The organism is Brotaphodocola sp., from assembly GCF_050873065.1.
Classification (GTDB): Bacteria; Bacillota; Clostridia; order Lachnospirales; family Lachnospiraceae; genus Brotaphodocola.
The window spans coordinates 57,672-115,342 of sequence record NZ_JBNMIC010000003.1; the positions used below are offsets into that span (position 1 = coordinate 57,672).

Consider the following 57,671-nt stretch of genomic DNA (forward strand, 5'->3'; position numbering starts at 1 on the left):
TTGTCTTCTCCGTTGAGGACACAGGGCTCGGTATGAGTGAAGAATTCCAGAAGCACCTGTTTGAGCCGTTCTCTCAGGAGAATGTCGCAAGCCGGACCTCCTACACCGGAACAGGACTCGGTCTCTCGATCACCAAAGAGCTGATTGAAAAAATGGGCGGCACCATCACGTTCACGAGCAGACAGAATGTCGGAACAACCTTCCATGTAACTCTGCCATTTCGGATTGACACAGACCATCTCGATTCCGGTTCCTCCCTCGCACTCAATCCGAACTGTAACTTGGACGGGGTCCACGTCCTGCTTGTCGAGGATAACGAGCTCAACCGGGAGATCGTGGAATTTCTTCTCCAGAACGAGGGCATTCTCGTCACAAGCGCTGTCGACGGGCAGCAGGCCCTCGATAAATTTCAGGAGTCAACGCCCGGGACTTTCCATTTCATCCTGATGGATGTGATGATGCCGGTGATGGACGGTCTTGAGGCGACACGGCGCATCCGTGCTCTCAATCGCCCGGATGCAAAGAACATTCCGATCTTTGCCATGACTGCAAATGCCTTTGCCGATGACATCCGCCAGTGCAAAGAGGCAGGCATGAACGAACATCTCGCCAAACCGCTCGACTCCAAGCGCCTGCTTGAGCTGATGCACCGGTATTTCTGTATGCAGAAGGAGGAGGGGCAATAACGGTTTCAAGCCGACGCTCGCGGAGACTTTGCGCGTGATTCTGATTAGCTTTGCTGACATCTTCTACTCAGAATCACTGCGCATCCACTCTGAGTCATAGCGGAATATACTCATCATGTTCACGGTCTTTTATTAATGGATATTGATGTGATATCTCTTAACATTTGAAAATCCAGTATGCGGAATGATTTTTTCTAAAACTCCGCCATTCTTTTCTATTACTTTTGCAGAAGCGATATTTGGTTCGTTACACGTAATCAGTATTTCAGACAATCCATAGTTGTCTGCTTCTATCAGCGTAAGTTTGAGAATCTCTGAAGCATAACCCTTTCTTCTCTGCGAAGGGCGGACACTATATCCGATCTGTCCGGCAAATGTTTGGATAAAGTCATTCGTCCCAAGACGAATATCCGAAATTCCGATTAAATGATCGTTGTTATCAAAAGCCAGGAAAACAGCCTCATCAACCAGCCCGTAGTGAGGAATGTACTTATGTTCCAACCAATTTTCGTAATTTTCAGCTTGCTCCAATCCAATGCCACCACTTATCCTCTCTTTTGCCCTTAAAAATTCTTCCCGGAAATCCATAACGGCATTTTTATGTTCTTTTTGGGGCATCATTAGTTTTAGGGTAAACATATCCGCTCTCTCCTCTATTTTATCTATCTTATGTTTCATCATTTTTTACAAGAAGAGTGAAGGCAAAGTATACCTCATATCCGCCCTTCTTGGTTTTTGCTCGCTCAGAATGATAAGTTTCTCCTTGTATCGTGAACGGCTCATTTGCTGTGTTCATCATAGAGCAGCTACAAAGAGAGCGGAAGATATTAGTCAACTTATGAGTCACTTATATATTTCATAGTGTAATGTGAACTATGTATATTGGCCTATTTAACAGATCTCATGAAAAAATATCCTCATAGGCTCTTTCTGTATTGCTCCGGGGTCATGCCCTCGACTTTCTTAAATACCTTTGAAAAATAGGTGCTGTTCTCGTATCCAAGCAGATCTGAAACCTGATAAACCATCTTTCCCTCCGCAAGCAGCTGTTTTGCCCGACGGATTTTCTGCCGGTTCACATACGGGATAAAATTTTCATTCATCACCCGCTTAAAGAACGAGCTGAGATATGGCTCTGACACACCGATGTAGCGCGCAGTATCCGAAAGCTGAATCGGAGATTCCAAGTGCTGTTCAATGTAATTGAGCGCCATTTCAATGATGTCGGACTCTGATTTTTTCTGTCTTGTAAAATACGTACCGGCAAATTGTTTCGTGAATTCTTTCCACCAGACGCGAAGATCCTCAAGATTCGCCATATTTACAATCTTCTGATAGTGTCGTCTGCTGTCTGCAACCTCAAGCTCATCAATCGCCCCGCCAAGCTGCGCTGCCTTGTCCGAGAACCGGCTCAGGATCTCAATCATCAGCCGTTTGATATAGGGTACCGGATAATTTCCCGCCGCCTCAATCTCATCAAAGAGCTCAGAGATATTCTTATTCATATCCTCGAGAGACATTTTCTGGATTGCACGCTCAAGACATTCCATGTACTCTGTCCCGCCGAGAATCTGCTGTTTCTCAAAGGCACATGGTTCTTCAAGATTGACAATCTCCTCCTGGTTTCCGTAGAATCCATATGCCTCAATGCTGTCCGCAAGACGGGTAAAAAATCCGGTCTCGTGATCACGGTTTCTGTATGAGGTAATTCCAATATAGCATCTGTTTGTGATGAAAAGTTCAATCTGTCTCTTGAGTATTTCAACCTCTGCCCGATCTGTCCCCTCACGAATTAAGAGGAGAAGTTTTCCCTCCCACATCAACGCTAGGGTGTGTCTTCCAAGTCCCTGATAATACTGGGCAGCAACCGTCTCAATCAGCTTCATATCCGTCATCTCTTCCGCATACTTCCACACCATATAAAAGCTCAGACAACATCCGCTCTGAAATTCTTCCGGGATATTTCGCACTCTCTTTCGCATCTCGTAGCCGGTCTGGGCAGCGGATTTCTGCTCTGGTACAGATTCTTCCTCGACCTCCATCTCCGGGAACGAGTCTCTCAGATGCTTGAGCGAGGCGAGAAGTTCCTCCTTCGAGAGTCCGAATTTTCGGATGTAATCGACTGCCCCGAGCTTCATCGCTTCCTTCACGGTGTCAAAATCATCGTAACAGCTCACAACGATCGTTTTCACCGGAAGATGGCGACTGCGGATGATTTTTAAGAGTTCCAGACCGCTGATCTCCGGAATATTCAGATCCAGAAACATCAGATCCGGATGTCCATTTTCGATCTGCTGCAGTGCCTCCCTTCCATCGCACGCATCCTCAAGAAGTGTAATTCCAAGTTCCTCCCACGGAAGAAGGGAACGCATTCCGACTCTCGCGAGAAGCTCATCCTCAACAATCAGCGCTTTCATCTTCATCCCCCTTTTCCTCAATCGCCGGAATCCGAAGCGAGACACGAAATCCACTCTCGATCTCTGTGTCGATCGCAAGGCCGTAGCCCTCTCCGAACAACCCGGTCAGTCTCTTGTGAATATTCGGAAGACCGATTCCGGTCAGTCCCCGTTTTCCCGGTTCTTCGCGGTTTAAATCCAATGTCTTTCCTCGAAGTCCCTCACCATTGTCAATCAGGGTCAGCACAATATCCGTGCCCTGCATTTCCCCGCGAAGCGCAATCACACCACACTCCACATGAGACATTCCATGAATAAACGAATTTTCGACAAGCGGCTGGAGACAGAATCTCGGAATCTGGTACTTTCGGATAGTTTCCGGAATCGAGAAAAAAAACTGAACCTTATTTCCAAAACGGATCTGCATGATCTTCACATAGGCATTCAGGATGCGCACTGCATTTCCAATACTCTCCATCTCCGCATCGCTCTTGTATGTCTCACCCAGAAGAACACCAAGCTCCGACAATACATCAGCGACCTCCTCATCCTGATTCATCGAAGCCTTCCAGCGGATTGCATTCAGCGTGTTGAACAGAAAATGCGGATTGATCTGTGCCTTGAGTGCATCGAATCTCGCTTTCTCCTTCATCACAGCTTCCCGTCTCACGTCCTCCATCAGCTTTGCGATTCTGCTCTGCGCGCGGATCATTCCGTTTTCAAGCGCCTGCGTCTCAAGAAAACGATTTTCCTCGAGTGTCAATTTCTTCGGATCGTTCTGCTCAATCCAGTCGACCTGTCTCGCAAAGAAGAGAATCGGATTCGTGATGTATCGGCTGATCATCAGCATAATTGCGACAAGAGCGATTCCCGCACAAATCATGAACAGAATCACGACCACCTGAATCTGCTCGCTCTGTGCAAAAATCTCGTGATAATTTCCGACATAAACAACCTGATTACTGCTCGAGGTCAGATTTGAGGAGAGCACATAGGCATTGTCGATTCTGCCCTGCTTCCCAGATGATTTTCTCCAAACCTCGATCGTCTGCTCCGCGATCTCCGGCGAGAGTTCCTCTGGACCGGAGGTGATGATTCTGCCATTCTGATCACACATGAACACCGTTCCGCTGCGATAAACGGAATCAGACGAGTCCTTCGCCTTTCCAAAAAATACACTCCGCGGAATCCGCACAAGCGCATAGCCGAGCGCATTTCCACGATAGCGCACGAGCGCACGCCCAAAGCTCACATATCTTCGATTATCCTTGTAATCAAAATACGGCGTCATCGCACTGTCCCAGTATGGAATCTGACCACTTTTTTGCATATTCTGATACCAGGCAGTCTCCTGATATTTTTCCGGAATCTCAGCGATCCTTGTGGAACTGATCTTTTTTCCGTCGTTCATCAAAATCATCAGCTCCGCCTCAATACTTCCGAGCGTCGAGACATTCGTGTTGAGGATCATCCCCTCAATCTGCCCGACTGCACGGTTTTTCACATACTCATTTTTTGCATTATAATAATTCTTCAAAAACCGGCTGTTCTCCGTGTAAGTGATCATCGTACTGCTCGCATAATTTGAGAGCAGAATTGCGCTGTCAATCTCCTGAACATTCTGTGCGAACATCATCTGAACCGCTTCCTCAATCCCGGAGTCCGTCTTTTTCTTCAACAAAAAACAAAGGACAGTCAGAGCGAGAAAGAGGGGCACCAGAATGTAAAGCGTCACACTCTGAACCATACTGCGCCAGATGCTCGGCGCAACCTTCCTCTCTCTCATCTCTAACTGTCTCCTGAAACGTCAATGCGAAATAAAGTCAATCCTAAAATACGAATACCTATTAAGGTTTCTATCTATCAATCCGATCCTGTCGATTCTGTTCGATCCATTTTTTCTTATCATCCCTTGACAGCTCCGGCGGACAGACCACCTACGAGATTGTCCTGAACGAAGACGAAGAAGATGATAACCGGAATCAGACTCAGAATAACGGATGCCATCAGCGGACCCCAGTCAGTCGAGTACTCTCCGATGTAATCACGGATGCCGACCTGAACTGTCTTTTTCAAGGTGGAATTGATGAATGTATTTGCATACATGAACTCATCCCAGGACATCAGAAAACAATACAGCGTCGTCGCGGAGATTCCCGGTTTCGCCATTGGAAAAATCACCTTGATAAACGACTGGAATCTGCTGCATCCATCAATCAGCGCTGATTCCTCGATCTCCCACGGAATCTGAAGGAAAAACGTACACATATTCCAGACTGCAAATGGAAGAACGAACGAGCAGTTGATGATAATCAGACCGGTGTGCGTGTCAACCAGTCCCATATTTTTCATGATAACATAGTAGGGAATGGAAAGCAACACGCCCGGAAACATTTTCGTGAACAGGATACTCAGCTTCATCTTCTCTGCTCCGACAATGTTGTAACGACAGAATCCATATGCCGCCATGACTGCCAGAATCATCGAGATCACAGTCACGACAACAGAAATGTACGCGCTGTTTAAAAAGTAGCGCACAAAATTTGACTGAAACAAAACTCGCTTAAAATTGTCAAATGTGACGTATTTCGGTATGATCTGATTCATATCATAGATCTGCTCCGGTGACTTTACGGAAGTCATCAGAACCCAGATAAACGGTAATACCGAGCACAGAGCAATCAAAGATGCCATCACATACAGAAACATCCACTCACCCTTTGTCCGCTTCATCTCTCTACCTCCTGCCTTCCCGATCTGAGGAAATCATCTTTACATAGATCACAGTCAGAATCGCAATCACTATGAAAATCACAACTGAGGTTGCTGCTGCATATCCAAACTTGTGATCTACAAATGCCTGACGATATGCATATGTATACATAATTTCAGTACTGTCAAGCGGGCCTCCCTTTGTCAGAAGCCAGATTGCATTGAAGTTGTTAAAGATGGAAATCAGATTCAAAATAACCGCAACTGCCATCGGCTCCTTGATGTTCGGAAGCGTGATGTAGAGGAAGCGTTTGAGCTTTCCTGCCCCGTCAATCGCTCCGCTCTCATACATATCGTACGATACACCCTGAAGGGCTGCAAGAATAAAGATCATCAGAAACGGCGTGCTCTTCCACACGTTTGCGACGATAACCGCCGGCATCGCGCTCGTGACATTTCCAAGGAAGGAATATCCCTCTTTCAGGATTCCAAGACGAATCAGAATTGCATTGAACACACCAATTTTGGTATCGTAAAGTGCGCTGAACGTCAGTGCACTGATCGCTGCCGGAATCGCCCACGGCAGAAGTGCCATTGTACGGAAGACACCGCGTCCTTTCAGCTTCTCATTGAGGATCAGCGCCACTCCCATCGCAAGTGCAAGCTGGATCACAATGTTTACGAGCGTCCACACGATGGAATTCATCACCGCATTGCGATACTTGGAATTTGCAAACACAACGAGATAATTCTTGATTCCGGCGAATGTCCCGAAATTCGGGGCATTCGCCTTTGTCATGTCATAGTTGAGCAGACTGATCCAGATTCCCTGCAAAAGCGGATAAACGCTGAGAAGCAGGATTGCGAGGATTGCCGGTGCAATCAGCAGATAACCGTGAATATTTCTCTGAAACGAGTACTCATCGGGTCTTCGTTTCGTTGTCTTCTCTCTCATAAAAGCGCCTCTATCATTCTAGTAGTTTTCGTTGACAAAGTCATTCAGCTCTGTTTCAAGCTCATTCAGTGCTTCCTCAGAAGTCTTCTGATCGAAGAACACCTTCTTGAACGCGTCCACAACTTTCTGATCAACAGAAGCGGCATTCTTTACGCGCGGTCTCGGAACTGTGTAGGCAGACTCGTCGATGAATACCTGATACTCCGGATTCATTTCCAGAATCGGGGTGTAATCCACGTCACTTCTTCCAGGAATTCTTCCCTGCTCCGTCATGACATAGTCACATTCCTTGCTGGTTAAGTAGTTTACAAATGCCCATGCAAGATCCGGATTTGCAGTGTTTGCATTGATTGCCATGTTGTATCCGCCAAGGCAGACAGCCTGTACGCTTCCCTTCGGCATCGGAGCAAGACCAAATTCCATATCCGGGTTGCCCTTCTGGATGTTTACATAAGCCCAGTCACCGCAGACAAAGAAGAGACAGTCGTCAGAGACGAACGTCGTGTACGCGGTTGCCCAGTCCGTTGCATCCTTCATTCCTTCCGGGAATGCATGGTACTTCGTGTGAAGACCGGTCCAGAATGAGAATGCCTCTTTTCCGGACTCATTGTTGACGGTTACAACCGGCTTATCTCCACTTGTGTCGATTACATCGTTTCCATTCTCAAAGAAAATGTTAAAGAGTGCATATCCATCGAGACGGGTGGAAATTCCGGAATAGCCCTTTTCCGTTGCAAGCTTGATATCCTCCTCAAGTTCGTCCCAGGTTGTCGGCGCACTGTCCTTTCCGATCTCGGTCAGGATTCTCTTATTGTAATAGAGTCCGGTATTGTTGTAATACCACGGAACGGAATAGTAATTTCCCTCATAGAGTCCTGAGTCGAGCGGTCCCTGAAGATACTTGTTGTCTGATGCCGCGATCTTATCATCAAGCGGCATGATCAGCCCCATCGCTGCTAAATCGATCGGCCATCCTGAGTTATCGAGTGCCACGACATCCGGTCCGGAACCTGCCATCGCGGTCGTCGTGAACTTGCTGATCAGCTCCTGGCCTGCCAGTCCCTCGATTGTGACTTTTGTGCCCGGATTCTGCTCCTCAAATGCCTTTGCCGCTCTCATAATCGCCGGATCATCCATTCCCGTAAACGTGCTGTTCACCATCACCGTAATCTCTCCGGACACGCTTCCGTCCGACTTTTCAGAAGACTCCGATCCGCCATTTTCTGCGGATGACTCAGCGGCTTGCTGCTTTGTCTCCGGGGACGCTGCCGATTTTCCTGCGCTTGCACCCACACAACCGGTCAGTGCACTTGCTGCTGTCAATGCTGCCATTACCAGTGCCAGATGTTTTTTCATACCAACTTTCCTCCTGTCATTTCCGCTCCCGGAATCCGAACTTTCTCATCTCAGATTTTATCTGTTTCAGATTCCGGGAACTTTTTGTTTCCTCCGTTTTTCTATGTGTTTATTATAGAAAAATCTTCTGGCAAAAGGAATGGCGGTTTTTTTTCAATTTTGTCTCGCTTTTATGAATTATTTTCTGTATATAATTTTTTCACCAGTTTTCTGTGTTTCGTGATTAAAATTTAGCCGATCAGCATCTCTGTCAGCACATCTACCCAGCTCTGCGGAAGTTCAAGTCCCGGAAGAGCTGCAAGAATCTCCTCCTTTGTGTAATTTCCTGCAAAGTACTGGTAGACATTTTTCTTCTTCACGATACTTCCCTGAACCCGGTCGAGGAACTCAAAAATTCTCTCATTCAACTCCTCGCGGGATTCTTTTGCGGTGCAATCTTCTGCTCCCGGAAGTGTCACGCTCACACTTCTTCCTGCCTCCAAAAGCTCCGTCGTCAGTGTCAGCGTTCTCCTCTCAGAGTCGTACTCACTCTCCACCGTCTCACTTGAGGAGGTCGGCTCCACCTGTGCAAATCCACGCAGGCGAAGGACATAGCGGCGTTTTTCCGGCACAACAGAGAGATCTCCGGACGGACGGATTGTCACACTGACTGCCTCATCCTTCCAGCTTAAGGAAATCTCTGTTCTCAAACACCTGCCATTCTCATAGTCAAATCCGTCTCCGCTGTCCTCAAACAGCGTGTAGGTATTGTCTTTTCCCGGGAAGACGAGAATCTCAAGCGTCTCTGGATTGTCAATGCTGTTATTCCCGCTATCCGGTGCCATCGGAACAATCGCGCCCGCCTTCGCGAGGACACCCTGGCGCTCAATCGGTCTGCTGATCGTCGCATACCGTCCCTTTGGACCGCCGTGGCTGACTGCACCGTTATCAAAATCGTACCAGTTTCCAGCCGGAATCCAGGACTTCTCCGTCGTGTATCCGGTCTCATGGTCAGTCGGATGAACCATCGGCTGAACAAGAAGCTCCGTTCCAAAGAAATATTCATTCCGGCAGACGTAGCTTCCCTCCTCCATCGGATAGTAATAATAAGCAGGAACAACAACCGGAACCATCTTTTCATGGCACTGAGCATTCATCGTGTAGATGTACGGCAGAAGGCGATGGCGCAGGCGCAGGCTCTCGCGTGCCAGATCGTCATACGGCTTCGGATAACGCCACGGCTCTTTTCCGCAGAACGGGTTGCTGTTGCTGTGAAGGCGGTTGATCGGGGAGAAGACACCAAACTGAATCCAGCGCACATACAGCTCATTGTCCTTGATTCCGTTCATGTGACCGCCGATGTCATGGCTCCACCAGGTGTAACCGACATTCGCTGCCGTCGCAGTGAAATACGGCTGATACTGGAGCGCATTCCACGTCACATGTGTATCGCCCGAGAATCCGATCGGATAGCGATGACTGCCGAGGCCGCTGTAACGGGACAGCATGACTCCGCGCTTTCCGGTTCTCGTCAGATCAAAGTGATGATAGTGGTTCAGCATCCAGATCGGGTCCATCCCCTCGACTGCCGAGATCTTGCCCTGCTGCCAGTCCATCCACCAGAAATCCACACCGTTCTCCTCATTCGGATGATGCAGGAAATGGAAGTAAGCGCGGATAAATTCCTGATTCGTGAAATCAAAGCGCACCGGATATTCCGACTCCGGATCAACTCCCATCGCCTTTGCCATCTCCGGATATGCCTCCTCAAACGCACGTACACCGTCTGCCGGATGCAGATTCAGCGTTACGCGGTAGCCGTGCTCATGAAGCCATGCCATGAAGCCCTCCGGATCCGGGAAACACTCCTTATTCCAGGTGTAGCCCGTCCATCCCTTTCCAAACTTTTCCGGAATGTCGACGAGATGCCAGTCCATATCCATGACAACGACAGAGAACGGTACGTGCTCTCTCTCAAAGCGCTCGAGAAGATCACGGTACGTCTCCTCGGTGTACTTCCAGTAACGGCTCCACCAGTTTCCGAGCACATATTTCGGAAGCATCGGCACAGCACCGGACAGGCGGTAAAAATCATGGATTGCACCAAAATAATCGCGTCCGTATCCGAGGAAATACACATCGACACAGCCTTTCTTTCTCGGCGTTACCCAGCCGTCCTCCTCCATGATCAGAGACTCGCTGTCATCAAAGAACGTGCGTCCGCTCGTATCGCACAGACCCATGCCGAGATCGACATCTCCATCCTCACGGTTTGTCTTGCCCCCCGTCGTCCGCATACGCTCAAGAGGACCGGAACCCACATACCACTCGCCGTCACAACGGTCAAGCGTTCTCGCCGTTCCTTTCAGGTTATGCTCTCTCGCCGGATCACCGTAGTCCGTTCTCCCGTAATACCATCTTCCTCCATAGTTCGTGAATGCATACTTTACATCGATGTAGAGGTGGTTCGGGCTGAACTCCTTCTTATCATAGACAAGATGGAAATATTCGGTATCGATCTCGAGGCAGTTTTCCTGATCCCGCACGGTAAATTCCGGAGTCTCAAAATCACGATTCCACACGATCTGGGTTGGCCGGTCCTCAAATTCTCCGGTCTCCGAGTACTCCATCCTAAGCATCTGGGAAGTCAGCACCGTAAAGCGGTATTTGTCCCCCTGCACCACCGACTCCGGGCGGCATTTTCCATTCAGTTTCAGACAAAATTGTTTCTCCATAATCTTAGTCTTCTCCCTTCTCTTCTTTCATCAGCCTTATCGCTGTTTTTTGCTCTCCCATTGCACTTCCTGTTCATTACACGCTCTGTGTATTTCCCATAAAATTCCCCATAAAAATCTAATCCTATCGTACCACGACTCCTTCAAAAAGTCGCCATTCATTTTTCATTTCACTCTGCACATTTTTCATGTAAAAAAAGATTCTCAAAAAAAATCGGTGAGATCTCTCCCACCGATTTTTCCCATTAAAATTAATGAACCTTGTCGCGAAGCAGTTCCTCGACCGTCAGATACGGTTTTTCATATCCGAGGCGGCTGCAAAGCTGCATCACATACGGCTTCTGGAGACACGCTTTCTTAAGTGCCTCCTCCTGCTCGAAGACTTCCTCCGCTCTTCCGTCCGCAAGCACCGTTCCGTGTGCCATGACGATGACGCGCTCGAAATTCTCTGCGACGAAATCCATGTCGTGGAGAATCGCAATCACGAGCTTTCCGCGCTCGGTCAGGCTGCGGATGATCGAGCCGATGATGCGCCGTCCGCACCAGTCCTGCGCGATTGTCGGCTCATCGAGAATCAGCACATCCGTGTCCATCGCAAGCACAGAGGCGATCGCCGTCATCTTTCGCTCATACATTTCGAGATCATAGGGATTCTCTCCCTCTTTCCCGGAAAGCCCTGTCAGCTTAAGCGCTTTAAGCGCCTCACTCTTTGCACGCTCCGGATCCATTCCGATATTCAGCGGTCCGAACATAACCTCATCGAGAACATTGTACTTGAAAATCTGGTCATCCGGGTTCTGGAACACATATCCGACATTTCCGGCAAGCATCGCGACGGTCTTCCCCGCCATATCCTCCCCGCGGAAATAAATCGTTCCGGACACCGGCTTTAAGAGTCCTTTCAGAAGCTTGACAAGAGTCGTCTTTCCGGCACCGTTCTGACCGATGATCGCGGTCGGACGCCCGTCAAGGCGAAGATTCAGATCCTTGAGAATCGGAACGTTCGCAAGATACGAGAAGTCGAGATGCTCAATCCGAAACATCTCCGTGCTCTTCTTCACAGCCTCCCCGGCGTCTTCGCCCTGTCTTGCGCCTTCACTTCCGGGGTTTCTAAAAACATTCTCTCCGGAACGTTTTGCCTTCATCGCTCCGGCAGCCTCCTCGACCGTCACCGGATACGTGCCATCCGGAAGCGTAACATTCTCGGCCCGGCAGATTCGCGTGAATGCCGGTGCCTGAACACCGTAATCCTCAAGATTTTCCATCGAGAAAATCTTCTGCGGAGTATCAAACGCAATCTGTTTTCCCTCATGCAAGAGCAAAATCCGGCTGCAATATGCCGCAAGTTTCTCGATCTTCTGCTCAATCATCAGGATTGTGATTCCAGACTTTGTCATCTTCTCGACTGCCCGGAATACCTCCTCACTTCCCTCCGGATCAAGCTGGGATGTCGGCTCATCGAGCACCATCACGTCCGGACGCATGACCAGCACACTCGCAATCGCGACGCGCTGCATCTGACCGCCGGACAAGTCAAACGGATTTCGATCCCGGTACTGCCAGATGTCGAGAAGTCTCAATGCCTCCTCGGCACGCCGATGCATCTCCTCTCTCGGCACACCGAGATTCTGCATGCCAAAGGCGACCTCATCATACACCGTGTCCTTTGCGCCCGAGAGCTGGTTAAATGGATTCTGGAACACGAGTCCCACACTTCCGCACATCTGCGCAACCGGAGTATTTCCCGCCTCCCGATCATTGACAAGCACTTTTCCGCCGTAAGCGCCTTTATAAAACTGGGGAACGAGTCCGATGAGTGCCTGGCTCAGTGTGCTCTTTCCTGCACCGTTTTCCCCAATAATTCCGATGAATTCCCCTTTTTCCACGGAAAAGGTGATTCCATCGAGAGCGAGCTTTTCTGCGTGCGGATACTGATACCGCAGATTTTCCACTGTTATCACAGACATTCCACAACCCTCCAAATCACAGCTAACAGAATCAGAATGCCGAGAAGAATCGTGACTTCCCGGTCTCCCTTATGTTTCGGTCTGTCCTGAAGCCAGGTTTTCTTTCGGTTTGCACCGAATCCACGCACCTCAAGCGCAATCGCACGCTCCCTCGTATTGATCAGAGAACTCATGACAACCGGAGAGATCAGCGGAAGAAAGGCTTTCGCACGGGTTTTCAGATTTCCCTCCGTCTCAAGTCCACGGCTGCGCTGTGCATCCATGATCGTGTTCATCGTTCCCATCATCTGCGGGATGATCTGGAAAACAGAGGTGACAATATATCCGAAACGCGGAGAAAATCCACGTTTCTCAAGTTCATCGACAAGTTCCGACGGCTTTGTGGAAAGCACAAAGACCGCAAAAGAGAGAAGCATATTTAAAATATTCAGTCCGATTCTCAGTGCATAGAGAAGACCCTCACGATAGAACTTCAGCGGTCCGATCCGAAACAGCACATTTGTATTTCTCTGGTTGAAAAGTCCATGAATCAGGAAAATTGTCAACAGAATCGTAAAAGAAAATGCAATCAGCGGAACTGTCTTCTTAAGAATCTTTCCACTCGCCAGCACACACAGGCTGACCGCAATCAGAACAGCAAACATCCAAAGCCTGCCTGTGATCAGCGGAATGCTGATCGCAGCGGCAATGTACATCAATTTTGTAAAAGGATGAACCTTCGTCAGGTACGTCCCGTTATCCACAAAAAGGCTTATACTTTTCATTTTTGATTTCCTAAATTTTTAATCTCATCTTTCATAGCAGGCGAAAAAAAGGTTCGCCTGCTATCCACACTTTCAGTTTTAGTCCGTTCTCATCTAATCTAGTCTGGTCTAATTTTTAGTCTAATTTCTTGATCTCGGAATCTGCCTCGTACAGGTTCGTCAGCTTCTTCGGAAGTCCCTTTAAAATAAAGAACACAACGATCAGAGTGATCAGCTTGTCCGGTACATCCACAACAACCTCATCAAGCAGGGAACCGAGCATAACCGGCATCTTTGCCGCCTGGGTTGCAGCGAACACGGCATCGCCCCATACATTTCCGGTGGTACCGCCCCAGAAAATCACGTTCAGCGGAGTGGAGATCGCAACTGCGGTCAGACCTGCCACACAGGCGGTCAGGATTGCCTTCGGAAACGTCTTCATAAATCCGAGACGCGCCATGATTCCGACTGCGACACCGATTCCCAGACTTGTGAGCGCATAAACTAATGTAATGTTATCACCAGCCGAAAAACCGTAAATCAGGTTATTCGCTGCACCGCAGATCGCACCGATCAGCGGTCCGCCAAGACAGCCTCCGATACAGGTTCCAATGGAATCAAGCCACAGCGGCAGTTTCAGCACACTTGCAAACAACTTTCCCAGATAGTTGATTCCGATGCACGCCGGAATCAGTACGATTGTAACCGCATCAAATTTCGTCTTAAACAGATTGTTCATATTCACCCGTCCCTTCCCATTTTTGCATGTTGATTTCTTACTCTTACTTACACTTACCCACTACTTGCCTATCTGTTAATTAGGGGCGTTTATCATGTTCCAGACACTCAAACGCTCCAAATGCCGTGAGGATCTCATGCTCCTCGCCGAGCGCAGTCAGCTTTTCCCCATCTGCATAACGCCCGATGTCCTCTGCGACATCGCTCTTGCACCCGGCAACCACATTCAGAATCGACGCCGTCTTCACGCCCCGGATTCTTCCGGTCACATACAGCGGCGCAGTCTCCATATCGGAAGACATCACCCCTCGACGTGCCCACTCTTCATAGATCTGCGGATTCTCATCGCGGTACAGACAGTCATGGCTTCTTCCGATTCCCATATGCCAGGAAAATCCCTGCTTTGCCGCACTCTCTCTGCATGCGAGGAGCAGTTCAAAATCTGCGACTGCCGGATAGCTAAGCGGCGCGTACCCGAGAGAAGTTCCCTCATCCCGCACTGCCGCCTCCACAAGCACCAGATCCCCAACTTTTGCCTCTGGCTGGAGTGCTCCACAGCTTCCGATTCGAATTGCCGCCCGGACTCCGGTTTTCTTCAGCTCCTCCAGCGCAATCGCTGTGGATGGGCCGCCCATACCGGTCGACATCACAAGAACCGGGATTCCGTGCCAGGTTCCGCGGTAGCTCTTGTACTCCCGGTTAAACGCGAGAAATTCCGGATTTTCCAGATATCTCGACGCGCGCTCCGCACGTGCAGGATCTCCCGGCAGAACTGCATAGGCAATGCCGAGATCCTCCGGAATCTGGATATGTGGCATACGCTTTTCTGTCTCCGTGTTCCCCATGTTTCATTCCCCCTTTCTGCTTCTATTCATGTTTTGGAAAGTTTTTTGATTTTCTGAATTATTACCCAAACTTTTCCCAAAATATAGAAACAATTTACGTTTACGATAGCATTGTATCTGAAAAAAGTCAATGAAAAGGCGGGTTTTTGATTCTGTATTGTTATTATTTTAACGAGTTTTATTTTTCTCCTTGTCAGCCCCATTTTCTCCCCTTATACTTATTTTCAGAAGATTGTGTTTCGTGTAATTTTTTGTGTAACGGAGTGTGTCTCAAATATCTATTCTGGAGGGATTTTTATGGAAAAAAATACAGATCTTTTTCTTGTCATTGATATGCAAAACGTGTATACAAAAGGGCAGGAATGGGCATGCGAGGGCGTGGATTCTGCAACCGAGGCGATTCTGCGCGTTTTGAACGCGGGTGTCTGCCCGAATGTTCTCTTCACCCGCTACCTCGCTCCTGAATATCCTGTCGGAGTCTGGAAAGAGTACAACAAAGTCAATGCCAAGGTCAACGCAGATCCATTTGCAAATGAGGTGATCGCAGATTTTCTCCCGTGGACAACGAAATATCCGCTTCTGACAAAGAGCGTCTATTCCTCATTTGCAATTCCAGAGGTAAAGGAGATGGCTCACCATGCCAGAAATGTCGTCATCTCCGGTGTCGTCGCCGAGTGCTGTGTCCTCTCTACGGTCCTGTCCGCAATCGATGAGGGATGCAAGGTGATTTATCTGACCGATGGCGTTGCGGGTCTGAGTCAGGAGTCAAAACAGGAAGCCGAAAAGATCATCTCCTACTTTGCACCGCTTCACACCGAACTCATGACCGCTGATGAGTATATCCGCAAATATCGCTGACAGCCAAAAAGAGATCGAAGAACAAAAACACGGAAATTTTTCTGCTCTTCGATCTCTTTTCTATTCCAATCCTGTTATCTGTTTATTTCTGTTTGTCTGATTTGTCTAACAAACAACTCGACTAAATGCCGTTATTTCCCGCTCTTCTGTGTCTCCATCCACTCTTTGAGTTTTTCTGTCACAGCTCTCGCAAGGTGATGATCTGATCCGGATGCTGTCACACCTGCGACAAGACTTCCCTCTCTCGCAATTCCCGGGAAGTAGAAATCGCACTGTTCTTTATCTCCGGCATTGTTCACAAGAATACCTTTTTCTTTTCCCTGTTTTGCAATTCTGGTGTTCAGAGCGGCATCGTCCGTCGCAGCAAGCGCAATCTTTCTGCCTTCTAAATCAGCCAATGCAAAGGGGCGATGTTTCCAGATAATCTTGCCCTCAGTCTCGAGCTGTCTCATCGCACCGCAGCCCTCCGGCGCAATCACGGTGACCTCAGCACCAAATTCTACAAGCACAGCCGCACGGCGCGCCGCGATTTTTCCTGCGCCGACAATCAGCACATCCGCCCCGTTCAGATTGAAGAACAGCGGGAAATATGCCATCTGAGCTTCATCCTGTGCATCCATCTCATTTTCCTGCTCGCCCTGTTCTTTCGTCTCTTCCGCTTCTGCCTGCTCACTCTGCTCGCGGATCGCTTCCCGGTAGAGTTCACTGTCCTTGACTACACGATCTGCCTTGATTTTCTCGACCGGAGCATAGTGCTGCTCTTCGGTATCCGCAAGAATCACGGATGCAATGCCGGACGCCGTGTACTCGACAGCATCTGCATAGACCGGAAGCCCCATCTCGCGCACCGTCTTTGTCGTGTACGGCCCGATCGAGATGATTTTCGCCTCAAATTCTTTTTCCTCGAGCATATTGCAGAGTGCCCGTGCCGCCGAACTGCTCGCAACAGCCACATAGTCAACCTGATGGATGATGCGGTTGAGCTCCTCTTTTCTTCTTGTGTCGACCCAGGTCTCATAGAGCGGAACATCCGCAAAATCGACACCGGCTTCTTTCAGCTTTCTCGGCAGAACCTCGGAACCTTCTTTTGCGCGCATCAGAAGGACTCTCTCGCCCTCTTTCAGCGTCGGAATCCATTCCCTTGCCAGATCTGTGCCGGAGAAATTCTCCGGAACAAAATCACAGCGGAATCCGTGTTCTTTCAGAGCTGCCTCCGTCTTTCTTCCGATCGCCGCAAATTTTAAATGCATCAGGCAGCGGAGATCCCTGTCTGCACGTCGCATCGCCTCAAAGAAGAGATCCACTCCATTGCTGCTCGTAAATACAAGCCACTGGTAGGTGTCAAGACTGTCAAGTGCCTGGCGAACTTCCGCATTATCGAGAAGACGGCTCTCAATCAGGCTGACTGCTATCGTCTCCGCTCCGAGCGGACGAAGCTCCTCCTCGAGTTCCTGTGAAATGTAGCGCGTTCCGGTCACAAGGACACGCGTTCCGGCAAGCGGACGTCCCGCGCCAAACCATGAGAGTTTCTTCTCAAGACCGACGACCGGTCCGACCACCGTGATCGCCGGGGTCTGGATTCCGCAGCGTTTTGCCTCCTCCTCAATGTGAGCGAGATCAGACACAGCCATCTTCTGATTTGCGGTCGTTCCGTTCTGGATGACTGCCGCCGGAGTATCGGCCGCTTTTCCGCCCTCGATCAGACGTCTGGAAATCTCCCCGAGATGGCGCAGTCCCATCAGAAAGACGAGAGTTCCCTCCTCCTTTGCCAGAATCTCATAATTTAAAGACTCCTGCGTTTTTCCGACTCCTTCATGTCCGGTAATCACATGGAATGAGGAAGCGAGCTTGCGGTGAGTCACCGGAATTCCGGCATACGCCGGCACACTGTAAGAGGAGGAGATTCCCGGAACCACCTCAAACGGGATTCCATGTCTCGTCAGCTCAAGCGCTTCCTCCCCGCCACGTCCGAAAATATACGGGTCTCCACCTTTCAGCCGGACAACGGACTTGCCCGTCATTGCAAGCTGCACGAGGAGCTGGCTGATCTCCTCCTGTTTCATTGAGTGCTGACCGGAACGTTTTCCTGCATAGATCAGCTCCGCGTCAAGTCGCGCCTCATTGAGAATCGAACCGGAAATCAGGTTGTCATAGACAATCACATCGGCATTGCGCACGCACTCCAGACCTTTTCTTGTGAAGAGTCCTGCATCCCCCGGGCCTGCACCGACGAGATAAACCGGACGGAAACGCACCTGAATCGCAAGGCTGTCCGCAAGTTTTTCCGCAATCTCGAGTCCACCCTCAAGACCCTCGTCACTCGTCGCGCTCTCCGGAAGCTCCACTGCACCTCTGCGGAATACCGGATGCACGCCGTCTCTCGCATACATAACTGTCATCACAAGTTTATTGTCTTCTTCACGGCAGTATGCCCCACACGGCGCATTGCAGCTTCCGCCGAGAATCGTCAGAAATTCTCTCTCCGCGCGAAGCTGTATCGCTGCCTCCGGGGAATGAAGTGCCTCCATGATCTCCCCGAGTTCGCCCTCACGGATCTCCAGCGCAAGGATTCCCTGACCTGCCGCCGGAATAAAGAGTTCCTTATCGAGATATTCCAGATGCAGACCTTCCGGATTCTGAAGTCCGAGGCGCTCAAGTCCCGCTGCCGCGAGAAGAATTCCGTCGTACTCGCCATTCTTAAGTTTTTCCAGACGCGTCTGGACATTTCCTCTGAGCATTTTCGTAAATACCTGCGGATTCAGACTGCGGATCTCGATCTGGCGGCGCAGACTGCTCGTTCCGATCACACTTCCGGCTGGAAGCTCTCTTGCCGGAATCCCACTTCTCGTCACAAGCACATCCGATGCCTCCGCGCGCGAGAGCACAGCTCCCATCGCCAGACCCTTCGGAAATTCCATCGGCATATCTTTCGCACAGTGAACGGCAAGATCAATCTCATTTCTGAGCAGTGCCTCTTCCAGTTCTTTCGTAAATACACCCTTTCCGCCAAAGCTCGTCAGTGAGCGATCGAGAATCTTGTCTCCCTTTGTGCTCATCGGAATGACTTCGATCTCCAGGTCCGGAAAACGATCCTCCAACATTTGCTTTACCATCTCCGTCTGTACCATTGCCAGACGGCTTTTTCTTGTCCCAATACGAAGTTTCATACGCTTACTTACCAATCCTCTCATTCCCGTGATTTTTCAGGCAGATTTGCACTGCCCGCAACACCCAACTTCCCCAGATTACATTTTTATTTGTTACTTTTATTCTAATGTCCGATTATCGGACATTTAAGCAGGTTTATCTCTTATCCCTTCATATACAAAACGCTACGGAAGCCTGCACTGCCGGTTTCCCGGTCTGGCGGACTACCGCAGCGTTTGTCTTTTTATTATTGATTGAAGTTTAGAAAATTCTTGCACATATATGGTAGCGCAACACGTTTTCTTATTTTTTCTTATTCCAGCAGTCCGAGATGCTCCATCGCATACCAGATTCCATCCTGCTCTACCGTCTTTGTGCAGAAGCTCGCATACGGTTCCAGCTGCGGGCTGTGTTTTCCCATCATGATCGCATTTGGGACGTGCTCAAACATCGAGAGATCATTGGTGCTGTCTCCGAACACGTAGGCATCTTCAAGCGTCAGACCATAGGCCTCGAGAATACGGTCAATCGCATTCGCCTTGGAGTGTCCTGCCGGCACACACTCATAGAACCCATTTCCGCGGTCAATCACATCGATGTCCAGACCAAGCTTCCGGAAAAATCCTGCCCGGTCACTCTTCTCATCCGCGAGCACGCAGAATTTCTCCACATCCCCACAGGACTCGCTCCAGTCCATCGAGCGGAGTGCAAAATGAATGCTTTTGCGAATCCGCCGTCCCTCCGCAAAGCGGGAATCGGGACTCGGCACATAACAGCCATCTTTGCCTTCCATAAGTCCGTCCATGTCAGCATCCTCAATCGCCTGACAGATCATCCGGCGCTGCTCTTCTGGCATAACCCGGTGATACAGTGGCTTCCCGTCCACCTCGATGTAAGTTCCGCATCCACACAGCCAGCCATCCGGCTCCACCATCTGCATAATCTTTCCGAGCTCACTGTAAGAGCGCCCGGTGTTGACAAAAACCAGATTTCCGCAGGCGCGGGTGCGCCGGAGCGCTTCCTTCGCACTCTCCGGCACCTCTCTCGTCACTTCGCTCATCAGCGTCCCGTCAATATCAAAAAACAGTGCTTTTTTGCTCATTTCATTTTATTTCCGTTTTGTTTTTGTTTAATTGCCTTATTCCTTTATTGCCTTATGCTTTATGTCTTATACCTTATCAAGTTTTCGTCCGTGTTTATTTTACAACTGCATTATCCTTGATAAAGTCGATTACCTTGTACATCATTGCAGTCTGGTTTACCGCATCCTCGCCGTAGCTCTGCTCAAGAGTTGCAACATCCATGCCGTACTGGTTTGCAAGTGCCTCTCTATCCGCATCCTCTACCTCAAGACCCTCTTTCTCAGCGATTGCCTCTGCCATCAGCTGCTGTTTGATTGCATCCTCAGCTGCTGTCTTCAGTTTTTCCTTGAACTCATCCTCGGTCATACCGTACAGAGTTGCGTAGTTTTCCAGAGTCATTCCGTAAGCCTGCATCATGCTCTCATAGTAGTTGAGCTGGTTGTTGTACTGCTGATCCACAGCTGCCTCGTTCAGGTCAAACTCACAGTCATTCATCGCTGCCATAAATGCATCTTCCTCGACCTGCTGGTCTGCTGCCTGCTCTTTCTGCTGCTGAAGATCTGCAAGTGTGTCTGCACGGAACTCATCCACAGTCTTGAAGTCTGATACCCGCTGAACGAAATTGTCATCGAGAACCGCATCCTTCTTCTCCTCGATTGCATTCACCGTCACATCAAACACAACTGCCTGACCTGCCAGATCTGAATTACCGTAATCCTCCGGGAAAGTCAGATTCAGGCTGAGTTCCTGGCCAACAGATGCGCCAACCAGACCATCCTCAAATCCGTCAATGAAAGTTCCGGAACCAAGCTCCAGCTTGTATCCCTGTGCGGTGCCACCGTCAAATGCAACACCGTCTTTCATTCCCACATAGTCAATGTCAACCGTATCACCGTTCTGAGCCGGACGGTCCGTGATCTCCACATACTCCGGATTTGCGTCGAGCACGCTCTGAATCTTCTGCTCCACTTCCTCGTCCGTCACCTCAGTGGACTCGCGCTTTACTTCCACGCCCTTATACTGACCAAGCTTTGTCACTTCGCCTTTATCCTTGATCTCTGCCTCAGTTTCAGTGGAAGCACTGCTGTCAGACTCCGTTGCCGTCGTCTCCTTTGCCGTATCATTCTTTTTAGAACAGCCCGCTGCCAGCATTGCAACTGCCAGACCGCAGAGCACCAGTTTTACATGTTTTCTCATGATCATTCTGCCCTTTTCTTCGTTAAAAAAATTACACATTCAGAATATGTGCCTTTCAAGTATAGCATATCCGTCCGAATTTAAAAAGCGATTTGCCCGAATTCATAAATTATTCAGAATCGGGAAAATCTGGTTCCTCAAAATGTTCTCTCACCACTTTTCCACAAATCGTTTTTCTTATACTTTTCCACAAAACAAGGGCGGGAAGGATATCAACCATCTTATTGATATCCTTCCCGCCCCGTTATACCTAAACTCGCTATACTTAAGCTCGTTATGCTCAAATCAATGCTTGCAAAGCAGCATATAATTCTGAGCGAGCCTTATTGCAACCTACATTTACACGATCTCTTATTTGTAGAATGCCTTAAATGCCTTATAGGTATTGTAAATATCGAGCTTTGCTGCCAGCTCAAACGGTGCGTGCATCGATACAATCGGCACACCGAGATCGACTACATCAATGTCGAGATGTGCAATGTATTTTGCGATGGTGCCGCCGCCGCCTGCATCGACTGCGCCGAGCTCGCCGGTCTGCCAGTAAACGCCGTTCTCTTCCATGATCCGGATGACTTTTGCCATCGTCTCTGCACTTGCATCATTGGAGGAGGACTTGCCTCTTGCGCCGGTGTACTTCGTCAGCACACAGCCCTTGTTGATGTAGCTTGCGTTGTTTGCCTCAAATACGTCGGAGAATGTCGGATCGTAAGCTGCATTTACGTCAGAAGACAGACACAGAGAGCGGGTGAAAACGTCTCTGACCGGAACACCTGCCATGTCTGCAAGTCTCTCCACATAGTGCTTGAAATAATCGGAATTCATTCCGGTATTTCCCTCAGAACCGATCTCCTCCTTATCGGAGAGAATCGTCACAGTTGTGTACTCCGGTTCTTTTGTCTCGATCTCTGCCATCAGAGCCGTGTATCCGCACACCTTATCATCCTGTCCGTAAGCACCGACAAGGCTTCTGTCAAGACCGACGTCAACTGCCTTCTGTGCCGGAACCATCTCGATCTCCGCGCGGAAGAAATCTGCCTCCGTGATGCCGTATTTTTCATTCAGAAGCTTGAGTGCGAGCAGTTTTACCGGCTCTTTCACCTTGTCATCTACAAACGGAATCGATCCGACAATGACATTGAGTTCCTCGCCGCGAAGTCCTTCTGACAACTTGCGCTCATTCTGCTTTGCTGCCAGATGCGGAAGCAGGTCGCTGACGCAGAATACCGGATCGCCCTCTTCCTCGCCGATGCAGACAGTCACTTCCTCACCATTCTTCTTTACAACAACGCCGTGCATGGCAAGCGGAGTTGTTCCCCACTGGTACTTACGGATTCCGCCATAGTAATGGGTCTTAAAATAAGCAATATCGCTCTTCTCATAAAGCGGATTCGGCTTTAAGTCAAGACGCGGAGAGTCGATGTGAGCCACATTGATGCGGACACCATCGCTGACCGGACGTTTTCCAAATGTCGTCATCAGAATTGCCTTTTTGCGGTTCACATAGTAAACCTTGTCGCCCGGTGCATAGGACTTCTTCTCATCAAGTTCCTCATATCCAGCCTCTTTGAGCAGCTTCAGCGCGCCGATCACACACTCGCGCTCCGTCTTTCCTGCATTCAAAAATGCCTTATATCCCTCGCAGAACGCATCTGCCTCCTCATTCTGCTCCGGTGCCTCCTTGCCGATGTGCGGGAATTTCCAGGTCAGTTCCTCCTCAAGCAACTGTCCGGCACTCTTCTCTTTTTCCATCTCTGCCATGATATAGACTCCTTTTCTCTGTATCTAAAATATTTTTCTCAAATCTTTGGTTTATAACTCCCTGCTGTCAAGCATCAGCGTAAACGGACCGTCATTGAGCAGTTCCACCTTCATATCGGCTCCGAACTGCCCGTGCTGAACCGTCTGCACATGAGTCTCACAGCGCTTCATGAAATACTCATAAAGGCGGTTTGCCTTTTCTGGATTTCCCGCCTTCACAAAACTCGGGCGATTGCCTTTTTTGCAGTCCGCATACAACGTAAACTGGCTGACTACGAGAATCTCCCCGCCGACATCAGCGAGTGAGAGATTCGTCTTTCCATTTTCATCTTCAAAAATTCTCAGACGGCAGATCTTGTCCGCCATCTTGTCTGCGATGGCTTCGTCATCTTCCTCTGCCACACCAAGCAAGATCAGAAATCCCTTTCCGATCTCTCCGATTGTCTGACCATCCACTTTTACACTGGCATGGGTCACACGCTGTACGACTGTACGCATCTTTTTTCTCTTTTCTTTTCGTTTTTATCGTTCTGTTTTTTATTTCGTTATTTTTTGTTTTTATCTGTTGATTTGATTCTTGCAATTCTTGCATCAGATTAGCAGGAACGTCTCACGGCAAGAAGAATTCTTTCTCTACCGGAACACCATTCTCAGATACTCAAAGAGTGTCTCCGTCGCTTCTTCTCGGTAAACGATTTCCCTTGCAAGAACCGGCCGGTCCGTGATGATTCCATCCACGCCGAGCATCATCAGTCTCTCCATCTCACTCTTGCTGTTGACGGTCCATGCGAAAATCCCCTTGCCCTGTGCATGAATATTTTCCACCAGACGTTTGTCAACAAAACTGCTCCGCAGGCTGATAAAATCGAGAGCATCACTCGAATAAAAATTGCCGTATGCCGCCGAGATGACATATCCCGTCAAAATCTCCGGCGCAATTTCCTTGACCGCCTTTAGATAACTCAAACTCGTGGACGTGACAACACATTGTTCCTCCATACCCGCATTCTGGATCAGACTTACCACCCGGGCAGGAAGATCGCTGTCCGCCCCCACATTTTTGATTTCAATATTCAGATGAATTTTTCCGCGGCAAGCTTCGAGTACTTCCTGAAGCGACGGAATCCGCTCTCCGGCATAGGCTTCAGAAAACCAGGATCCCACATCGAGCTTTCGAAGCTGCTCCCAGGTCATCGAACTGATCGGGCGATTAACCCCTGCCACACGTTTCAGACTCGCATCATGTCCAAGCACGACCACTCCGTCCGACGAAAGCTGAACATCAATCTCCGCCGTGTCCGCCATCTCCTCCATCGCTGTCTGAATCGATGCCATCGTATTTTCCGGAGCACTCTGGGAGCTTCCGCGATGCGCTGTGATCTCCACCTGCGTCAGCAGACGATCCGTCACCGTCGGACCAGTCCGCACCATATCCCAGATGGAGAACACTCCGACCGCTGCCAGAATCGCCATTACCATCACAATTCTGCGGCGTTTCGGCGTGCCGCGTGCCGGATATCTGAAATCCCAGCGCTCCTCGTGGAGATGTCTTGTCCCATACTGATAATAGCACACCGACAAAGCCGCATAACAGCCCACGACTGCCAGAATACTCCCTGCAAAGAGGACAGCCAGCTCAATCCGATCCGCCACTCTCAGGAGCACTGCCATCGCCAGCGTCTGGTCTGCATACAGGTTCACAAGAACCGCCGCGATCGCAACTCCCACCAGATAAGCAAGAACCGTCACCGCGCAGACACCGATCTCACACAGAATCATGAGCCCGGCGACAAAGCGTTTCCTATGCCGGGTCAGAACATGACTCCGGTGCAGGCTGTCCGAAAATGACTTCTGTTCCACCATGCATCCGTATGGCACAAACATCGCCGGATAGACTGCGATCATAATCACAATCAGGACAACCGCAAGAAAAATGGCTGCCCACGGCTCGTTCACAATCTCTTTCATCACAAAATTCAGCGGTTTTGTGTGCGTCAGAATCCGCTCAAGAAAGAAAAGATTCATGATTAAAACCTGAACAGAGGTTGTGACTGCCAGTTTCCAGTTCTTCTTCCAGATCTCCGTCGCGGTTTTTTCCATTCCGCCCCACAAAATATGCAAAGGGGTCAGCTTCTGATAATAGGCTGACCCCTGAAATGCAGTGATGAGTCCGGCTATCTCCAGAACAACCAGAAGCATTCCCACCGCCACAATTCCAATCAAAATCAGAATCGTCCACGGACAAAGGAAAAAGCCTCCGATATTTCCTGCTGTGAGATAGCTGTATCCGGCTTTCTCAAGGGCCAGACGCACCCCACGGCTGATCAGCCGTAAATAAGCCGGCATCGTCACCATACGGTACAGAAGCTCAAACAAAAGAATATTTTTCCAGTTCTGACAGGCAATCTGCCAGGTATCTTTTGCCAGTGTCTTCATCTTATGTCTGTTTCTCCGGTGCTGTGCCACATTCTCCACTCAGAATCACTGCGCATCCACTCTGAGTTATCCTGCTCCACTTTTGCAGAAAATATGCGAAACAGCGCCGTTTGTACTCCCAATTCTATCCTTATTTGTCTTTCTTCTGTTCCTGCGTATTTTCCCGGCCATCCTGCCCCAGTGCCAGAATGGACTGGTTTAAGGAAAACATCTTCGCATCAAGCATATCCACCATATCTGCACATGCCTTCAGCTCCGCCTCGAGAAAATCAGGCGCATTGCCCTCAAACTTATAATAAATCTTGTGTTCCAGACTTGCCCAGAAATCCATTGCGACTGTGCGGATCTGGATCTCCACCTTTGTCTCCACCGGTCCCTCCGTCAGATAAATCGGAATCGTCACGACCATGTGATAACTCTTATATCCGTTCGGTTTCGGCTGTTTGATGTAATCCTTCACATAGAGAACCGTCACATCTTTCTGTCTGGCAATCATGTCCGCAATCTTGTAAATATCCTGGGTAAACGAACAGATAATCCGGATTCCGGCGATGTCACTGAGTTTTTCCACCATATTTTCAATCGTGACTTCGTGACCATCGCCTTTGAGTTTTTTGACAATGCTCTCCGGCGTCTTCAGACGTGATTTGATATGCTCAATCGGAGTGTGCCCGTAAATATGGACAAACTCCCCATTCAGGATATCAATTTTTGTGTTAATCGCCTTGAGCGCCGAATCATACAGAAACATTACCGAGTTCCACTGGTCCAACTGGCTGTATGCATCGGGGATATTCATCTTACCTATCCCTCCTTCTTTTTTCTAAATGCACAAATTTCTAAATGCACGAAACGCAGAATCGAAATCTGCGTTTCTTTTTCTTTTCACATAAGAGCCTGCCGGACCGGAATCCCAGAGTGCACCCAAATCCACAAAGAACCACAATGGATTCAGGCAAATACACCCTAAAGTTTCAGGCCTTTCAGCAGTGCGCCAAGACCGGTTGTTGCCTCACCGCTCTCCTTGTAATCATAGGTATTCGTCTCTTCTGCTGCCTCCACATCCTCGTCGAGAGCCTTGATGCTTAAGCTGATCTTGCCATCCTTGAGTGCAATGATCTTTGCCTTTACCTTCTCACCCTCTTTGAGAACAGCAGCCGGATTCTTTACTCTCTGCTTGCTGATCTGGGAAACGTGAATCAGTCCGCTCAGTCCGTTGTCCAGATTTACGAATGCGCCGTAATCCTTCAGAGAATCTACGGTTCCCTCTACAATCTCACCAACCTGAATGCTTGCCATCTTCTCTGCACGCTCGGCTGCCTCTTTCTCTCTCATGACAGCTCTTGCGGAGAGCACGAGTCTCTTCTTCTCCGGATCAACGGTGATCGGAACAACATCGAGATGCTGGCCAACACAGTCTTCTAACTTCTCTACATAGTGAGTAGAAACCTGAGATGCCGGGATAAAGCCCTGTACATCATTGATATAAGCAACCAGTCCGCCTTTTACGGCTTCCTTTACTTTTACGGTGGTGACCGTCTTATCTTCCATCATCTGAGCCAGTTCTGCCCACTTCTCTGCATCCGGACCATCCTGCTCCTCATAACGGCTGTTGCGGCGCTGATCAAACTCTTTATAGGATGCCTCCAGCTCGCTGGCGTAATCCTCCATCGTCTCTTTTACTTCTTCGCTCATAAGTCAAGTCCTCCTCTTTTCTCGCCGGTTCAGACACCGGCAACTATGTTGTTACTGTTCATGCCCTGCATGACCAGCAACGGAATTTGCCGTGGCTTCGCATTTAAATACGGCAAATTCCCGCGACCATTACGTTTATTGTACGGCACTTTCGGTTCCAAAAGTGCCTACCCGTATACAGTAACACTATGTTGACTTTACCACATTTTTACCCTTTTTTCCATAGTTTTATATGTAAAAATGTGCTATAATAAAAACTACTGCAAAGAGCTTTCCAGCCCTGATAAACCCGATAAACAAAATGAACCTGGCAGGCACAGGCCATAACAGGAATCTTTTTTCAGGCGGGCAATACAAACTACAATACAACGAGGACATTTTTATGAAAGACATCATGGATCTGCACAGCCACACAATTGTCAGTGGCCATGCATACAATACTCTTTATGAGATGGTTCGCTCTGCTTCTGACAAGGGACTGAGTCTCTTAGGTGTCACGGAGCATGCGCCGGGAATCCCGGGAGCCTGCCATCCTTTTTATTTTATCAATTTTAAGGTGGTTCCGAGAGAGATTTACGGAGTCCGTCTGATGCTCGGATGTGAGTTAAACATCATCGACTACCTCGGCAGCGTCGACTTGGAGCCACGCTATCTCCGGGGCCTTGATTTCGGCATTGCAAGCATCCACGACCCGTGCTTCACAAGCGGAACCGTCGCCCAGAATACGGCTGCCTATCTCGGCGCCATGAAGCATCCGTCCGTGCAGATCATCGGTCATCCCGATGACGGACGTTTCCCGATCGACTATGAGACGCTTGTGTGTGCCGCAAAGGAAGAACACGTTCTTCTCGAGGTGAATTCCAGTTCCCTGCACCCGCAGAGCAACCGCAAGAATGCCAGAGAGAACTACCTGACGATGCTCGAGCTCTGTAAGAAACACAAGACCTCCATCGTCATCGACAGTGATGCCCACTGTGAGGCGGACGTCGGCAATCACAGCCGTGCCCACGAACTCTTAAAGGAAGTTGATTTCCCGGAGGAGCTTGTCGTGAATACCTCGCTTGAGAAAGCCGCTTCCTACATCCCTTATCTGGCGAAAATGCTGACCGCAGGAGGTTCGGCAAATGATTAATTTCCTGAATCTGGAATACTTTCTCGTGGCTGCCGAGGAGCTGAATTTCACAAAGGCCGCAAAACGCCTTTTCATCTCCCAGCAGTCCCTGAGCAATCATATTTCCAATATGGAAAAGGAGTTCGACGTGGTTCTCTTTAACCGCACGACTCCGCTCACCCTGACGTATGCAGGTCACGCGCTCAAGGCAAAGGCGCGCCAGCTTCTCGAGCTGCGCGATGAGACTTACCGCGAACTCTCCGACATCAAAGATTTCTCTGTCGGTCAGCTCACAATCGGTCTCTCCCACACCCGCGGCCGCGTGATTCTCCCGGAAATCCTTCCTGTATACAAAGAACGTTTTCCGAATATTGAGCTGCGGCTCGAGGAGGGCAATTCCTCAGAACTTGCGGACGATCTGCTGCACGGCAACATCGATCTGCTGATCGATATGCTCCCGATCAAAGTGGAAAATGTCGAGACCGTTCCGATCTGCGAGGAAGAGATTCTTCTTGCGGTTCCGGACGCTGTTCTCGAAAAAGCTTTCCCGGGACAGCTCGAGGAGATCAAAGAACAGCTCTCCCATCACATTGATCTGAAGCTGTTAAGCCGCTGCCCGTTTCTTCTGATCAACAAGGGAAACCGGGTGCGCACGCTTGCAGATGAGATGTTTGAGGAGGCGGAAGTCTCCCCGAATATCGTCCTCGAAACCGAAAACATCGAGACGGTTCTCGCACTTGCGATCAAGGGAATGGGCATCACCTTCTACCCGAAGATGTTTATCTCCAGCTACCGGGAGCTTGCCACCGGCAGTGAAAACAAAATACCGGTCAGCTTCTATTCCCTAGACTACCCGAAGGCACACGGCGTCCTCGCAATCGGTTACCACAAAGGTCATTATATGTCTCAGGCAACAAAAGAATTCATACAAATCGCAAAAGAGACCATTTAATTTTTTGCTTAATTAGCTCCAATTCTTGACTTTCTTTTCTCTTTCTTTTATGATTATATTGAATATAGGAATCGTTATTATTTTTATCTTTTATGAAACAACGCAACTTGACAACCGAATAAAACGAAATTTTAGTTTCAAAAATCATAAAAGAAAGGGAGTTTTTTATGAAAGTACTGAAATACAGCCGTCAGCGGGAATCCATCAAGGCGTGCCTGATGGGAAGAAAGGATCATCCGACCGCAGATGCCGTTTACTCGAGCATCCGCGAGGAATTCCCAAACATCAGTCTCGGAACTGTTTACCGCAACTTAAATCTTTTAGTGGAGCTCGGTGAAATCCAGAAGCTCACCTGCGGAGACGGAAAAGATCATTTTGATGCCGACACTTCTCCGCACTACCATTTTGTCTGTCAGTCCTGCGGGGCAGTCCAGGATCTTGCCCTCGCTCCGATCGCTGACTTAAATGACACGGCAAATGCCGTCACGGACGGAAAAATCGAGAGCCACACCGTATATTTCTACGGAACATGTGGAACCTGTCTAAAACAGAAGATGCACTGATACAAAATTTTTACTTTTTTCTCAAATACGCTTGACATTCCGAATAAGTTGTGGTATCTTAATATCAGTAATCATTACTGTTTTTGATTTCAAGAAACTTTTCGAAAAACTTATCTCAAAAGTTTTAAGAGTTTAAGATCCTTTGCGGGAGGAACAGGAACGATTACCATAGGAACCAGTATTTAAAACGAATCAAAATTATTTTTATAGAAAAGGAGATCTGAGTTATGAAGAAATGGGTTTGTACGGTATGTGGTTATGTATACGAAGGCGAGAATGCACCGGAGTTCTGCCCGGTATGTAAAGCTCCTGCTTCCAAGTTCAAAGAGCAGAGCGGTGAGAAGACCTGGGCTGCTGAGCATGTAGTTGGCGTTGCTCAGGGCGTAAGCGAAGATATCCTGAAAGATCTGAGAGCAAACTTCGAGGGCGAGTGCTCTGAGGTTGGTATGTATCTGGCAATGGCAAGAGTTGCTCACAGAGAGGGCTATCCGGAGATCGGTCTGTACTACGAGAAGGCTGCATATGAGGAGGCTGAGCACGCTGCTAAGTTTGCAGAGCTGTTAGGCGAGGTTGTTACCGACAGCACCAAGAAGAACCTGCAGATGCGTGTTGACGCTGAGAACGGCGCAACCGCTGGTAAGGTAGATCTGGCTAAGCGCGCTAAGGCAGCTAACCTGGATGCAATCCATGACACCGTTCATGAGATGGCCAGAGATGAGGCTAGACACGGCAAGGCATTTGAGGGTCTGCTGAAGAGATACTTTGGCTAATCTTTAAAACGCAATGTCATTCTCATAATTTTCTAAATAAATGCTGAATAGTGAATAAAGAAAGCATCCTGTATTGGTCAACTGACACGTACAGGATGCTTTCTATTTCTAATTTGATAATTTCTAATTTCTGCCTTTCATTTTCTCCGCTTCCGAATGAATCTGAAGCGAAGTATTCAAGATCTGCATCACAGAAACCGGCTTGTCCAAATATGCCTGAATGATTCCTCGCTCCCTCGCCTCAATCAGTTCTTTCGTCACATGATCTGCCATGACAATCTTGACAAGATTCGGTTCCTGTCCCTGAATCGCCATGCAGAATTCGAGCGCACTCTGCCCCTCAACCTCCTGATCCACAACAAGAAGGTCAAAATCCTGCTCTTCAAGTCTCTGTCTCGCCTGCATGAACGTCATGCTTCCGGTCAGCTCTGCATTCTGCCGATCTGCATCTTTCTTTAAAATCTGAAGGACTTTCGCATTGTCATCAATCACAAGAATTCGGATCTGTGCGGTCTCTGCCTTTCCATTCCCATCAACATTTTTCTGTCCGGACAGGGAAAGTTCTTCTTTCTGTTCATTGACCGGAATCCAGATGTGGAACACACTTCCCTGATCCAGGACGCTCTCTGCCTGAATGTAGCCCTTATGAGAACCGATGATCTGCTCCACAAGTGCCAGTCCAAGTCCGGTTCCCTTTCCCCCCTTCTTCGTCGTGAAGAACGGATCAAAGATCTGGCGGAGAACCTCATCGCTCATTCCGCATCCGTTATCGGAAATGTCAATCTTCACATATCTCTCCCAGGTCTCCGGAATCTCGTCCGTGACAACTGCCGTCAGCTCCTCGCGATCTGCCACGCGCGCCTCAACGCGAAGTTTTCCATCTTCCCGGCGCCCAATCGCCTGAATCGCATTGACACAGATATTTAAAATCACCTGATTCATCTGTGTCTCATTGCAGAGAATACAGACTTCTCCGACTTTCAGATCCGTCTCTATCGTGACATTGTCCGGGCAGACAGAAGTCACCATCTTGAGTGCCCGGCGCAGGACATTGGCTGCCCCCGCATTCTTGTAAACCGTCTCCATATTTTTGCGGCTGAGCGAGGAAATCTGCTGAATGATCTCCTTTGCCTTGACGGAAGCCTCATAGATCTCATATGCATTGCTGAAACTCTCCGAATCTTCCGGCAGATCCATCATCAGAAGATCCGCATATCCCATAATCGGCGTCAGCAGGTTGTTGAACTCATGTGCAATTCCGCCTGTCATCGTTCCCATAATCTGAAGGCGCTGCTGGTGGGCAATTCTCTCCTCACTCTGATGCATTTTCTCCAGAATTCCGTTCAGTTCCGTCAGATAAGCGATCCGCTCTGAGTCTTTTTTGCTCTGCATGAACATTCCTCCGAGCACAATTCCCATCACGATTAAAATGCCAAAGAAAATGATAAAAATTGTGATCAGGCGGACGACTCCAACTGCAACCGGAATATAGACTTCATCGTAATCCATCACGGCACTCAGCACCAGAAAATCCTCCCCGATATACATAGGAGAATACGCGCAGATCTTACGCACGCGGGGCTGATTCGGCTCCATCCACCAGTAGGAATAATAGTCATCGACCCCCTCTTCTCCTCGGTTCTGTTTCTCGATCAGCGCCTGAAGGCTGCTTAAATCCAGTCCGGGATAGAGTTTTTCTCTGTCCTGAATCGCGTCGATTCCCCACTGTTCCCTCTCCGGGTGAAGCAGAATGACTCCCTTGGAATCTTTCAGGAGCACATATCCGTTTTTTCCGACGCGAAGTCCCGCCATCATCGTCTCAAAATACCGCTCCGTGTCGAGAATCAGCGACAGTTTTCCTTCTCCCGGAATTTCTCTCTGGAGAATCAGTTCCATATTTCCGTTTGTGAGTCTCGCCTGGATCAGAGTCTGAAATTGGTCAATTCTGTTTTCCGAGTAAATCTTCTCGATCTCAGACCCATGCACACTTGCAATCACCTTTCCGTCAAGATCTTCCGCAACGACATCGACAACGCGTCTCTCATGGGTATCCACGTACTCTTTCAGACAGCTCCAGCCCACAAGTTCTTTCGTTTTTTCGTTTTGGGCGCCACTCTGGTTCTCTTCTGGGATTTCCCCCTGATTCCAGTTCTTCTCCGACAGGATACACAATCCCTCAAGATCATCCACATAAGAAGCCATGAATTCCTCCATGCTGTCCCGAAGTCCCTGAACCGTCAGGAGCAGCTGCTTTTTCTGATTGTCGATGATCGAATCCCGGTACTCATTCCAGCTCTGCTTTCCGATCAGAATCACCAGAAAAACCGCCACGGCAAGCAGAAGCGCCGTAATCTTTGGAATCCGGTTTTTCTTCTGTTTTATCTCCTGTCGCTCTTCCCTCTGGCCCTGATTGTCTCCCTCTCTCTGTCTACCCTGGCTCTGTTTTTCTTTTTTCATTTTTCTTTCCCCATTCTTCTTCCCGTTTTTCCTCATTTTTTTATTTGTGTTTCGTCTTCATTTGATTTTATCTAAGTTCCCAGTTACTGTTCACGCGTTACGCAAATAGCAGCGGTTCCCAGCCTGTCCGGGCAGATGCAGTTTCATCTTATATTGACTCACTTCTTTGTTAATATTATAATATTTTTTATTAAATGTCCAAACGTTCTCACCAAATCCGTTACCCTTCATGCGCTTCACATCCTGCAACAGATCCTTTGTGCAGGAAGAAAAACTTTCGTTACAGCCTGCACAACGCATGAAAGGAAACGATCGAAAAATTGGAAACGAAAAGAAGGGATTTCTATGAACGACAAAGTACTGATTGTCGACGATGATCCGGCAATCTGCAAACTGCTTGAAAAAGTCATGCACAGCAACGATCTCGACACCGATGTTGCAGACTGTGGTGCCTCTGCCCTCTCCCTGCTTGCAAGAAACAGCAACAGCTATGCGCTGGTTCTTCTCGACGTCATGCTCGGGGATATGGAGGGATTTGAGGTCATCAAACAGATGCGCAGTCAGGGAATCAAAACTCCTGTTATCATTGTCAGCGGGCGAAGCGAAGATTACGATTCCCTCTACGGTCTCTCCATCGGCGCCGACGACTATATCACAAAACCATTTCGCCCTCTCGTGCTCGGAGCGAAGGTAAAAGCTCTGATCCGGCGCAATAAAGACCTGATTCTCAATCACTCGGATGTGCTTGAATGCGGCCCGTTTTCCTACCACTCTTCGACAATGCGTTTTTATCGAAATGGAGAGGAACTGATTCTCTCTGCGCGGGAAAGTGCGATTCTCCTGCTTTTCCTGCGCCACCCTAATCAGGTCTTCACAAAGGAAATGATCTATGAGCAGGTATGGGGAAATTCTGTGATTGTCGACGACAACGCGATCATGGTCTATATCAACCGTCTCCGCAGCAAAATTGAGGATGACAAGCAGAAACCCCGCCACATTGTAACTGTGCGAGGTCTCGGATACCGCTTTGTCCCGTAAACCTTTATCGCACATCCCTGCACCTATTGCTGTACCTGTCACCGTACCTGTCTGCACCTGTCATTGCGCATACTGTCTGGTTCCTGTGCGAGGTCTTATTCGAGAGCCTCGCGCATCATCTTTCCGCCCTGAATCACAATCGTCGGCAGGAGAGCAAACAGAAACAGGGCCATCGTCTGCGTTCCACTCAAATCCGCAGTCTCAAACAGCGGCTGTAACTTCGGCAGAAACAGCACTGCCCCGAGAAGGGCAGTTCCTGCCCCCAGTGCAAGCACACTCCACAGATTGCTGAAAATTCCGATCCGGCTGAGGCTGTGGCGGCTGCGGCAGTTGAATCCATGAAAGAGACGGGCAAGTGTCAGGGAAGCAAATGCCATCGTGCTCGCAGTTTCAGCATGATCGCGAAGACCGACTGCATATGCCGCCATTGTACTGCACGCGATCAGACTTCCCTGAAGCAGGACCCCGAGTGCAAGTCTCGCCGTGATAATTCCCTCCCCCGGATTTCGGGGCGGAAGATCAAGGAGCCCCTCCTCCTGCGGCTCCATTCCGATCGCAACTGCCGGAAGTGAATCCGTCAACAGATTGATAAAGAGCAGATGTACCGGCTCAAACGGAACCGGAAGGGCGAAAATTGATGTATACAATACACAGAGAATCCCTGCCATATTTCCGGACAGCAGAAATTCAATCGCATGGCGGATATTCCGGTAAACATTTCTTCCGTTTGCGACCGCCTTCACAATTGTTGCAAAGTTGTCATCCGTCAAGATCATTGAGGCCGCATCCCGCGACACCTGTGTTCCACTGTTTCCCATCGCAACTCCGACATCCGCCATTCTGAGCGCCGGTGCATCATTGACCCCGTCCCCCGTCATCGCCACAACTTTTCCCTGCTGTTGCCATGCCCTCACAATGCGGATTTTATGTTCCGGGGATACCCTCGCATAGACGGAAATCCTCTCAAGCCGTTCTCTCAGTTCTCCCTCCGTCATCCGGTCTAATTCCGCTCCCGTCACGGTCTGATCGTTCCGGGCCGGTATCCGGATTCCGATCTTTTCTGCAATCGCCTCCGCAGTTCCCCTGTGATCTCCCGTAATCATAATTGTCCGGATCCCTGCCCTCTTTGCAGTCGCAACCGCTGCCTGCGATTCCTGACGAGGCGGATCTAAGAATGCCGCCATTCCGAGAAAAACCAGATTTTCTTCTCTTTTTCCAATCTTTTCCCCGGCAGCTTTGCCCCGTCGGAATGCAAAGGCCAGGACGCGAAATCCATTTTTCGCCCATTCTGCCGTCTCCTGCCCGATCCGTCTACGCCATCCCGCATCCATCGCCCGAACTCCGGACGGCGTCTGAATCTCCGTGCAGAATTCCACAATCACCTCCCATGCTCCCTTCACAATCAAAAGGCCCGTTCCATCGGGGCAGCGGTGCAGGGTGCTCATCCGTTTTCGTTTCGAGTCAAATGGGATCTCATCGATTCTCGGATATTCCCGCTTCAGGCTTTCCGCCGAAATCCCCACCGATTCCGCGGTCTCCAAAAGTGCCTTTTCCATCGGATCGCCAACATCTCCATGCCCATCGTTGTTCAAAACGGCAGCAAAAAGAAGTTTTCTGATCTCCGGTGTTTTTATTTTTTCTCGCATCTTCCTTTGCATACTCTCATGCATATTTGCCTGCCTGTTCTCACACATAGTTATCTGTCTGTTCTTATTTGTACCCGCTGTTTGCGTCGATCTGTTCCCCCGTACTTCCCAGACTGACTCTCCTCTCAGCCCCGTCTCTGTGCCAACGTCCACGCCCTGTCCGCCGCTCCACAATCGTTCGATATGCATCTCGTTTTGCGTCAGCGTCCCTGTCTTATCGGAACAGATCACCGAGACGCAGCCAAGGCTCTCGACTGCCTTCAAATCTTTTATGATCGCGTGCTCCTTCGCCATCTGCTGCGTTCCCATCGCCTGCACAATCGTGACAATCGACCCGAGCGCCTCCGGAATTGCCGCAACAGCCAGCGCCACGGCAAACATCAGGGCCTCCAAAACCGGCATTTTCCGGTAAAGGCTCAGCACAAATACAAGTGCGCAGATCAAGAGAATCCCACCTGCCAAGCGTCTTCCGAAACTCTCCATCGCAAGTTCAAGAGGTGTCTCCTTCTCCCGCGTCTCATTCATCATACCGGCAATCTTTCCGATCTCCGTTTTCATGCCGGTCGCCGTCACAACCGCAAGTCCGCGCCCCGCCGTCACAAGCGATCCGGAAAACACCATATTATTTTGATCTCCGATCCCGATTGTCCCGCTCTCCAAAATGGCACCTTCCTGCTTACATACACTCTCTGCCTCACCGGTCAGGGCGCTCTCATTCACCCGGAGTCCATGAGCTTCCAGAATTCTCCCGTCCGCAGAGATCAGATCTCCCGCTGCCAGAATCATCAGATCTCCCGGAACTATCTCGCGGGACGGGATCTCCTTGATCTCTCCATTCCGCATCACGCGGGCAGACGGCGCTGACATGGCTCTCAGACTTTCCAGGGATTTTCTCGCCTTTTCATGCTGAACCGTTCCCAGAACCGCATTCAATATCAAAACTGCACCGATCACCGCCGTGCTCTCAAAATCCCCTGACAGCGCCGACACCATTGCGGCCGCTAAGAGAATCCATACAAGCAGATCTGCAAACTGTTCCGCAAACACCTGCCAGGCCTTTTTCTCCCTCTGCCCTCTCAGACAGTTCTCTCCCGCCTCCAACAGACGCTTCTCCGCCTGTTTTTCACTAAGACCATGTTCCGGCACCTGAAATTGTCTGCACACTTCCTTTCCCGGACATCGATACCACTCACCCATCCTGCACGCCATCCTTTTCTTCTCCGTTCAGACTGTTACATCATATGACGCAAAAAAAGCCTGCATGCGGACTCCCGCAGCAGACTCTTTGTTATCGATCTGTTTTTTGTTATTTAAGCTGAGTTCCAATCAATGCCTGCACAGACTTGATGCGTGATTCATTCTGGCTTATAACAGGGTATACTCCAGCATCTCATAGTGGAGACGGCTTCCCTCCATGATGCCATCCGGAAGCAGGGCGCGCGCCACAAGTTTGAGTTCAGCCTCCTGTACATCGGTTCTTCTTAAATGCGCGTAATCTCCATCGATCTGCTCTACAATATATTCGCGTGGTTCCATCTCTCTTCGTCCTTTTTCTTATTTATCGTTATCTTCTAAGTGATTCATGGTCCGTTATTCTATTGGTTTTCTCCTCCGGTGCAATCGGCCCCCATTTGCCCTCGTAAACAAAATGATACAGGCGCACCAGTTCCTGATATGCAGAGGTATTCTCAAGCTCCTTCAAGCCTTCCAGAACCCCCTCCAGATACCATCGATGGCTCTCCGGTCTCGTCTCGTGAAAACGCTGCCAGAGACGTTCTCCTTCCACCATATAATCCCGCGCGGTCGAACGCATATTGCTCAATTTATCTCCGAGTGTAAGAATCTTCGTCTCCATGGATGCCGTCTTCAGACGCTGAATCGTCGCCCCCTTGCGTTCTTTCCAGGTCAGGGCCTTGTTCTCACTCTCTGACTCCACCAGACTTCTCACTCTCGGTCCAAAAGCTGCTTCCAGCTCCTCCGGAGTCACATCGGTATCCTCCAACACGTCGTGCAGATATGCTGCTGCGATCACTTCCTCATCTGTCGTCAGAAGCGCCACAATCAGCGCCACCTCCATAGGATGATAGATATAAGGAACTTTGCTTCCCTTTCTCATCACACCTTCATGTGCCTTTGCCGCAAATTCCGCCGCCCTCTCGATCATCGTACATCCTTTCACACCGGTCAGCCCGCCCTGACACGCCTATGTTTTATTATAACGTTCGTTAACGCTCATTATATCACAGCTGAATCTACGTGAAAAGAGGTTACTGTACAAAGAGTGATCGTAAGAAAATCTTTTCTTGTAAAAGCCCTGTTTTTCTGTTATGCTTATGTGCAGAAATCAAGGCATCTGCCTGGAAATAAGGAGTGTTCTATGGGATCATATCAGAATCAATCCAATCGGCAGTCCAGCCATCCCCGGAGAAGATCTTCCGATGGGTTTCGGCATGTACTGCTTTTTTATGTTCTTCCGTTTTTAATTTTTAACGGAATTCTTTTTTACTGTGTGACAGCTGCTCCAAAACTTACCATTGAAGTTGCAGACACCCAAGATTATCTGACTACTCAGGTTCGGGTTCAGATCAAGTCTCTCTTCCCGGTAAAGTCTCTTGAAGTAACACTCGACGGAACTCCGCTTGAACTGACACAGGAGTCTAAGCGTTCCTATGTTGTGACCGTCAATAAAAACGGTTCCGTGGAAGCTGATATCACAAATATCAACGGGATGTTCGGACAGTTTTTCGACCACGTCAATGTTCTCGATGATGTTCCTCCGACTTTTGACTCTCCAAAGTTTGACAACGACATTCTGACTCTGAATGTCAATGACAGCCAGTCCGGAGTCAATTTTGATTCCATCAAGGCGGTAAATGCGGATGGACAGGCGATTGAGCCTCTTGTCTTCGATCGTTCCTCCGGTATTGTCTCCTACAAAGTCGGAAGCAATGGAATCCAGATCACCGCTCTCGACAAAGCCGGAAATGAGATTCAGCGCAGCTATGTCATTCACAAAAACGGAATGGCAGAATCTTTGGAATGCTCGGAAGGTCCTCTTCACCAGGTTGGGGAAAATCCTACAGAAACCGTCACCCCGGGACTGACAGATGAGACAAATGCCGTCATTCCGGAAGAGGAGACTACCGCCGCAGCATCCTCCTCCAAATCCGGCAAAGCATCTTCTGTCACAGAGGAAGCTACCGTGGAATCCGCTGAGGAGTCTTCCAGCGAAGAGGAATCTGATGAGGGACTCGTTCTCGATCTCCCGTAATGCCGCAGGCATTATTTTCAATCGATTTTACGTTAAACAAGCATTTGTAAACTATCAAAAAACTGCTGTTCCCGATGGATCTGTCTGTGCAGAAACTGGGAGCAGCAGTTTTTTCTTTTTCATTTTTTCTTTGCTGAATCACTTGAGCAATTTCTTCGTTGATTGACACTCTGAACACTCTTCTTTTTTATTGAGCGCTCTGATCAGCACCTGCGCTTTCTTCCTCAACTCTTTCAGATTCCGGCTTTTTCTCCGGCACTCGGCTATACCGCTCTGCCATCTGTCTGCACCGCTCAAGAATCTCTTCTGTCAGATCCTCGCTCTTCATTCTCCAGCGCCAGTTTTTTCCAAGCGTGGACGGTTCATTGATTCTCGCACGATTTCCAAGTCCAAGATAATCCTGAACCGGAATCACGGCAAGGCGCGCCGTGCTTGAGAGCGCAAGACGGATGTAATCCCAGTGAATCTCTCCCTGCGGTGTCTGCTCATTTCCGAGATATTCAACTGCAAATTTCTTCGTCTCCGGACTCAGATCGTGATACCAGCCCTGAAGCGTCATATTGTCATGCGTTCCTGTATACACCACACAGTTCTTCCCATAGTGATGAGGAAGATACTGATTTCCCGGACCTCCGTCAAATGCAAACTCTAACACTTTCATTCCCGGAAATCCCGTTTTCTCCACAAGTTTAAACACCGACGGTGTCAAAAAACCAAGGTCTTCCGCAATGATATCAAGCTTTCCGAAGCGATCATTCATCTTTTTGAAGAGATCATATCCCGGACCATCCTCCCAGTGACCGAACTCAGCGGTCTTTGAACCTGCCGGGATGGAATAATAGGCATCAAATCCGCGGAAATGATCCACGCGGACAACATCATAGAGCTCAAAACTGTACTCCATGCGGTCCATCCACCAGGAGTATCCGGTCTTCTTGTGATAATCCCAGCGGTAGAGAGGATTTCCCCAGAGCTGCCCGGTCGCCGAGAATGCATCCGGCGGGCATCCTGCAACCGCAGTCGGGCGGCAGTCCTCATCAAACTGGAACAGTTCCGGGTGTGCCCAACTGTCTGCACTGTCCGCTGCCACATAAATCGGAATATCTCCGATGATGCGGATTCCATGTTCATTTGCATAAGCCTTGAGTGCTTTCCACTGTCTCTCAAACATCACCTGCTGGAATTCGTAGAACGCGATCTCTTCTCTCAGCTCCTTCTTGTAATGCTTGAGCACATCTTCCTCGCGGGTGCGGATATCCTTGTCCCATTCACTGAAACTCTTTCCGCCAAACTGATTCTTTAACGCCATGTAGAAACAGTAATCTCTCGTCTCGGCACGGAGTTGTTTTTTCAAATATTTCCGGATTTCCTTTTCATCCATCCCGGACTTTTTCTGCTGTTCTTCCCAACGCAAAAATGCCTTTTTCAGAAGAGGAAATCTGTTCTCGTAAATCTTTCCGTAGTCAATATCCCGATCATCGCTTCCAAAATCTGCCATCTGACATTCTTCCTGCGTCAGCAGACCTTCCTTGGTCAGCTGCTCCAAATCGATAAAATACGGATTTCCCGCAAATGCGCTGAATGCCTGATACGGGGAATCTCCGTAACCGGTCGGCCCTAACGGCAAAATCTGCCAGTACTGCTGCCCGGCCTTAGCAAGTTTATCAACAAACTCGTAAGCCTCCTTTGAAAATGCACCGATTCCATACTTTGACGGAAGGCTTGCCACCGGAAGCAGCATGCCGCATCCTCTCTTTTCCATACACATTCCTCTTTTCTCACCCATTTTTCAAACTTTCCACATTCCTTACAAGGTCCCTGTTTTAATGAAATATTGCGAACCAAAACAGCTGCCTTACAGATCTGCGCTCATTCCTGACTATGACTATGGTGATGTTCTCATTTTACCAGTTCTGATTCCCCACTGCAACCGTCATTGTTGCAACTGTTATATTTCCAATGAACAAGCCCAGACGATTTTCAGAGGGGCGTAAAAAGATTGTGAATTCCCGCAAATATGGATATAATATATGCTGTGCAAAAAGGATTTCCTTACAGGATCCTTCAGCGCAATCACTTACAAAAAAATTCAAGTACACATCAAACAAAAAGGAGATTTTCATACAAATGAACCCAATGAATCCATTAAAACTTCTTCAGTTAAAATCTGCCTGGGACCGCTTTAAGTCCAATCACCCGCGTTTTCCGCTCTTTCTGTCCGCAGCCAGCAAGCGTGGAATCAAGGAGGGAACCGTTCTTGAATTCAAGATCACTACGCCGGAGGGGGAAGAACTCGTCTCCAACATAAAAATCAAGCAGGACGATCTCGCTCTCTTTCAGGAAGTCACAAACCTGTTTCGATAAACCAGCAAATTGCTAAGTCATTGAACAGCCGAGAATTTCCGTTCAGATATCCTAATCAGGTATCCTAAAAAGAAGAGAGACAAGACAGAATATGGGGAAAATTCTCCTCTTTCCGTCTTGTCTCTCTTTTGTTTAATTCAATCTCTGACCGCATTTCGGACAGAACTGATAATCTTCCTCTGTCTCAAATCCACATGACGGACAGCGATGCATCCGATGTGGCGCATACTCATCCGGACTGTGCGGAATGATGTTCTCCGGCAGAGAAGTCACCTCTCCCCGCTCAATCTGGCGTCCAAGTTCCGCATCCAGCTCTGCCGATGCCCCACAACACGTCGTCCGCACAAAATATCTGCGTCCCCACTTAAAAATCGGGATAAAGAACAGACTCAGATACGAATAAATCATATAGACTTCCAGATGACCGTATTTTCCGCAATGGCTGCACACGATCATCTGATCAAAGTCCAGTTTCTTTTCTCCCTGGCTGATTCCCATGATAAAAAACATCCGGACAGCCTCCTTTAACCGAGCACAATCAGACGGGCTACCGCCATCGGATTATCTTCCGGGAATGCCTGAACGCAGACTGCAATATCGTTCACATAGGAAGCTTCCACACCGAGACGATCTGCAATCTCCTCAGCAGACATTCCCTGCGCCGTAAATTCCATCACCTGACGAACCTGCTCCGCCACACGGGAAAGTTCTCCGCCAAGTTCATCGTCCTTTCCAAAAGTCTCTTCCTCGTTCTGATCCGGTTCATCTGCCTCAATGAAATCCTCCAGATTCAGCGTCTTCTCAGAATGATCCTGATAATATTCTTCTGAAAGTTCCCAATCAGTCTCAGCAGTATTCTTTCTGTTTTCTTCCATTGTCATGTTTTCTTTTCTCCTTTTCCACCATCAAATCCGGCAGATTTTCGGTTATTTTCTCTTTTGCATTTTTTGCATTCATCCATATCAGATGATTTGACTCATCCATACGCATTATAACATTGGATGGAATTTTCAGTCCAGCAATTTCCTTGTATGCCGGATCAACCATTAAGCTTCCATCTGGCGCCCCAAAAAGCCAGCTGCTGTTGTGACAAGCCTCAGTTCTGCATCCCCGAATTTTGCTCTCGGTTCCCTGCTCATCAAAATGACTGCTCCGATTGCATCTCCCTCACAGATAATCGGCGCAACTGCCTGCGCCGTGATTCCCTCAAGATCTTCATCCGCAATCGGAAGCATCGGCCGGCCTCCGCCTCCTGCAAGAAAAGTTTCCCGCTCATTCACCGCCTCCTCGAGTTCCGCACTGATTGTCTTTTGAAGAAGATCTTTTTTCGGTCCTCCTGCAACTGCAATCACCTGATCCCTGTCTGCAATGCAGACGGTCATTCCCGTGGATTGTGCCATGGACTCCGCATACTGTCCCGCAAATGCTGTCAGCTCCATCATCGGAGAATACTTTTTCAAGATCACTTCACCTTCTCTGTCGGTAAAGATTTCTAAAGGTGTTCCCTCTCTCAGCCGGAGTGTGCGCCGAATCTCCTTCGGAATCACCACACGCCCAAGATCGTCCCATCCTGGTCAACAAAGACAAAAAATAAATTTCCGTCCCCGGAAACCCGCATAAATACTGGATTCTTTGGATTTCCGAGAACGAAAAGTACGGCTTACCCATTGTGTTATTATAAGACAAATTCCGTCAAGTTGCATAACTTCCAAGCAGAAAAGCCAGCACATTGCTGGCTCTGCCATTCACACAGCTTCAAACAGGTCATTGAACTTCCAAAGGATTTCAATGTGTTCTCCGTCTGTGATATTCACTCTTTCAATCGCATCATAAAGCACTTTCTTTAATGCTTCATCATCCAGGGAACCGGCTTTTGAAGTTGTATCCTGTTCCTTTTTTCTGTCATTCTCTGCCCTGATGCAATCTTCATACTGCGCTTCCATGGCAGCAATATTGGCTTTCAGTTCTGCCTGCCGGCTATCTCGTTCAAGTCTGCCAGCAAGAAATTCTTCTCGGCTGATTGTTCCTGCCTTAAAGTCCATGTAGCTTTGTATCCGCTGTGCATCGCTCTGTTTCAGTTCCGCATTCAGCAACTTTAACTGCGACCTGAGACGTATGCTGTCTTTTTCAATGTCCTTTTTCTTTTTTCTGGCTTCGACTTCTCTCAGCGTGAGCTGTGCTTTCAGCGATTCCAGAAGAACTTCTTCAAGCTCTGTTCTGTCCCAACGGACAGTCTTACAAGCTGTCGCCTGCTCTGACCAGTAGGCTGTTACACAATAAAAATGGTCATCCAAACCGAAGGTCCGTTGTAATTTTCTCCCACAGTGAGCGCAGTATAGAGGGAAAACTTCCGTTTTCTCTTTCTTTTTATGTGGTCGAACCTTTCGCAAAGCATTTCCTGCCGCTTCAAATTCTTCTTTCGTCACAATCGCTTCGTGAGCATTTTCATGGATATACCATTCTTCTGGCGGTACACGCCGTCCCGATCCATCTCGAATTTTTCGGCTTTCTCTGGTATGGTTTACCATACAGCCAGTATACTTCAAGTTGTGAATTGTATCAAGCACTCTGTTATGTGTCCATACCGGCTTACAATTATCAGATGTTTTTCTCCGAATATTCTTATACATTAAGGGAGTAGGAATCCCTTCAGCATTCAATTCTCTGGCAACTTGACTGGTGGATTTGCCACCGATCACATCCATAAAAATTCTGCGGACAATCGGAGCTGTCTCCGGGTCAATCACCATCTTATGCTTTTCTTTGACTTTGTAGCCATACAGACAGCAGGAAACATAGCCACCCTGACGCTGCTTCACCCTCATTCCGGTCTTAACCTTCTTGGAAAGGTCTTTGCTGTAATAATCATAAATCAGATTCTGAAACGCCACATCCATGCCCGGTGTGCTTCCGGTGTATTTGTTGCTGTCATAGTGGTCATTGATAGAGATCATCCGAATACCCATGAACGGGAAGATATGCTCCAGATAATCACCAACCTCCAGATAGTCTCGACCGAAACGAGAGAGGTCTTTTACCACCACGGTACTGATTTCACCTGCCCGAATCAGATCAATCATTCGCTGAAAGTCCGGTCGGGAGAAATTTGTACCAGAAAAGCCATCGTCGCAGAACTCAATCCGTGGAAGCGATGCAAGGGATGGCTCACTGTCCAGATACCGCAATATCAGCTGTCTTTGTGCCACAATACTGTTACTGTCATCTTTCGCCTGATTTGTCCTCTTATCTACATCTTCCTGCGAAAGTCGAAGATAAATCGCTACACAGTTCATCATCCTATGCCACCTCCTTCCTGAGTGCTTCAATGGATTCCGTAATTGCCTTAAATTCATCCATGTACCGGAATGTAATGCTTACTGAATTGTCCTTATGCAGCTGCATGGATTCGATCATAGCATCTACCAGCTCCTGCGTAACTTCCGTTGCATTGGAATATTTCTTTACCAGAGAAGCCAGTTTCTTTTCCGCCTGTGTCTGCATCGTATTTTCCTTTTTCACAGCACTTAGCTCTGATAACTGCTTTTCCAGCCTTTCAATATCCCGTACAAGAATTTCACGGGTACTTGCGTAATCGTCCTGTGTCAGAATTCCTTCACGGAAATCCTGATACAGACCACTAAATAATGTTTTCTTCTTTGCCAGTTCTGCTTTCAAAGCTCGAACCTCTTTGATATGGCTGTTATCCGAAAGCACCGCTTTCTTTGCTTTCAGAAGCCGTTTCAGCGTTGCATCCATGTCAACAAACAATGCAAGCTGTGCTTTGATACTTTCTAATACCACCGCATCCAAATCCGCTTTCCGAATTCTTTTTGCATTGCAAGCTCTATCGCCATGCTCCTGATAGGTTGGGCATTTGAATGTAAAATACACCTTGTCCTTCTTGGTGCTGAAAGAGCGAACCTGTTTTATCACTGCACCACAATCTGCACAGATAAACTTCTTTCCATAGATATTTACTGCTTTCGGCAAATGATCGTACTTTCCATAGGTAGCTTTCGATTTTTGAGCTGCCTTCTGATTGATTTCCTGAACCTTATTGAACAAACTCTGCTCGATAATCGGTTCATGGGTATTCTCAACCACAATCCAATCACTTTCCTCTGCTCGGTTCATAGGCAGTCCGGCATATAGGCACTGTGTCGTTTTCCGCTGTGCCAAATGCCCCAGATAAGTAATATCCTTCAGAATGTCTGTGATGATATGCTTATTCCAAAGAATCTTTCTGCCTTTCTGATTATTATTCGTTACAATGCCCCGATCAGCTTTATACTGTCCCGGCGAAGGGACTTCACGGTCATTGAGCTTTTTATTGATTCCCATATAGCTCATGCCTTCACTACGCCACTGATAAATCATCTGAACAACCGGAGCTGTTTCTGGATTGACAATCAGCTGATTTTTGTTTTCCGCTGATTTTACATAACCGTACTTTTCCCAACTGCCGATATACTCACCATGCTCCATCTTATTCCTCAGTGCAGTAGAAACCTTACGAGAAATATCTTTTGCATAGTAGTCATTGACGATATTGGATAGCGACACTGATAACTGAGCCGTTGATTCTGCTGTTTCCGTATCAAAGTTATCAATAACTGCAATAAAGCGGATACCGAAGAATGGACAGATTTTTTCCAGGAAGTCGCCAGTTTCGATATAGTTTCTGCCAAGTCGGGAAAGGTCTTTTACAATAATACAGTTAATCTTTCCGCTTTTGGCATCTTCCAAAAGGCTCTGCCACCCCGGACGGTCAAAGTCTGTTCCTGTAAAACCGTTATCCGTATATGTTTTCACATATTGAAGATAAGGACGGCTTTCCATATAGTTCTGAATCAATGCAATCTGATTATCAATGGAATCAGAATCGCTAAGATTATCTTCACGGGAAAGTCTGGCATAAATAGCAGTCTTGTAAACTGTCATTCCAGACGGAATCATTGTTTCCTGAATCTCCGGTAACAGACTTTCTTCTGCCCGGTTCTTTCGTGATACTCGTGCCATTTAGCCCACCTCCTTCGGTGCAATATGATAATCGCCAAGGAACTCTGCGATTGCCTGAAACTGATCGGAGTGACTGAGTGTTACCACCACTTCCTTCTCAGCAGTAATCTCAACCCTTTCGATGAAGTAAACAACCACCCGGCGGGTCAATGCCTGAATATTTTTATACTGATGGAACTGCGACAGCCAGCTTTGCTGACCAGTCAGTCCGTTTTTTACCTGATTTCGATTGCCAACCAACCGGGCAATCGTTGCTTTTGCTTCACTGATATTTTTATCAAATTCCGCTTTGAAAATCCGATAGTCCTCAAGGGAAATTATCTCATTCTTGAAGTCCTCGTAAATCATCGCTTTCATCTGATTGTTATGGGCAATGACTTCTTCCTGACGGGTAATACCGGATGCGATCCGTTCCAGTTCCCGACGTTCCCAGGAAACATCATTCAGCTGCTTTAATGCCCGTTCCATATCCAGTGCCATTGCAACCTGTGACTGAATCACAGCCAACACAGCATCGTAAACAAGCTGTTCTTTAATTCTTAGCTTACAGCCAGAGTTTTGGCAGAGATAATACACATATTCTTTGCCAGAAACAACCGTCCGCTTTCTCGCCATTGTATTATGGCACTCAGCACAGAAGATTTTTCCGGAGAACAGAGCGACTGTATCACCTTCCTTTGTGCTTCGTGTATCTTCCTGCAATAGCTTCTGAACCATATCAAAAGTTCCCGGAGGGATGATTGCTTCGTGAGCATTTTCCGTCCGCATCCATTCTTCCTTACCTTTGAGCTTACGGGTCTTAACTTTATAATTCGGAGAAGTGGATTTTCCCTGAACCAGTGTACCGATATACATTTCATCCTGTAAAATACGGTAAACTGCTACATGACTCCATTCCGACTTTGCCTGTTGCTTGAAACTTGTTTTCAGTTTTGCACCACAGAGCCGTTTATATTCCAACGGTGAAGGTACACCTTCCTCATTGAGCCTTTTTGCAATCTGTCCAGGGCTGCTTCCATCCACTTTCATCTGAAAAATACGCTGAACCACCGCAGCGGCAGTCTTATCAATTTCCAGTTGGTGCTTATCTTCCTCAGAACGCTGATAACCATACACAACATGAGTACCGACAAATTCGCCATTTCTCCGTTTAATGTCCAGGTTAGAGCGAACCTTGATGGAAATATCTCTCGCATAAGAATCGTTAATCAGATTCTTGAACGGGAGAATGATTTCATTTCCAGCCTGCTCTTTCTGAGCAGAATCATAATTATCGTTGATAGCGATGAAACGAACTCCCAGATGCGGAAAAATCTTTTCCAGATAACGACCACTCTCAATGTAATCTCGTCCGAAACGGCTGAGGTCTTTTACAATGATGCAGTTGATTTCTCTCTGCTTGATTTTCTCCATCATCTTCTGGAAATCCGGTCTGTCAAAATTCGTACCGGTAAATCCATCATCGCAAAATTCCTGAACAAAAGTGATTTCAGGATGTTTTTTCAAAAATTCTTCAATCAGTTTTCGCTGATTGGCAATACTGTTACTTTCGGTTTTTCCTCCCGAAGTCGAGAGATCACCATCTTCCTTTGAAAGTCGCAGGTAGATGGCAGCAAAATAATTGTTATCTAAAATTCTTTGCATAATGCGCCACTCCTTTTTGATTTTCGCCAGAAGCCAAAACAAACCGGAGTTTCGCTGATTTTGTCCAAGACCATGCTACCATAGTCCTCAGCATAACTCCAGTTTGTCGCCGCAATTTCTTTGTGCCAATTTCAACCAGAAAAACTGTTACATGGAAGCCACCATGTTGATAAAATTGTCGGTAATCGTGTTCTGCGTATTTGCAAACGCCACACGGACGACTGTGCTTCCTACCTTAAACTGATACGGGTCTTTGATCTGCTCAACAAAAGATTTGATTCTTTCTTCTGTCGGCAGAGAGCTGTCAATTCTCACATCACGAATATCAACCAGCTGGTCGATGGGTGTGTGCTTTTTTTCGTCTGTCATCTGCAATCACCACCTTCATTTTTATACTTGCCATTTTTTACCGTCGTTATTCAGAAAATCTCATCGGTAAAAGAATAGGCAGATTCTGCTCATAACAAAATCTGCCCATGGTTTTTATCGACGAGTACATGGATTCCATATCGTATTGGTTTCCATGTTTTCGTTTTATTGTTCCCACATTTGTCCTCAACACCCCTGGGAGTAGGAAATCATCAGGCGGCTGGCAGCTTACCAGCTCCATAGGAATCTAACCTCCCCGTGGTTCGCACCGGGCTGCCCCCATTGCGTGTTCCTTCTATAACGAAGGGCTGTGGCTGGGCAGAAGTATCATTGTCCCTGTTGCTTTCATCGCCTTATCGTGAGCTACACGATATTTACTTTCCGGTATTTCTCGCTCCAAGTTCCATAGACCAACCAGATGTTAATTATGTAGGTGTCTCTGTTTCTATGAGAGCTTATCATGGCGTACCGCAGACGTGGCTGATGTTTCCACCGACAACAGGAATGTACCTGATGAATGACTTGTTCAGTTATCAAGGTTCATCAACTTTCTTTCGTTAGCTGCAAGTAAATTGTACCGATTTATCAGCTTTCTTTTTATGTGGTGACGTTGATGATTACCCTCAATGCCATTGATGGTTTTTGAAATAATTTTATTTTCGGCAATCGTACTTGACATTTTGGCAAGTTGTGAATATAATAAAATCAGGCTGATAAGTGAAGCCTGACGAAAAGGAGGAAATATCATGGGCAAGGCATTAGGAGAACGAATATCTGAGATGCTTCAGAAACGGGGCATTCAGCAGAAGGAACTGGCTGAACGAATCGGTATCACAGAAACCGCTATGTCACGTTATATTGCCGGAACAAGAGAACCAAAACCAGACGTAATTGCTAATATGGCAACTGCGTTACACACAACATCAGATTATCTTCTGGGAATTGAGAACGATGCGTTCAACTATCACCAAGTTCGCCGTATGATTGCAAGAAATGCTTCTTCTATGACGGATCAGGAAAAGAAAGCTCTGATTGATGCACTGTTCGGGGAGGAGTAAGGATTGTCGATCAAAATATCGAATCAAAGATACGAAGAAATTAAGCGTATCGTCGTTAGAATGTTCGTAAAGTATGGAGTATCTTGCGTACCCATTAACGGCTTTGAAATTGCACATAAAATGGGAATCAAAGTTATTCCATACTCTGCCATCGCTCAAAGTAAGCGTTGGCTTCTGATTAAGAAAAGTGAAGATGGCTTTTCCGTAGAAAAAACAAACGGACAATGGTACATATTCTACAACGACGAAAAAGACTATGGGCGTGTAAATCACACCATCATGCACGAAATCGGTCATATTGTCCTGGATCACACGGAGGATAGTGAACTGGCAGAAAAAGAAGTCAAATTCTTTGCCAAATATGCACTTGCACCACCAGTGCTGATCCATAAACTCAAACTGAATAATCCGGAAAGCATCTCGCAGATATTCGAGATAAGCTATGAAGCTGCCTGTTATGCTTATGATTATTACCAGAAATGGCAGAGACGTTATTATGGCAGTTACACCGATTATGAGCATCGCCTTCTTTGTCTCTTTGACCAGGCAAGTTAGGGAGGTGGTTACTTTGAGTGTAAAAAATAAAACGTATTAAAAAGCTGTTGGCGCAGCAATCTAATACGTTTCATCAGTGGATATGCTATTCGCATTCCTCAATCAAAATGAGTATAGCATATCCTTTCCGCAGGTGCAATTCGCAAATTATACAAAAGTGAATTGCTTAATACATTGTTCCTCCGATTGGAGGGGAAAGGATTTTTATGGTTAATAATACAAGTAAATGTATGCGTGATGACCAACTGTTCATGCGTAATGAGTATGCTGGTCGTGGAAAATGGAATATTCCATTAGTAAAAAAACAGGAACTCAATGTCGATAATCTGTCACTGATTGCTTGTTCTGACACAAAATCAAACGATTCTTCCGTGAATACACAGAATGGAGTCCATTTTTTTGTCGATGATTACAGATTCAACGGGATTTATAACAATCCAGAAAAATCTCTGGCAAAATACTCCCAATATGCTTTTCTTCTGACACCGGATTTTTCTACTTATGCAGATATGAGCTTATGGCGGCAGATGGAAAGTGTTGCAAAAAACAGATGGTGCGGTGCTTATTGGCAAAGCAAAGGTTTAACCGTCATCCCTACAATCAGTTGGAGTACGCCAAGCAGCTATGATTTCTGTTTTGATGGTGTAGAGGAAAACTCTATTGTTGCTATCGGCATGATTGGATGTAAGCAGAATCGTCTGAATTTCATGCGTGGATATTATGCCATGTTAGAAAAGATTCATCCCGAAACCATTATTTGTTTTGGAACACCATTTCCAGAAATGCAAGGAAATATCATCACCGTAGACTACCGTGCTTCTCGAAAGGTGGTGCGTTAATATGGGTGGACGTGGAACTTTTGCAGTTGGGAATAATGTTCCTTACAGCTATGAAACAGTTGGAACGATTGATGGAGTTAAAGTATTGCAGGGAACATCTGGGAAACACGGATTACCCGAATCTTCACATAGCAGTGAAGCATATATAAAGCTAAAACCAGATGGCACTTTTCATGAAATGAGATTTTATAATAAAGATCATATTCTCTACATGGAAATTGCCTATCATCCAGAGCAGTCTCTTACTGGAGATCGCCATACGCCTGTTTTACACTATCATCTATATGATACTCGCTTCAGCATGAACAAAACAGGGGCATTTGAACGGTCTAATGCAAAAATGCTTACTGATGATATGAAAACAAAATACAAAAAATATTTCAAAGGAGTCAAAAATATATGATTGGTGGTAACCCTAACGATTTTCTGGACAGGATTTATTCTTGTCAAGATACCATTTATATTTACAAAGGAATAAAATACTGGTTTCAGGGTTATATGCCTGATTCAAATACAGTACACATGGAAGTTATACAATATCAACCAGCAAACAATAAAGAAATATGGAGCCATGATGCTACCACTATTGAACAGTGTAAGCAGGCTTTTATAGATGCACCTCTCTTTGACGGAAAAACATTCTGGGATGCCGAGCAAGATATTGAGTGGGTAGACGACTAAGGGTGTATTTATATTGAAGTTTTGAAGTAATAATGCTTCATTTACTTTAAGGGGGTGCCTAAAATTGAAAAATGGTGATGTTCGTGAATTTGTTGATCACATTCATTACGGTGATGAACTATGGTTTCTCTATGAAGGAAAAAAATACTTTCTGGAGGGATGGACGAATAACGGCAGTCTTGATCTTTGCTTATACGAAATGGCAGACAATGGAGAAAAACATACTTGGAAAGGGAACACAACACATTATCCGGTTGAAGCATTCTTAGAAGCTAAAATCTGGAATGGAAAATCTTTCTGGGATGTCGAGCAGGATATGGAATGGGTAGATGACTAAACAAAGGAAGTGCCGAGAGCGATTAAACTTTCAGCACTTCCTCTTTTTGTTTTTATAACTTCTGTTCAAGCTCCATCAGCTGAGCAAGCATCATGCGAATCTGTTTTTTCAGAGCATCTGTCTGTAATTCTCGTCCCAGAAGAATATAGTCCAGTGACACACCAAAGAACATTGCCATCTCAATAACCAAATCTATGGATACGCCAGAATATCCTGTCTCAATCTTTCCAAGATTGCTGACGCTGATATTCAGTTTTTCGGCAAGCTGTTCCTGTGTCATGCTTTTCTGTTTTCTAAGGTTCTGTATCCGTTTTCCGGTTTCTTTCAAATCGTAATACATCCGTTTTCCTCCTGAATTTCTGAATTTTCGTAGTGGCAAAATTCAGAAGCCAGGTGGAGAACGGCAACGGGTTCGATTCCCAGATATAGAAAAAGCGCACTTGTTTCTGCTGTTTGTTGCAAAAACAAGTGCGCCTGCAAAATGTCGTAAAATCAAAGAAACCTCCATCAGCTATTGGTTGAACAGGCATTTGTAGTTGCCCTGTCAACATAGCCGACGAAGGTATTACGACTGGTTCGGTATCGGTTTTATTCAGTTTTTCACGGTATTACGGTGGTGTTATAAAGCAATATAGGTTTTTGCCGGTTTTAAGCGGTATTATGATGGTGTTATCTCTTTTTTCGCAGTATAAATTGGTGCGACAGTGTCGAACCAATTCACATTCTTAAAGAAAAAACCGGAGGGATAATTGCACCTCCGGCATTTCTTACGTCATATTCGCTTCCACAGCCAGTCTGTTTGCCAGCATCGCATAATCTTCCTCAAGTAATCTATGCTTTGCTGTCCGCAGCTCACTTCGGGCAATTTCAGTGTGTCCCTGCTTATGTATCGCATGGATCAGCCAATAATAAATATCTGCACTATGCGGAACTATCGCCAGCGCTTTTGCCGCATACCTATGGACACAATGATAATCCTGATCCTGATGAAGCGTTTTCAGCAGCTCTGTAACTGCACCAATATAACGGTGCTGATAATGTACCGATTGCCCCATAATCCAATGCTCCGAACTGGCAGAATGAAGTAAATCACCGTTATAGAGATCAACAGCTTTTTTCAGCAGTTCTGTCTTTGTCTCTGTCGATGGGGCATTCAAAGCCATCCTCCATTTGCGTTCAAAAAGCTGAACATCCGTAAAAACATTCAATTTGGGATTGATCTGATAACCATGAGATGTCGATTCTATTAAGCGATAATCAGAAATCAATGAAAATGATTGCTGTAAACGATATACCAGTCCCTTCAGATTTTTCCCTGGGGTATCTGATTCTTCATGCGGCCAGATTGCATCTACGATTTCTCTTGGCGCAGAAGCTGATTTTTGTGACAGTAATAAATACACCAGCATTCTCACAATTTTCGGAGACTTTAATTCCTGCTCTGTCAAAACTCCCCTTGACGTTGTGATTTTCAATTCTCCGAATATACTGATGTAGACATCTGTATCCTTTTCAATTCTCGGAGACATAATGGCAAGTTTATTTGTTTCCATCAGAAAATACTCTGTAACTGCTGATATAACTGCATGATTCAACAGACGCAGTAAACTCCGGTGATTTTGATAGCGTTTTGGATTTCTCAACGTAAGAAATCCCATTGGATTTTTCCAAAATGGAACTGCCAAAACAGATTGTACCCCTAACCGCTGATACATTTTATATTCTTCCGGATTGCTTTCCTTTATTTCTTCCACATCCGATATTTTAACTGAATCACGAGTTTTCAAGCACTCCAGCCAACGCCCACAATTATCCGACAGTTCAAATTCCTGGCAGGTATTCGGTGCCATCGGACCGTTCTTTGCATCATACCACCACAGCGGAGTCCATACACCTACATCCAGATCAACATGGATAATTCCGCACCAGTCAGCATCATAAAATCGTGCAATCGTTTCCATCACAGCCATAGCAACCTTTTTCGGGTCACAGCATCCTGCAATTTCTCCGTGCAATCTGTGGATAGTACGCTCGATCTCGACTGCATATCGAACGTACTCCATATCGTTTCCAACATCCGCTTCACTGGATTCCATAAAGCTCTGCTTTAGACTTTCCGGCATATACATACCTCCTCATAAAAAAATATAAAAAAAGACCGCAAAGCTACACTGGCTATAATAACCTGACAGCTTTACGGTTCTGATTTGCAAGTTGTGAGTTGGCTGTCATATCTTATTCGATACTGGCAGTCAAGACAGCTTTCATATTTGGAAATGCTATATTGTATTCGGATTTTACCGATACTCAAGGGCATCCACAGGAACCAGCCAAATAAATGGACTGGAAGAAGTGTCTTGCTCCAAAGTAACAAGGTTCATTTGTTACAAATCACTTGTAACTTTACGGTTCTTCCGAATCACTGTTTTTGTCGTCTGAATAATTTCAAGAAAAGCCTGTAACTCCGCCGCATCACAATCAGCCAGTTCATTTGCTATTCTTTGGTCATATACCGGTTTTACTTCTTCCAGACTGTCACACAGTAATTCATCCACAGAAACTGAGAGAGCGTTTGCAATCTTAACGATAGCCGGCAAAGATAACTTTGTCTGGGCAGTCTCAATATGGCTTGTATGTGATGTTGTCAGTCCTGCACGATATGCAAGCTCAGCCTGTTGCAAGCCTTTTCTATTTCGGATTTCTTTAATCCGTTGCCCAATCTTTACATAGTCCACTTCATTTGCGCCCATCGCTTCGATCACCTCCTACCCATTTTCCGTATTTTTTTATTTTATTGGCTCTGAGTATTATTGTCGATTTGCTATATGGTCTTTATCGCCTATATAATAAAATTCTGTTGAAGAAATTTTGTCTTTATGGTCAGTAATTTGCCCATAAGCATAAAAAAGCCCACATATCCGATACATTCTACCGGCTATGTAGGCTTCTCTTTTCTTTATGTTATTGTGTCTTTTTTTTCTTTGGTGCAGTCAGTTCAAAGCTCAAAGCCAATAATTTTTTAATGGCATCGTCCAGTTCCGGCTTATCCAGAAGAATACTAATCCAGTTTTCTTTATTCATGTGGTATGCTGGGAAGAATCCCTCCTGAGTGCGATAAGAGCCAATCAGCATCGGATCACTTTTCACATTCAGAATATCAACTTCACCATCCCCGGTAAGCCCCAATTTATCTCTGCCGACTTCCATGAGCAAGCCATACCACTTTTGATTGTCTGTGTGGCGCAAAACAACATTCCAGTCATCCCACGGATATTCCGGTTCTGTACCGTATTGCTGTTTGCACCAGTTAAATACTTCTTGTCGTGTCATTCATCCCATCAATCCTATCAATTATCATCTAAAGCCGCATCTATTTCTTCCAACTCATCTATCCAGTTACGGTTAGAGTTCTTCCTGGCAGATTTGCGTTTCTTTAACTCCACAACTTCAAAAACCTTTTCCTCTGTGCTAAAAAGACCTTTTACTTGAATCTTAAAACAAGGTTTATTATCAGCAAGTCCTTGGAGCAATGTTACATTTTTATATTTTGGCAAAAGCATCTGGCATATTGTCGGAATATCCTGCTCATAAATATAAGGTGCTGCCATAAATTTCTTCGTAATGTACGGCTTGATCTCAGTTAATATCTGACTCATTTTTGCATTTTTTCTTGCGTCCGGCATTATTATTCTACCCCCAATGCCTTAAACACTGCATCCTCCGCACTCTGATACGGAATCAGCTGAAATGCGCTCATCAGATCAGCCGGAACGCTTGCAAAATCCACAAATGAGGTACTTGGAATCAGCACCTTCTTTGCACCGCTATCCAGGCACACTTGAAGCGTATTGGCAAGTTCATCCACCTTTATCATCGTGCCGCTGATTGTAATATCTCCCAGGATTGCCAGATTGCTGACCACCGGCTTTCCCAGTGCAATGGAGCAAAGGGCAACCAATGTAGGAAGTGCCAGCTTCTCGGTCATGCCGATACCCTGCAAATCCTGATAATTGATGATGTAATCCTTGGTCGAGGTGCTGATAGAGCCGCTGATCCGGTTGCCGTTGGCTTTCAGATAATTGAACGCCGTGTTCACAGCTTCCTTGCACTTTGAGTCACTTCCTAAACCAGTACGTTCAATCTTGCCATTGCCAGGAAGCATCTGACTTTCCAGACGGAATACACCAATCATGCCGCTTTTTCCTCTGGATACGGTATAAACCTGTCCCGGATTGCACATTCCATCCGGTATCAATTTACCGCCGCCTTGCTCCGGTACAGAAACATAATGCTCTGACATATCCTCCAGGTCAATATAGGAGAAGTTCACATCATAAAACTCCATGCCGCCCAGTTTTTTCAACTGTTCTTTCACACGGCGGCGCATTTCCAGTGCAATTTGGATGACTTCTTCCAGTTCCTCTTTGGTAAATTCACCATTCGGGTACATCAGCTTCAGATAACCGTCTACCATACGGCGGACTGCAATGGTATCACGCTGATTCAGATTTCTTCCCAAGCGGAAATAGTGGTCAAGTGCATCACCATACTGTTCCTTACGAAGTTCCCGGATAAATTCAGCCAGATAATCACTGATAAAACCGTAATCATCGGTAAAATGCTCCGGTCTGAATTTCGGTATCTCCCAGCCAGGAAGGTAACAGTGCATACGGTCAAGGAATGCCGTGTCTGTTCCCATTTCCGGTGGGAAAGGTGCAAACAGACTGGATGTTTTCAACAGCACATCCACACTCTGATTGATGTTTCCCACAAATACCATGGAAGCAGTAGCAGCCTTTTCTTCTTTGCCACGGGCAAAAGAGCCGGATGCCATGTAGTCTTTCATAATCTGGATGCCATCTTTATCCTTGAACTTGATACCTGCCACTTCATCAAAGCAACGCAGTCCCACAAGCCGACCAGTCCGACCGTTTTGCGTCCCATATTGTAAAAGAGGTTTGCAACAGTCGTCTGTCCACCGGAGATCAAGATACTGTTCGGTGAAATCTCTTTGTAGAGATGGGATTTACCAGTGCTTCTCGGTCCCAGTTCACAAAGGTTAAAATTGTTCTCAACCAATGGAATCATACGAGTTAGGAGCAACCATTTCTCACGGTATGTAAATTCATCCGGCTCCATGCCGATAGAACGGAGAAGAACATCCAGCCATTCATCTTTGGTAAAGGCTTTTCGTCCCTGCTTCAGCTCGTCAATATCAATGTGCGGCATCTGGATTGGTGTCAGCTTACGGATACTGATTGGAGAAATATCTTTCTGCTTTTTCTGTTTGGAACGAAGTGGATTTCCGTCAATATCCTCAATGCCAAAGTTATTGTCGCCCTCAACCTCGTAATCCAGCTGAACGATACACCAGATACCACCGCAGAGCAGGCGGTCAAATTTTTCCGGGTATTCGTCGGCAATCGGTACATTGCCAACTCCCAGATTGGAAAACTCTGCAAAAAAGCAGTCTTTTTTCATATCCAGTCGGACAGTCACCATATCAATGATCGTGTGACTGCCTTTCTTTCGCAGCTGGGACAGAATCTTCTGCGATTCATCCGGGCGTACAAAGTTGTCGGCAAGAATACGCTTCACATTCTGTACGCCTTTTTCAATAACAGTTTCATCATCCGAGCTGCAATACTGACCCAACAGGAACTCAAGGACATACACCGGGACATTCGCCCCTTCCTTGATTTTCTTTGTCAG

The 57,671-nt window shown here is 47.3% G+C and carries 53 protein-coding genes and 1 pseudogene (2 of these 54 cut by a window edge); 15 read left to right on the forward strand and 39 right to left on the reverse strand.

The genetic code is table 11. The features are described from left to right. Nucleotides 1-686: the final stretch of an ATP-binding protein gene (locus tag ACR0QE_RS01760; protein ID WP_432626667.1), read on the forward strand. Its footprint begins 1,936 nt before the window's first position; the window shows 686 of its 2,622 coding nt (coding positions 1,937-2,622); its start codon lies beyond the left edge, outside the window; it ends in the stop codon at nucleotides 684-686. A 132-nt stretch (nucleotides 687-818) separates the two neighbouring features. Here the strand turns inward: ACR0QE_RS01760 and ACR0QE_RS01765 are convergent, their stop codons facing one another. The 11 genes from ACR0QE_RS01765 to ACR0QE_RS01815 all read right to left on the reverse strand — a co-directional run bounded on the left by ACR0QE_RS01765 (nucleotide 819) and on the right by ACR0QE_RS01815 (nucleotide 15,112). Beyond that, nucleotides 819-1,325 carry a GNAT family N-acetyltransferase gene (locus tag ACR0QE_RS01765; RefSeq protein ID WP_432626668.1) on the reverse strand — a complete coding sequence of 169 codons (507 nt, stop codon included), beginning with the start codon at nucleotides 1,323-1,325 and terminating at the stop codon, nucleotides 819-821. Nucleotides 1,326-1,603: 278 nt separating this feature from the next. Further along, nucleotides 1,604-3,109, reverse strand: a complete 1,506-nt coding sequence (locus ACR0QE_RS01770) for a response regulator transcription factor (protein ID WP_432626669.1) — start codon at nucleotides 3,107-3,109, stop codon at nucleotides 1,604-1,606. After that, nucleotides 3,084-4,868 (reverse strand): cache domain-containing sensor histidine kinase, encoded by a 1,785-nt coding sequence (locus tag ACR0QE_RS01775; RefSeq protein ID WP_432626670.1) that lies wholly within the window; start codon nucleotides 4,866-4,868, stop codon nucleotides 3,084-3,086. Before ACR0QE_RS01775 ends, ACR0QE_RS01770 begins: the two co-directional genes overlap by 26 nt. A gap of 119 nt (nucleotides 4,869-4,987) precedes the next feature. Further along, nucleotides 4,988-5,815: a carbohydrate ABC transporter permease gene (locus tag ACR0QE_RS01780; RefSeq protein ID WP_432626671.1), complete on the reverse strand. Its 828-nt coding sequence runs from the start codon at nucleotides 5,813-5,815 to the stop codon at nucleotides 4,988-4,990. A 4-nt stretch (nucleotides 5,816-5,819) separates the two neighbouring features. Continuing rightward, entirely contained in the window at nucleotides 5,820-6,749 is a 930-nt protein-coding gene (locus tag ACR0QE_RS01785; protein ID WP_432626672.1) for a carbohydrate ABC transporter permease, read from the reverse strand. An 18-nt stretch (nucleotides 6,750-6,767) separates the two neighbouring features. After that, on the reverse strand, nucleotides 6,768-8,105 hold the full coding sequence (locus tag ACR0QE_RS01790; protein WP_432626673.1) for an ABC transporter substrate-binding protein: 1,338 nt from the start codon (nucleotides 8,103-8,105) through the stop codon (nucleotides 6,768-6,770). Between the two features lie 230 nt (nucleotides 8,106-8,335). Beyond that, nucleotides 8,336-10,819 (reverse strand): TIM-barrel domain-containing protein, encoded by a 2,484-nt coding sequence (locus ACR0QE_RS01795; protein WP_432626674.1) that lies wholly within the window; start codon nucleotides 10,817-10,819, stop codon nucleotides 8,336-8,338. Between the two features lie 251 nt (nucleotides 10,820-11,070). Next, a complete protein-coding gene (locus tag ACR0QE_RS01800) occupies nucleotides 11,071-12,786 on the reverse strand; it encodes an ABC transporter ATP-binding protein (protein WP_432626675.1) in 1,716 nt (571 codons plus the stop codon). Then, the gene (locus ACR0QE_RS01805) at nucleotides 12,777-13,550 is read right to left on the reverse strand and encodes an energy-coupling factor transporter transmembrane component T family protein (RefSeq protein ID WP_432626676.1); all 774 of its coding nucleotides are present in this window, start codon (nucleotides 13,548-13,550) and stop codon (nucleotides 12,777-12,779) included. The genes ACR0QE_RS01800 and ACR0QE_RS01805 overlap by 10 nt, the downstream gene beginning before the upstream one ends. A 115-nt stretch (nucleotides 13,551-13,665) precedes the next feature. Beyond that, nucleotides 13,666-14,268, reverse strand: a complete 603-nt coding sequence (locus ACR0QE_RS01810) for an ECF transporter S component (protein ID WP_432626725.1) — start codon at nucleotides 14,266-14,268, stop codon at nucleotides 13,666-13,668. A gap of 79 nt (nucleotides 14,269-14,347) precedes the next feature. After that, nucleotides 14,348-15,112, reverse strand: coding sequence for a nucleoside phosphorylase (locus ACR0QE_RS01815; protein WP_432626677.1), 765 nt, complete (start codon nucleotides 15,110-15,112; stop codon nucleotides 14,348-14,350). 297 nt (nucleotides 15,113-15,409) lie between these two features. Here ACR0QE_RS01815 and ACR0QE_RS01820 point away from each other — a divergent pair, with 297 nt between their 5' ends. Then, nucleotides 15,410-15,970, forward strand: a complete 561-nt coding sequence (locus ACR0QE_RS01820; protein WP_432626678.1) for a cysteine hydrolase family protein — start codon at nucleotides 15,410-15,412, stop codon at nucleotides 15,968-15,970. A 131-nt stretch (nucleotides 15,971-16,101) separates the two neighbouring features. Here the strand turns inward: ACR0QE_RS01820 and hemC are convergent, their stop codons facing one another. From hemC to ACR0QE_RS01860, 8 genes are all read right to left on the reverse strand, one after another. After that, the gene (hemC, locus tag ACR0QE_RS01825; RefSeq protein WP_432626679.1) at nucleotides 16,102-19,137 is read right to left on the reverse strand and encodes a hydroxymethylbilane synthase; all 3,036 of its coding nucleotides are present in this window, start codon (nucleotides 19,135-19,137) and stop codon (nucleotides 16,102-16,104) included. Between the two features lie 293 nt (nucleotides 19,138-19,430). Next, nucleotides 19,431-20,219, reverse strand: coding sequence for an HAD-IIB family hydrolase (locus tag ACR0QE_RS01830; protein ID WP_432626680.1), 789 nt, complete (start codon nucleotides 20,217-20,219; stop codon nucleotides 19,431-19,433). A 94-nt stretch (nucleotides 20,220-20,313) separates the two neighbouring features. After that, the gene (gene tig, locus ACR0QE_RS01835; RefSeq protein WP_432626681.1) at nucleotides 20,314-21,396 is read right to left on the reverse strand and encodes a trigger factor; all 1,083 of its coding nucleotides are present in this window, start codon (nucleotides 21,394-21,396) and stop codon (nucleotides 20,314-20,316) included. A 351-nt stretch (nucleotides 21,397-21,747) separates the two neighbouring features. Continuing rightward, on the reverse strand, nucleotides 21,748-23,154 hold the full coding sequence (locus ACR0QE_RS01840; protein ID WP_432626682.1) for an aminopeptidase: 1,407 nt from the start codon (nucleotides 23,152-23,154) through the stop codon (nucleotides 21,748-21,750). 51 nt (nucleotides 23,155-23,205) lie between these two features. Next, the gene (dtd, locus tag ACR0QE_RS01845) at nucleotides 23,206-23,652 is read right to left on the reverse strand and encodes a D-aminoacyl-tRNA deacylase (protein WP_432626683.1); all 447 of its coding nucleotides are present in this window, start codon (nucleotides 23,650-23,652) and stop codon (nucleotides 23,206-23,208) included. A 135-nt stretch (nucleotides 23,653-23,787) separates the two neighbouring features. Then, nucleotides 23,788-25,590 (reverse strand): glycerophosphodiester phosphodiesterase family protein, encoded by a 1,803-nt coding sequence (locus ACR0QE_RS01850; RefSeq protein WP_432626684.1) that lies wholly within the window; start codon nucleotides 25,588-25,590, stop codon nucleotides 23,788-23,790. Nucleotides 25,591-25,720: 130 nt separating this feature from the next. Continuing rightward, a complete protein-coding gene (locus ACR0QE_RS01855; RefSeq protein ID WP_432626685.1) occupies nucleotides 25,721-26,389 on the reverse strand; it encodes a GTP pyrophosphokinase in 669 nt (222 codons plus the stop codon). Between the two features lie 167 nt (nucleotides 26,390-26,556). Then, nucleotides 26,557-27,285, reverse strand: coding sequence for a S1 RNA-binding domain-containing protein (locus tag ACR0QE_RS01860; RefSeq protein WP_432626686.1), 729 nt, complete (start codon nucleotides 27,283-27,285; stop codon nucleotides 26,557-26,559). A 382-nt stretch (nucleotides 27,286-27,667) separates the two neighbouring features. Here ACR0QE_RS01860 and ACR0QE_RS01865 point away from each other — a divergent pair, with 382 nt between their 5' ends. The 4 genes from ACR0QE_RS01865 to ACR0QE_RS01880 all read left to right on the forward strand — a co-directional run bounded on the left by ACR0QE_RS01865 (nucleotide 27,668) and on the right by ACR0QE_RS01880 (nucleotide 30,681). After that, a complete protein-coding gene (locus ACR0QE_RS01865) occupies nucleotides 27,668-28,417 on the forward strand; it encodes a phosphatase (RefSeq protein ID WP_432626687.1) in 750 nt (249 codons plus the stop codon). Further along, complete coding sequence (locus ACR0QE_RS01870) at nucleotides 28,410-29,348, forward strand: LysR family transcriptional regulator (protein ID WP_432626688.1); 939 nt, start codon at nucleotides 28,410-28,412, stop codon at nucleotides 29,346-29,348. The genes ACR0QE_RS01865 and ACR0QE_RS01870 overlap by 8 nt, the downstream gene beginning before the upstream one ends. Nucleotides 29,349-29,515: 167 nt before the next feature. Further along, the gene (locus ACR0QE_RS01875) at nucleotides 29,516-29,911 is read left to right on the forward strand and encodes a Fur family transcriptional regulator (RefSeq protein WP_432626689.1); all 396 of its coding nucleotides are present in this window, start codon (nucleotides 29,516-29,518) and stop codon (nucleotides 29,909-29,911) included. A 227-nt stretch (nucleotides 29,912-30,138) separates the two neighbouring features. Next, nucleotides 30,139-30,681 (forward strand): NADH peroxidase, encoded by a 543-nt coding sequence (locus ACR0QE_RS01880; protein WP_432626690.1) that lies wholly within the window; start codon nucleotides 30,139-30,141, stop codon nucleotides 30,679-30,681. Between the two features lie 123 nt (nucleotides 30,682-30,804). Here the strand turns inward: ACR0QE_RS01880 and ACR0QE_RS01885 are convergent, their stop codons facing one another. Continuing rightward, nucleotides 30,805-33,138, reverse strand: a complete 2,334-nt coding sequence (locus tag ACR0QE_RS01885; protein WP_432626691.1) for an ATP-binding protein — start codon at nucleotides 33,136-33,138, stop codon at nucleotides 30,805-30,807. Between the two features lie 345 nt (nucleotides 33,139-33,483). Here ACR0QE_RS01885 and ACR0QE_RS01890 point away from each other — a divergent pair, with 345 nt between their 5' ends. Continuing rightward, a complete protein-coding gene (locus tag ACR0QE_RS01890; protein WP_432626692.1) occupies nucleotides 33,484-34,176 on the forward strand; it encodes a response regulator transcription factor in 693 nt (230 codons plus the stop codon). Between the two features lie 95 nt (nucleotides 34,177-34,271). Here the strand turns inward: ACR0QE_RS01890 and ACR0QE_RS01895 are convergent, their stop codons facing one another. The 3 genes from ACR0QE_RS01895 to ACR0QE_RS01905 form a co-directional block, all read right to left on the reverse strand. Further along, nucleotides 34,272-37,019 (reverse strand): cation-translocating P-type ATPase, encoded by a 2,748-nt coding sequence (locus ACR0QE_RS01895; RefSeq protein ID WP_432626726.1) that lies wholly within the window; start codon nucleotides 37,017-37,019, stop codon nucleotides 34,272-34,274. A 168-nt stretch (nucleotides 37,020-37,187) separates the two neighbouring features. After that, entirely contained in the window at nucleotides 37,188-37,358 is a 171-nt protein-coding gene (locus ACR0QE_RS01900; protein ID WP_432626693.1) for a chorismate--pyruvate lyase, read from the reverse strand. 28 nt (nucleotides 37,359-37,386) lie between these two features. Next, nucleotides 37,387-37,986, reverse strand: coding sequence for an HD domain-containing protein (locus ACR0QE_RS01905; RefSeq protein WP_432626727.1), 600 nt, complete (start codon nucleotides 37,984-37,986; stop codon nucleotides 37,387-37,389). Nucleotides 37,987-38,199: 213 nt separating this feature from the next. Here ACR0QE_RS01905 and ACR0QE_RS01910 point away from each other — a divergent pair, with 213 nt between their 5' ends. Continuing rightward, nucleotides 38,200-39,093 carry a hypothetical protein gene (locus ACR0QE_RS01910; protein ID WP_432626694.1) on the forward strand — a complete coding sequence of 298 codons (894 nt, stop codon included), beginning with the start codon at nucleotides 38,200-38,202 and terminating at the stop codon, nucleotides 39,091-39,093. 187 nt (nucleotides 39,094-39,280) lie between these two features. Here the strand turns inward: ACR0QE_RS01910 and malQ are convergent, their stop codons facing one another. Then, complete coding sequence (gene malQ / locus ACR0QE_RS01915; protein WP_432626695.1) at nucleotides 39,281-40,855, reverse strand: 4-alpha-glucanotransferase; 1,575 nt, start codon at nucleotides 40,853-40,855, stop codon at nucleotides 39,281-39,283. Between the two features lie 365 nt (nucleotides 40,856-41,220). On the opposite strand from malQ, the gene ACR0QE_RS01920 reads away from it, so the two are divergent. Further along, entirely contained in the window at nucleotides 41,221-41,457 is a 237-nt protein-coding gene (locus tag ACR0QE_RS01920; protein ID WP_432626696.1) for a hypothetical protein, read from the forward strand. A gap of 132 nt (nucleotides 41,458-41,589) precedes the next feature. Here ACR0QE_RS01920 and ACR0QE_RS01925 read toward each other — a convergent pair whose 3' ends face one another. The 9 genes from ACR0QE_RS01925 to ACR0QE_RS01965 form a co-directional block, all read right to left on the reverse strand. Further along, a complete protein-coding gene (locus tag ACR0QE_RS01925) occupies nucleotides 41,590-41,967 on the reverse strand; it encodes a zinc ribbon domain-containing protein (protein WP_432626697.1) in 378 nt (125 codons plus the stop codon). A 14-nt stretch (nucleotides 41,968-41,981) separates the two neighbouring features. Continuing rightward, complete coding sequence (locus ACR0QE_RS01930; RefSeq protein WP_432626698.1) at nucleotides 41,982-42,338, reverse strand: hypothetical protein; 357 nt, start codon at nucleotides 42,336-42,338, stop codon at nucleotides 41,982-41,984. Then, nucleotides 42,304-42,504, reverse strand: coding sequence for a hypothetical protein (locus ACR0QE_RS01935; RefSeq protein WP_432626699.1), 201 nt, complete (start codon nucleotides 42,502-42,504; stop codon nucleotides 42,304-42,306). The genes ACR0QE_RS01930 and ACR0QE_RS01935 overlap by 35 nt, the downstream gene beginning before the upstream one ends. Beyond that, nucleotides 42,504-43,007, reverse strand: coding sequence for a stage V sporulation T C-terminal domain-containing protein (locus ACR0QE_RS01940; protein ID WP_432626700.1), 504 nt, complete (start codon nucleotides 43,005-43,007; stop codon nucleotides 42,504-42,506). Before ACR0QE_RS01940 ends, ACR0QE_RS01935 begins: the two co-directional genes overlap by 1 nt. Before the next feature lie 195 nt (nucleotides 43,008-43,202). Beyond that, entirely contained in the window at nucleotides 43,203-44,810 is a 1,608-nt protein-coding gene (locus ACR0QE_RS01945; protein WP_432626701.1) for a recombinase family protein, read from the reverse strand. Beyond that, nucleotides 44,755-46,476, reverse strand: coding sequence for a recombinase family protein (locus ACR0QE_RS01950; protein ID WP_432626702.1), 1,722 nt, complete (start codon nucleotides 46,474-46,476; stop codon nucleotides 44,755-44,757). The genes ACR0QE_RS01945 and ACR0QE_RS01950 overlap by 56 nt, the downstream gene beginning before the upstream one ends. Further along, a complete protein-coding gene (locus tag ACR0QE_RS01955; protein WP_432626703.1) occupies nucleotides 46,477-48,120 on the reverse strand; it encodes a recombinase family protein in 1,644 nt (547 codons plus the stop codon). A gap of 147 nt (nucleotides 48,121-48,267) precedes the next feature. Next, entirely contained in the window at nucleotides 48,268-48,489 is a 222-nt protein-coding gene (locus tag ACR0QE_RS01960) for a DUF6870 family protein (protein WP_432626704.1), read from the reverse strand. A 46-nt stretch (nucleotides 48,490-48,535) separates the two neighbouring features. After that, the gene (locus ACR0QE_RS01965) at nucleotides 48,536-48,730 is read right to left on the reverse strand and encodes a hypothetical protein (RefSeq protein WP_432626705.1); all 195 of its coding nucleotides are present in this window, start codon (nucleotides 48,728-48,730) and stop codon (nucleotides 48,536-48,538) included. A 505-nt stretch (nucleotides 48,731-49,235) separates the two neighbouring features. Here ACR0QE_RS01965 and ACR0QE_RS01970 point away from each other — a divergent pair. The 6 genes from ACR0QE_RS01970 (at nucleotide 49,236) to ACR0QE_RS01995 (ending at nucleotide 51,959) form a co-directional block, all read left to right on the forward strand. Continuing rightward, nucleotides 49,236-49,547 (forward strand): helix-turn-helix domain-containing protein, encoded by a 312-nt coding sequence (locus ACR0QE_RS01970; protein ID WP_432626706.1) that lies wholly within the window; start codon nucleotides 49,236-49,238, stop codon nucleotides 49,545-49,547. 3 nt (nucleotides 49,548-49,550) lie between these two features. Further along, nucleotides 49,551-50,102 carry an ImmA/IrrE family metallo-endopeptidase gene (locus ACR0QE_RS01975; RefSeq protein ID WP_432626707.1) on the forward strand — a complete coding sequence of 184 codons (552 nt, stop codon included), beginning with the start codon at nucleotides 49,551-49,553 and terminating at the stop codon, nucleotides 50,100-50,102. A 206-nt stretch (nucleotides 50,103-50,308) separates the two neighbouring features. Next, nucleotides 50,309-50,941: a DUF4417 domain-containing protein gene (locus ACR0QE_RS01980; RefSeq protein WP_432626708.1), complete on the forward strand. Its 633-nt coding sequence runs from the start codon at nucleotides 50,309-50,311 to the stop codon at nucleotides 50,939-50,941. A 1-nt stretch (nucleotide 50,942) separates the two neighbouring features. Continuing rightward, nucleotides 50,943-51,344, forward strand: coding sequence for a hypothetical protein (locus tag ACR0QE_RS01985; protein WP_432626709.1), 402 nt, complete (start codon nucleotides 50,943-50,945; stop codon nucleotides 51,342-51,344). Then, entirely contained in the window at nucleotides 51,341-51,622 is a 282-nt protein-coding gene (locus tag ACR0QE_RS01990) for a hypothetical protein (protein WP_432626710.1), read from the forward strand. Before ACR0QE_RS01985 ends, ACR0QE_RS01990 begins: the two co-directional genes overlap by 4 nt. A 64-nt stretch (nucleotides 51,623-51,686) precedes the next feature. Beyond that, the gene (locus ACR0QE_RS01995; protein ID WP_432626711.1) at nucleotides 51,687-51,959 is read left to right on the forward strand and encodes a hypothetical protein; all 273 of its coding nucleotides are present in this window, start codon (nucleotides 51,687-51,689) and stop codon (nucleotides 51,957-51,959) included. A gap of 52 nt (nucleotides 51,960-52,011) precedes the next feature. Here ACR0QE_RS01995 and ACR0QE_RS02000 read toward each other — a convergent pair whose 3' ends face one another. The 6 genes and pseudogenes from ACR0QE_RS02000 to brxL form a co-directional block, all read right to left on the reverse strand. Further along, complete coding sequence (locus ACR0QE_RS02000; RefSeq protein ID WP_432626712.1) at nucleotides 52,012-52,299, reverse strand: helix-turn-helix domain-containing protein; 288 nt, start codon at nucleotides 52,297-52,299, stop codon at nucleotides 52,012-52,014. 427 nt (nucleotides 52,300-52,726) lie between these two features. Continuing rightward, nucleotides 52,727-54,082 (reverse strand): BTAD domain-containing putative transcriptional regulator, encoded by a 1,356-nt coding sequence (locus ACR0QE_RS02005; protein WP_432626714.1) that lies wholly within the window; start codon nucleotides 54,080-54,082, stop codon nucleotides 52,727-52,729. A 261-nt stretch (nucleotides 54,083-54,343) separates the two neighbouring features. Continuing rightward, on the reverse strand, nucleotides 54,344-54,709 hold the full coding sequence (locus ACR0QE_RS02010; protein ID WP_432626715.1) for a helix-turn-helix domain-containing protein: 366 nt from the start codon (nucleotides 54,707-54,709) through the stop codon (nucleotides 54,344-54,346). A 211-nt stretch (nucleotides 54,710-54,920) separates the two neighbouring features. Further along, complete coding sequence (locus ACR0QE_RS02015) at nucleotides 54,921-55,289, reverse strand: MmcQ/YjbR family DNA-binding protein (RefSeq protein WP_432626716.1); 369 nt, start codon at nucleotides 55,287-55,289, stop codon at nucleotides 54,921-54,923. Between the two features lie 17 nt (nucleotides 55,290-55,306). Further along, the gene (locus tag ACR0QE_RS02020; protein ID WP_432626717.1) at nucleotides 55,307-55,642 is read right to left on the reverse strand and encodes a hypothetical protein; all 336 of its coding nucleotides are present in this window, start codon (nucleotides 55,640-55,642) and stop codon (nucleotides 55,307-55,309) included. A gap of 2 nt (nucleotides 55,643-55,644) precedes the next feature. Then, nucleotides 55,645-57,671 (reverse strand): annotated as a pseudogene (gene brxL, locus ACR0QE_RS02025) (protease Lon-related BREX system protein BrxL) (it continues 90 nt past the right edge of the window).

What these genes read in the sequence shown, in the direction of transcription:
- ACR0QE_RS01805 (WP_432626676.1), bottom strand. Translation starts at nt 13,550, where the DNA reads ATGAAAAGTATAAGCCTTTTTGTGGATAACGGGACGTACCTGACGAAG.
- ACR0QE_RS01905 (WP_432626727.1), bottom strand. Translation starts at nt 37,986, where the DNA reads ATGATCGAGAGGGCGGCGGAATTTGCGGCAAAGGCACATGAAGGTGTG.
- ACR0QE_RS01855 (WP_432626685.1), bottom strand. Translation starts at nt 26,389, where the DNA reads ATGAATATCCCCGATGCATACAGCCAGTTGGACCAGTGGAACTCGGTA.
- ACR0QE_RS01930 (WP_432626698.1), bottom strand. Translation starts at nt 42,338, where the DNA reads ATGACAATGGAAGAAAACAGAAAGAATACTGCTGAGACTGATTGGGAA.
- ACR0QE_RS01765 (WP_432626668.1), bottom strand. Translation starts at nt 1,325, where the DNA reads ATGTTTACCCTAAAACTAATGATGCCCCAAAAAGAACATAAAAATGCC.
- malQ (WP_432626695.1), bottom strand. Translation starts at nt 40,855, where the DNA reads ATGGAAAAGAGAGGATGCGGCATGCTGCTTCCGGTGGCAAGCCTTCCG.
- ACR0QE_RS01830 (WP_432626680.1), bottom strand. Translation starts at nt 20,219, where the DNA reads ATGAGCAAAAAAGCACTGTTTTTTGATATTGACGGGACGCTGATGAGC.
- ACR0QE_RS01965 (WP_432626705.1), bottom strand. Translation starts at nt 48,730, where the DNA reads ATGGAGCTGGTAAGCTGCCAGCCGCCTGATGATTTCCTACTCCCAGGG.
- ACR0QE_RS01890 (WP_432626692.1), top strand. Translation starts at nt 33,484, where the DNA reads ATGAACGACAAAGTACTGATTGTCGACGATGATCCGGCAATCTGCAAA.
- ACR0QE_RS02020 (WP_432626717.1), bottom strand. Translation starts at nt 55,642, where the DNA reads ATGCCGGACGCAAGAAAAAATGCAAAAATGAGTCAGATATTAACTGAG.
- hemC (WP_432626679.1), bottom strand. Translation starts at nt 19,137, where the DNA reads ATGAAACTTCGTATTGGGACAAGAAAAAGCCGTCTGGCAATGGTACAG.
- ACR0QE_RS01970 (WP_432626706.1), top strand. Translation starts at nt 49,236, where the DNA reads ATGGGCAAGGCATTAGGAGAACGAATATCTGAGATGCTTCAGAAACGG.
- ACR0QE_RS01990 (WP_432626710.1), top strand. Translation starts at nt 51,341, where the DNA reads ATGATTGGTGGTAACCCTAACGATTTTCTGGACAGGATTTATTCTTGT.
- ACR0QE_RS01960 (WP_432626704.1), bottom strand. Translation starts at nt 48,489, where the DNA reads ATGACAGACGAAAAAAAGCACACACCCATCGACCAGCTGGTTGATATT.
- ACR0QE_RS01880 (WP_432626690.1), top strand. Translation starts at nt 30,139, where the DNA reads ATGAAGAAATGGGTTTGTACGGTATGTGGTTATGTATACGAAGGCGAG.
- ACR0QE_RS01895 (WP_432626726.1), bottom strand. Translation starts at nt 37,019, where the DNA reads ATGGGTGAGTGGTATCGATGTCCGGGAAAGGAAGTGTGCAGACAATTT.
- ACR0QE_RS01900 (WP_432626693.1), bottom strand. Translation starts at nt 37,358, where the DNA reads ATGGAACCACGCGAATATATTGTAGAGCAGATCGATGGAGATTACGCG.
- ACR0QE_RS01780 (WP_432626671.1), bottom strand. Translation starts at nt 5,815, where the DNA reads ATGAAGCGGACAAAGGGTGAGTGGATGTTTCTGTATGTGATGGCATCT.
- ACR0QE_RS01815 (WP_432626677.1), bottom strand. Translation starts at nt 15,112, where the DNA reads ATGGGGAACACGGAGACAGAAAAGCGTATGCCACATATCCAGATTCCG.
- ACR0QE_RS01920 (WP_432626696.1), top strand. Translation starts at nt 41,221, where the DNA reads ATGAACCCAATGAATCCATTAAAACTTCTTCAGTTAAAATCTGCCTGG.
- ACR0QE_RS01785 (WP_432626672.1), bottom strand. Translation starts at nt 6,749, where the DNA reads ATGAGAGAGAAGACAACGAAACGAAGACCCGATGAGTACTCGTTTCAG.
- ACR0QE_RS01775 (WP_432626670.1), bottom strand. Translation starts at nt 4,868, where the DNA reads ATGAGAGAGAGGAAGGTTGCGCCGAGCATCTGGCGCAGTATGGTTCAG.
- ACR0QE_RS02005 (WP_432626714.1), bottom strand. Translation starts at nt 54,082, where the DNA reads ATGCCGGAAAGTCTAAAGCAGAGCTTTATGGAATCCAGTGAAGCGGAT.
- dtd (WP_432626683.1), bottom strand. Translation starts at nt 23,652, where the DNA reads ATGCGTACAGTCGTACAGCGTGTGACCCATGCCAGTGTAAAAGTGGAT.
- ACR0QE_RS01985 (WP_432626709.1), top strand. Translation starts at nt 50,943, where the DNA reads ATGGGTGGACGTGGAACTTTTGCAGTTGGGAATAATGTTCCTTACAGC.
- ACR0QE_RS01850 (WP_432626684.1), bottom strand. Translation starts at nt 25,590, where the DNA reads ATGAAGACACTGGCAAAAGATACCTGGCAGATTGCCTGTCAGAACTGG.
- ACR0QE_RS01860 (WP_432626686.1), bottom strand. Translation starts at nt 27,285, where the DNA reads ATGAGCGAAGAAGTAAAAGAGACGATGGAGGATTACGCCAGCGAGCTG.
- ACR0QE_RS01885 (WP_432626691.1), bottom strand. Translation starts at nt 33,138, where the DNA reads ATGAAAAAAGAAAAACAGAGCCAGGGTAGACAGAGAGAGGGAGACAAT.
- ACR0QE_RS01840 (WP_432626682.1), bottom strand. Translation starts at nt 23,154, where the DNA reads ATGGCAGAGATGGAAAAAGAGAAGAGTGCCGGACAGTTGCTTGAGGAG.
- ACR0QE_RS01945 (WP_432626701.1), bottom strand. Translation starts at nt 44,810, where the DNA reads ATGAATTTAAGGCAATTACGGAATCCATTGAAGCACTCAGGAAGGAGG.
- ACR0QE_RS02015 (WP_432626716.1), bottom strand. Translation starts at nt 55,289, where the DNA reads ATGACACGACAAGAAGTATTTAACTGGTGCAAACAGCAATACGGTACA.
- ACR0QE_RS02000 (WP_432626712.1), bottom strand. Translation starts at nt 52,299, where the DNA reads ATGTATTACGATTTGAAAGAAACCGGAAAACGGATACAGAACCTTAGA.
- ACR0QE_RS01910 (WP_432626694.1), top strand. Translation starts at nt 38,200, where the DNA reads ATGGGATCATATCAGAATCAATCCAATCGGCAGTCCAGCCATCCCCGG.
- ACR0QE_RS01925 (WP_432626697.1), bottom strand. Translation starts at nt 41,967, where the DNA reads ATGTTTTTTATCATGGGAATCAGCCAGGGAGAAAAGAAACTGGACTTT.
- ACR0QE_RS02010 (WP_432626715.1), bottom strand. Translation starts at nt 54,709, where the DNA reads ATGGGCGCAAATGAAGTGGACTATGTAAAGATTGGGCAACGGATTAAA.
- ACR0QE_RS01820 (WP_432626678.1), top strand. Translation starts at nt 15,410, where the DNA reads ATGGAAAAAAATACAGATCTTTTTCTTGTCATTGATATGCAAAACGTG.
- tig (WP_432626681.1), bottom strand. Translation starts at nt 21,396, where the DNA reads ATGAGAAAACATGTAAAACTGGTGCTCTGCGGTCTGGCAGTTGCAATG.
- ACR0QE_RS01980 (WP_432626708.1), top strand. Translation starts at nt 50,309, where the DNA reads ATGGTTAATAATACAAGTAAATGTATGCGTGATGACCAACTGTTCATG.
- ACR0QE_RS01770 (WP_432626669.1), bottom strand. Translation starts at nt 3,109, where the DNA reads ATGAAGATGAAAGCGCTGATTGTTGAGGATGAGCTTCTCGCGAGAGTC.
- ACR0QE_RS01955 (WP_432626703.1), bottom strand. Translation starts at nt 48,120, where the DNA reads ATGCAAAGAATTTTAGATAACAATTATTTTGCTGCCATCTACCTGCGA.
- ACR0QE_RS01800 (WP_432626675.1), bottom strand. Translation starts at nt 12,786, where the DNA reads ATGTCTGTGATAACAGTGGAAAATCTGCGGTATCAGTATCCGCACGCA.
- ACR0QE_RS01810 (WP_432626725.1), bottom strand. Translation starts at nt 14,268, where the DNA reads ATGAACAATCTGTTTAAGACGAAATTTGATGCGGTTACAATCGTACTG.
- ACR0QE_RS01790 (WP_432626673.1), bottom strand. Translation starts at nt 8,105, where the DNA reads ATGAAAAAACATCTGGCACTGGTAATGGCAGCATTGACAGCAGCAAGT.
- ACR0QE_RS01935 (WP_432626699.1), bottom strand. Translation starts at nt 42,504, where the DNA reads ATGGTTGATCCGGCATACAAGGAAATTGCTGGACTGAAAATTCCATCC.
- ACR0QE_RS01865 (WP_432626687.1), top strand. Translation starts at nt 27,668, where the DNA reads ATGAAAGACATCATGGATCTGCACAGCCACACAATTGTCAGTGGCCAT.
- ACR0QE_RS01950 (WP_432626702.1), bottom strand. Translation starts at nt 46,476, where the DNA reads ATGGCACGAGTATCACGAAAGAACCGGGCAGAAGAAAGTCTGTTACCG.
- ACR0QE_RS01870 (WP_432626688.1), top strand. Translation starts at nt 28,410, where the DNA reads ATGATTAATTTCCTGAATCTGGAATACTTTCTCGTGGCTGCCGAGGAG.
- ACR0QE_RS01795 (WP_432626674.1), bottom strand. Translation starts at nt 10,819, where the DNA reads ATGGAGAAACAATTTTGTCTGAAACTGAATGGAAAATGCCGCCCGGAG.
- ACR0QE_RS01875 (WP_432626689.1), top strand. Translation starts at nt 29,516, where the DNA reads ATGAAAGTACTGAAATACAGCCGTCAGCGGGAATCCATCAAGGCGTGC.